Origin of the sequence: Paraburkholderia acidicola (assembly GCF_002362315.1) — a bacterium.
GTDB classification, from domain to species: Bacteria; Pseudomonadota; Gammaproteobacteria; order Burkholderiales; family Burkholderiaceae; genus Paraburkholderia; species Paraburkholderia acidicola.
This window is the reverse complement of the sequence record NZ_MTZV01000003.1, coordinates 346,030-403,700: the sequence shown is the minus strand read 5'-3', so window position 1 is coordinate 403,700 and position 57,671 is coordinate 346,030. Positions and strand designations below refer to the sequence as shown.

Below are 57,671 nucleotides of genomic sequence, written 5' to 3'. Positions count from 1 at the left end.
ACCCGCACGATCCGTGCACCGCGCGGCACTGAGAAGACCTGCAAGAGCTGGCTCACGGAAGCCGCGTACCGGATGATCCAGAACAATCTGGACCCGGAAGTCGCGGAGCATCCGCATGCACTCGTCGTGTATGGCGGCATTGGGCGCGCAGCGCGCAACTGGGATTGCTTCGATCAGATTCTCGCGTCGCTGAAGGATCTGAACGACGACGAAACGCTGCTGATCCAGTCGGGCAAACCGGTCGGCGTATTCCGCACGCACGCCGATGCGCCGCGCGTGTTGCTCGCGAATTCGAATCTCGTGCCGCACTGGGCGACGTGGGAACACTTCCACGAACTCGACCGCAAGGGCCTGATGATGTACGGCCAGATGACCGCGGGTAGCTGGATCTACATCGGCAGCCAGGGCATCGTGCAGGGCACGTACGAAACGTTCTTCTCGGTGGCGAACCAGCATTTCAACGGCGACCCGAAGGGCCGCTGGATTTTGACCGGTGGCCTGGGCGGCATGGGTGGCGCACAGCCGCTCGCCGCGACGATGGCAGGCTTCTCGATGGTCGCGGTCGAGTGCGATGAGACACGTATCGATTTCCGTCTGAAGACGCGCTACGTCGACAAGAAAGCACGCACGCTCGACGAAGCGCTCGCGATGCTCGACGAAGCGAAGCGCGATGGCAAGCCGGTTTCGATCGGCCTGCTCGGCAATGCGGTCGACGTGTTCGCCGAATGCGTGACGCGTGGCATCACGCCGGATTGCGTGACCGACCAGACCAGTGCGCACGATCCGATCCACGGTTATTTGCCGCAGGGCTGGAACGTCGAAGACTGGCGCGAGCGTCAAAAGACCGCGCCGGACAGCATCGTGCAGCCGGCCAAGCAGTCGATGGCGAAGCAGGTGCAGGCGATGCTGACGTTGCAGGAACGCGGCGCGGCTACGCTCGACTACGGCAACAACATTCGCCAGATGGCGCTGGAAATGGGCGTCGAAAACGCCTTCGACTTCCCCGGTTTCGTGCCTGCCTATATCCGCCCGCTGTTCTGCGAAGGCAAGGGGCCGTTCCGCTGGGTTGCGCTGTCGGGTGACCCAGAAGACATCTACAAGACCGATGCGAAGGTCAAGGAACTGATCCCCGACGATCCCCATCTGCATAACTGGCTCGACATGGCACGCGAACGTATCGCGTTCCAGGGCTTGCCTGCGCGGATCTGCTGGGTTGGTGTGAAGGATCGTTATCGCCTGGGCCTTGCGTTCAACGAAATGGTCAAGAACGGCGAGCTGAAGGCGCCGGTCGTGATCGGTCGCGATCACCTCGATACGGGATCGGTGGCGAGCCCGAACCGCGAAACCGAATCGATGAAAGACGGCTCGGATGCAGTCAGCGACTGGCCGCTGCTGAATGCGCTGTTGAACACCGCAGGCGGTGCGACGTGGGTGTCGCTGCATCACGGCGGCGGTGTCGGCATGGGCTTCTCGCAGCATTCGGGCGTTGTGATCGTGTGCGACGGTACGGATGCGGCGGCACGCCGGGTCGAACGCGTGCTGTTCAACGATCCGGCGACGGGCGTGATGCGCCATGCGGACGCTGGCTACGAACTCGCGCAGGAAACTGCACGCGAAGTGAATCTCAAGTTGCCGATGCTTGGCCGTTGAGCGTCGCCGTGACGTTGAAGACGACACTGATCCGCGCAGCTGAACTCGTCGCGTCGCCGTGGAAGAACGGCGGCGGCGTGACGCGCGAGATTGCGGCGCATCCGCAGGGTGCGCCGCTCGACAGCTTCGTGTGGCGCGTCAGCGTGGCCGATGTCGCGGCTGCGGGGCCGTTCTCGAAGTTTCCGGGCATCGACCGGACGCTCGTGCTGCTGTCCGGTGCGGGCATGCTGCTCGATGAGCACGAAGCGCATGACAGCGAGCACGGTCTGCGCACGCATACGCTGACACAACCGCTCGACGTCGCGCGTTTTGCCGGCGAAGCGGCGATCGATGCGCAGCTTGTCGACGGCGCGACCCGCGACTTCAATCTGATGCTGCGACGTGGTGCTGCGACCGGCGCGCTCGACGTATGGCGCGGCGATGGTCGCGACATGCAGCGCACGTTGAATGGCGACGTAGTGCTGCTGTACTGCGCGGCGGGGCCGGTGACGCTCACACTGGGCGATTCAGCGCCGGTGCACTGCGCGACCGGCGACACGCTGCGTATCGATGCAGATGCAGCCAACGCGTTGCTGTGCCACGCAAGTGCCGCAGGCATGCCAGGCGCAATCGCACTGCTCGCCATCGAGATCCGTTACGCGTAGCATCGTTTGTCATCCCGATCCCGCGCGTCCGGGTTGTCATCGGACGTGCATCGACAGGCCAGATCACGCGGCCATGTGGTTATGAATACGCGATGAAGCACACTGTCTGGCATCACCTGAACCTCTGTCCGCAGGGCGACCCCACGGCGACGGTTACCGACGCGGCGATTGCCGTGCGCGACGGACGCATCGACTGGCTGGGCGCGGCCAGCGACCTGCCCGCTGACTACGCACAGTGGCCACGCGAAGACCTGGGCGGCGCGTGGGTCACGCCGGGTCTCGTCGATTGCCATACGCACCTCGTGTATGGCGGCCAGCGTGCCGACGAATTCGCGCAGCGGCTCGCGGGCGTGAGCTACGAAGCGATCGCGAAGCAGGGTGGCGGCATCGTGTCGACGGTTCGCGCCACGCGCGCAGCCGACGAAGCGACGCTGCTGCGCGACGCCGCCGCGCGGCTCGAACCGCTGCTTGCCGAAGGCGTCACCGCAATCGAAATCAAATCGGGCTACGGCCTCGACCTTGCCAGCGAACGCAAGATGCTGCGCGTCGCGCGGCAACTCGGCGAGCGTTATCCGGTGACGGTCTACACGACCTTTCTCGGCGCGCACGCGTTGCCGCCCGAATTCGCGGGCCGCGCCGACGACTACATCACCGAAGTGTGCGAGCGCATGCTGCCGGCGCTCGCCGACGAAGGGCTCATCGACGCCGTCGACGTGTTCTGCGAGCGCATCGGTTTTTCACTTGCACAGAGCGAGCGCGTGTTCGACGCCGCCGCACGTCGCAACCTGCCGGTAAAGATGCACGCGGAACAACTGTCGAACAGCGGCGGCACGGCGCTGGCGGCACACCATCGCGCGCTGTCGGCGGATCACCTCGAATTTCTCGACGAAGCGGGCGTCGCCGCGATGCAGGCGGCGGGCACGGTTGCCGTGCTGCTGCCTGGCGCGTACTACTTCATTCGCGAGACGCAGTTGCCGCCGCTCGACCTGCTACGGCGCTACAACGTGCCGATCGCCATTTCAACCGATAGCAATCCTGGCACTTCGCCCGTCACGTCGCTGCTGCTAATGATGAACATGGCGACGACGCTATTCCGCATGACCGTGCCCGAAGTACTGCAAGGCGTGACGCAGCACGCGGCGCGCGCACTCGGCAAGGCCGACGTGCATGGCACGCTCGCGGTCGGCAGGTCTGCTGACTTCGCCGTATGGCCTGTCACCACGCTCGCCGAACTCGCCTACTGGTTCGGCCGGCCGCTTTGCGCGCGGGTCGTGCGCCACGGCGAAACCGTCTACACGCGGCCCACTGCGCCGCTTTCCACTCACGCTTAAACATGACTCACGCAGACCGATCGCTTTTCGCCGAACACGCGTGGCTGCCCGACGGCTGGCGCCGCAACGTGCTGCTGCAATGGGATGCTCACGGCGTACTGACATTCGTCACCGCCGATAGCGAAGCACCAGCAGGCGTCGCACGCGCGGCCGGCCCGTTGCTGCCAGGTATGCCGAACCTGCACTCGCACGCGTTTCAGCGCGCGATGGCCGGCTTGACTGAATACCGCGCCAACGCCGTCGATAGTTTCTGGAGCTGGCGTGACCTGATGTATCGCTTTGCCGCGAAGATCACACCCGAAGGGCTCGCGGCCATTGCGCAGTGGCTCTACATCGAGATGCTGAAGGCGGGCTACACGTCGGTGTGCGAGTTTCACTACGTGCATCACCAAGCCGATGGCGCACAGTATCCGCAAGCCGCTGAGTTGGCCGAGCGCGTCGTCGACGCAGCGGCTGCGAGTGGCATCGGTATCACGATGCTGCCTGTCCTGTATCAATACAGTGGCTTCGGTGCGCGTGCGCCGCGCGACGATCAGCGGCGCTTTATCAACACGCCGGAACAACTGCTCGAACTGCTCGCGCAACTGAAGCACGCGAGGCCCGAACATCACGCACTGCGTTACGGCGTTGCGCCGCACTCGCTGCGCGCCGTGTCCGAAGCTTCGTTGCGCACGCTGCTCGAAGGGCTCGATGCAATGTTGCCGGGCGCGCCCGTGCATATCCACATCGCCGAACAGACCGCCGAAGTCGACGCATGCATCGAGACCGAAGGCGCACGGCCGGTGCAATGGCTGCTCGACCGTTTCGATGTCGATGCGCGCTGGTGCCTCGTGCACGCGACCCATATCGATGCAGACGAAACCGCGGCGCTGGCGAAGAGCGGCGCCGTCGCGGGCCTGTGTCTGACCACCGAGGCGAATCTCGGCGACGGCATTTTCCCGGCGCCGGAATATCTCGACTCGCACGGACGTTTCGGTATCGGTTCGGATAGCCATATCGGCGTCGACTGGCGTGCGGAACTGCGTCTACTCGAATACGGCCAGCGGCTCGCGCGCAGGCAGCGCAACGTTCTTGCAAACGCCACGGCATCGCGCGTGGCCGACCGGCTGTTTGCCGGTGCGCTCGACGGCGGCGCGCAGGCGACCGGCCGCAAGGTCGGCGCGTTGCAGGTGGGCTTGCGCGCGGACTGGATGGTGCTCGATGCGGAACACCCGAGCATCGCCGGCCATCCTGCCGACACGTGGCTGTCCGGAGCCGTATTCTGCGAGCACGGCGAAACACCGGTTCGCGACGTGTATACCGGCGGCCAGCAGGTCGTCGAGAACCGGCGTCATCGCGACGAAGCCCGCGCCTATGCGCAGTACCGCACCGCGCTGGCCGATCTGTTAGCCTGAGCGATCCGGATGACTTCCACCGATACCGTACCGACATGACCGCCTCGAACCCGCCGAACACTTCGCAAACTTCGAACCCGACACCGGTTTTCTCGCTGCAACGGGGAAGCCTGCCGCTGTTGATCTCGATTCCGCATCTGGGCACACGCATTCCCGACGATATCGCTGCGACGATGACGCCGGTCGCGCAGCGCTTCGACGATTGCGACTGGCATCTGGACCGGCTCTACGCGTTTGCAGCGCGCCTCGGGGCATCGATACTCGCGCCGGTCTACGCGCGCTACGTGATCGATCTGAACCGCCCGCCCGATGGCGCGAATCTTTATCCGGGGCAGGACACGACAGGGCTGCTGCCAGTCGATACGTTCGACAAGGAACCGCTCTATCGCGACGGCCATCTGCCGACCGATGCAGAAGTCGCGCGTCGTCGTGAGCTTTACTGGCAGCCGTATCACACGGCGCTCGCAGATGAACTCGCGGCGCTCAAGGCACAGCACGGCAAGGTGCTGCTGTGGGAAGCGCATTCGATCCGCTCGCGCGTACCGAGGTTCTTCGAAGGGCGGTTGCCGGACTTCAACTTCGGCACGTCGAACGGTGCGAGCGCGGTACCAGGACTGGCCGACGAACTCGCGGCAATCGTCGAACAGCATGGCGCTTATACGGCGATCGGGAACGGGCGCTTCAAGGGCGGCTACATCACGCGGCAGTATGGTCAGCCGCAGCAGGGCGTGCATGCGGTTCAGCTCGAGCTGTCGCAGATCACCTATATGCAGGAGCAGATGCCGTACGCGTATGACGATGCGCTGGCCGCACGTGTCGAGCCGTTGCTCGAGACGCTGCTCAAGACAGCTCTCGCACGCGTCGAAGGGAGCTGAGTCAATGTCGACACAACCAGCGGCAGACGAATACGAGATCTCAACCGATACACAGCGTCTCGACGTGGGAATGATTCACCGCTTCCTGTCGGAGGAGAGTTACTGGTCGCTCGGCATATCGCGAGCGACCGTCGAGCGGGCGATCCAGCATTCCCTGTGTTTCGGCGCGTACTGCCAGAACGAGCAGGTTGGGTTTGCACGCGTCGTCACGGACAGGACGACTTTCGCCTTGCTTGCCGACGTGTTCGTTCTCAAAGACCATCGCGGCAAGGGCCTCTCCAAGCGCCTTATGCAGCACGTCGTCGAACACGAGGACCTGCAAGGTCTAAGACGCTTGCTGCTTCTGACGTCGGATGCCCATGGCCTGTACAAACAATACGGCTTCAAGGAGCTGGCGAATCCGGCGCGTTTCATGGAGATTTTCCGGCCGGATATCTATCGTTCGTCCTGACGATCTGATGGACCTCGCTGGGGCCTCGCTGCTTACGCGCTCGCAATGAACAGCAGCACGATACAGATCATTCCGCCAAACCACACGAGCGAACGCAGCGGCGCCCAGCCGAGCAGATAGAGCAACCCGTGCACCACCCGTATGGCGACGAACGCGATCGCAAGCTGATCGACGTGCGGGGTATTCACACCCTTGTGCCAGACCACGGCCAGCGCCGCTGTGAACAGCGCCAGCGCTTCCCACGCGTTCTGATGTGCCCCGACCGAACGTCCACGCCAGCCCTCCAGCTTCGCCAGATAATTGCGCGGCATCCCGTTGTCGTAGCCCTTCTTCGATTTGGCGCAAACGGTCCACACAAAAGGCAGCAGTGCGACGATCAGCAGACATGTCTCCGTCGTTGTCATGTTTGTTCTCCCTGAGTTTTTGACGATAAAAATCGTTACATTGTGTAATGGCGAAATCTGCGAAGCCCGCGCAGATTAGCATCTGGCCGCATCGTCGGCGCAGTCGTTTTCTAGACGGGATACTCGGCTGGATTTTGAGTGGCTTGCGGCGCGAAGCGCCACCGCGCGAGCCTGTCGTGTCGAAACGCATCGTCGCGCGCGCACCGAACGCGTGGAACGACCTGCCACACGGGTGGTCTCTTTCAAACGCTCACCGTCACGAACGTCCTTCGTAAAGCCTCTGGAAAACCCTGGTATGCCGGTTGCATGGCAGGCGAGGATACGGCTACCCTGTGGAACACCTGCATCGCGCGCAGCAGTATCGCCGCGCAATAACGTGACATCGACGTCACATCAAACGACACATCAACATCGGGTGAGAGAGATGGATGACTCAGCGATGAAAGATCCGAATGATTCACGGCTCGACATATGGCGAGCCAACCTCGTCGTGCTGACGCGCGAAGTTGGCGCGGCGACGCGGCTTGCACGCATGATGACGTTCTCCGCCACCTATCTGAAGCTGATGCTGTCCGGCCAGCGCGATTTCAGTGAGGAGTTCGCGCGCGGTGTCGAGGCGGTGACCGGCTTGCCAGCCGGCTGGATGGACGTGCCGCATGAAGCGCGCGAGGTGCCCCAGGCGGCACGCGCCGCGATCGACAATGAAACGCCGCTCGCGCGTTTTCGCGGCACGGCCCACCCGGTGCGCAAGAAGACGGTTCTGCGTCCGCCCGAACCGATCTTCGGGCAGCCCGCGGCACGACGTACCGAAGACGAAGGCGCCGATGTCGAAGCGCATCGGCGGCTCGTACATTTTCGCAAGGTGCGCGATCTGGCCATGCAGGATGTACGACGGCTCGAACGGCATCTCGGACGGCCGCCGGTCGAACTGGCCGCGCTGCGTGCAAAGGTCGACGACGTGATTGCTGCCGGCGATCTCGACGGTCCTGATCGCGCGGATCTCGTGGGTCGGCTCGAACAGATCGACAAGCATCGGCAGATGCTGCAGCGGCATGTCGAGAAGCTTCAGCAACTGCTTGGGCGGCTCGGCGAAAGCGACTGAAGGTGTGCGCTTTTGCGTCCATTCACAGCCGCAGTTCCGAAAGAATCTGTTCCGCAAGAAAGTCGCAGGGCGGACGATTCGAACGGGCGCTGCGCGCCAGCACGATTTCGAGTTCGGGCAGGCCAGGCAACCCATGCGCATGCCCGAGTTGCACGAACTGCGCAGGCACCGCGCAGCGCGCTAATGGCGCGATGGCCAGCCCGGCCTCGACCATGCTGAACAGTCCCATCAGGCTGGGGCTTTCGTACGAGGTGCGATAGGCGATCTTCGCGCTCTCCAGTGCCTGGATCGCGTTGGCCCGCGCAACACTGCCGGTGCCGAAGAGCGCTACCGGCAACGGCCGCTCTTTCCAGACTTCCATACCCGCTGCACCGGGGCCGGCCCAGACCATCGGTTCGAAACGGATGAACGCGCCGTTCAGTCCTTTCATCCGCGTCACACAGGCGAGGTCCACCTTGTTGTCCTTCACGAGCGGTCCGAGCGCGTGGCTCGGCAGACCGATCACCTGAATCTCGACCTTCGGGTAACTCGCCGAAAACTTGCGCAGCACGGCGGGCAGCAATGACGACGCGTAGTCGTCGGGTACACCAATCGCGACGCGACCCTTGACCTCCGGATGAACCATCGACGCCCACGCCTCGTCGCGCAACGCGAGCATCCGCCGCGCGTAGGCGAGCAGTAACTGGCCGTCCTGCGTCGGTGTGACGTTGCGCGGCCCGCGCACGAACAGCGTTTTACCGAGCGCGGTTTCGAGCGCACGGATCTGCATGCTCAGCGCCGACTGCGAACGATGCACGAGCGCCGCACCGCGCACGAAACTGCCGGCATCGGCGACGGCTACCACCATCGCGAGGACGTCGAGGTCGAGAGACTTGATCGTTTGAGTGGACATGCGTCATCCATGAGCTATCAGATAATCTGATTGAAGCGTTCAATATAACGCGTTTGCCTGAAGGCAGCGATGTTGCGCATACTGCGTCGACTTCACTGACTTGCCGCTGTAGCGGCCCGGAGACCCGTGCAATGCCGAAGACTTACGACGAATTCAAACAACTGGGTATGCGCCTCGACATGTCGCGCGGCAAGCCCGCGCCGGAGCAACTGGACCTTGCGTGGGCGTTGCTCAACGACGCGGCCTCGACGGGTTTTCTCGCACGCGACGGCTTCGATTGCCGTAACTACGGGCACGCGCTTGGGCTGCCTGAAGCGCGCGAGTTCGGCGCGTCATTGCTCGATGTGCCGGCGGGGCAGGTCGTGGCCGCCGGCAATTCGAGTCTTGAGTTGATGTATGACTCGCTTGCGTACGCGATGTCGTTTGGCGTGCCGGACGGCGCACCGTGGTCGCGCGGCGACGTCGCCTTTCTGTGTCCGGTGCCGGGCTACGATCGACATTTTTCGATCTGCGCCACGCTCGGCATTCGCATGATCCCTGTACCGATGACCGACGACGGTCCCGACATGGACGTCGTCGAAGCGCTGGTGCGTAACGACGCATCGATCAAGGGGATCTGGTGCGTGCCGCTTTACAGCAACCCGAGCGGCGCGATCTATTCGGCCGAAGTGGTGCGCAGGCTCGCATCGATGCCAGCGGCCGCCGCCGACTTCCGTCTGTTCTGGGACGACGCGTACCGCTTCCATCATCTGACCGGCACGCGGCACACGACGCCGAACGTACTCGACGCGTGCGTGGCGGCAGGGCATCCGGATCGCGCGTTGATTTTCGCGTCGCTGTCGAAGGTGACGATCGCGAGCGGCGCCATCGCGTTCCTCGCCTCGTCGCCGCGCAACGTGGCGTGGTGGCAGCAGCGCAGCGCGGTGCGCACGATCGGTCCGGACAAACTGAACCAGTTGCGCCACGTGAAGCTGCTGCGCGATCGCGCCGGTGTCGAGCAGTTGATGGAGCGTCATCGAGCGTTGCTGCGGCCGAAGTTCGATGCGGTAACGGCAGCGTTTCGCGAACGGCTCGCAGGGGTGCCCGAGGTGAGCTGGAATGAACCGGCAGGAGGCTACTTCATCAGCCTCTACGTGCCGCGCGGCTTCGCGAAGCGCACGGTCGAACTGGCCGCGGCTGCGGGCCTCGTGTTGACACCTGCCGGTGCAGCGTTCCCGCACGGCGACGATCCACACGACCGGCATCTGCGGATCGCACCGACGTTTCCTTCACTCGACGAGGTCCGTGTTGCCGCGCAAGGCATCGCACTGTCGCTGCTGCGTGCGATCGACGAAGCCACGCGTTGAGCGGGCGGGGGACGGGTTTCGCAAGACGGGATTTTGCGGTAAAAGAACCGCATGACCGACCGCGCCCGACTCATCCCCCTCATCGTTGCCTGCCCGCTGTTTCTGCAAAACCTCGACACGTCGATCATGGCGACGGCGTTGCCGTCCATCGCGCGTTCGCTCGAAGTGCAGACGCTGCATCTGAACCTCGCGATCACGTCCTACCTGCTGAGCCTCGCCGTGTTCCTGCCCGCGAGCGGCTGGCTCGCCGACCGCTTCGGCCCGCGCCGCGTGTTCTGCGCGGCGATCGTGCTGTTTTCGGTCGGCTCTGCGCTGTGCGGGCTCGCTAACTCGCTGCCACAGCTCGTCGTATTTCGCGTGCTGCAAGGGATGGGCGGCGCGATGATGGTGCCGGTCGGTCGTTTGATCCTGCTGCGCAGCGTGCCGCCCGCGCGTATGGTCGCTGCAATGGTCTGGTTCACGGTGCCCGGTGCGATTGGCAGGCTGGCCGGGCCGCTGCTCGGCGGGCTTGTCGTCACCATTACGTCATGGCGATGGATCTTTCTGCTGAACGTACCGTTCGGCGTACTCGGTGTGCTGCTCGCGCTGAACTTCATCGACGGTACGTACGAGCCGCTCATCGAGCGCTTCGATCTCGCAGGTTTCATTCTGCTTTCGACGGGGCTCGTCGGCCTGGTCGGCGGTCTCGATACCGCGGGCCGCGGGCTCGTACCGCCCACCATCACGTTTGCTTTCGCGGCGATCGGTGCGCTATCGCTGCTCGCGTACTGGTTCTATAGCCGCCGTCGTGCCGATACGATCATCGATCCCGGCATCCTGCGTTATCGCGCGTATCGCACCGCGGTGCTCGGCGGCATGCCGCTGCGTATCGCGATCGGCGCGTCGCCGTTCCTGTTGCCGCTGATGTTCCAGCTCGGCTTTGGTTTGTCGCCGCTGCAGTCCGGTTCGCTCAGCGTGGCGACCGCGATCGGCTCGCTCAGCGTGCGTGCGGTGATGACGTCGGCGATCCGCCGCGTCGGGTTTCGCACATTGCTGATCGGCGCGACTTCGCTGACCGGTTGCTTCTATGCGTGCTATGGGCTGTTTCGACCGGGCACGCCGCATCTGTTGATCTTCGTCGTGTTGCTGTTTGGCGGGTTGTTCAATTCGCTCGGCATGGTGACGCTCAACACGCTCGGCTACTCGGATATGCCGAAGCTGAAAATGAGCCGCGCCACCGCGCTGTCGAGCATGGCGCAGCAACTGTCGATCAGTATCGGTGTCGCGTTCGGCGCGTCGCTGCTGACATTGACCGCGCATCTTTATGGCGGCAGCGCCGCGCTACTGAGTGCGCGCGATTTTTCGCCGGCGTTCTTCGTGGTCGGTGCGCTGACACTTTGCTCACTGTTCTTTTTCGTGCGGCTTTCGCATGATGAAGGGGCGGAGTTGCGGCAGCGGTAGCGGACGAGGGGCGAGGGCGGGTTGCCGCCGCGCGTGTCGGCGATGTGCTACAACGCGGATACGGAGACGACGAGGTGACATTTTGGACAGACTTGCTGCGGAACTGAGACAGGCATTCGCGCGCTGCGCCCGAGGCGACGGCGCTGCCGGTCGGGGCACGGCGCGCAGCGTGGCAGGGTGTGAGCGGTTGACATCGGTTGCACTACTGCTCGACGCACGCGCATTACGGCCCCGCAGAGCACAGCCCACATGAGCCGCCTCGTCCGCCGCCTGCGCGCAGTAGCAGCGTTACCGCTGCTGGTCGGCGCATGCAGCGCATCCGCGGTCTATGCCGACGAAACCGCGACCTCCTCCGACGATCCCGCACCATCGACGCTCGAACGCGACGTACATCTGTTCATCGTGCAAAAGGACGGTTCGATCGAAGAGCGCGACGACACGATCATGCGTGCCAACACGACAAGCGGTGTTGACGACATCGCGCAACGCTACGTGTGGTTCAACAAGGACATCGAGCACGTCGAACTGCTGAAAGCGGAAACCATCGATCGCAACGGCGTCGTGCATCCGGTCGGTCCTGAAGCGATCCGCGACGTGCAGGAGCCGCGCTCCGCCGGTGCGCCGACGTTCCAGGACGGCGTGCTGCGCACAGTGATCTTTCCAGGTGTCGAACCGGGCGCACGCGTGCATCTCGCGTTTCGCAAGACCCGCACGATACCGCTGCAGGCCGGCACGTTTGCGTATCTGGTCGAGCCGACACGCGGCCCGGTCGAACTGCAACAACTGATCTTCGATCTGCCCGACGACGTACCGCTCTACGCAGACGCACGCGGCTACACGGCACTGCCGACGGTCAGTGAGAACGGGCGCACCCGCTATACCTTCGAATATCGCCACGGCCCGTATGCTCCAACCGAAGCGGGCGCGGTCGGCTACGCGACATGGGGCGACCGGTTGATGGTGTCGACGGTGCCCGATTTCGCGTCGTTTGCCGCGCATTACCGCTCGGCAGCAGCGGATTCGACGATGGCCGATCCATCGATCGTGAGCCTGGCGCAGTCATTGACCGCGGGCCTGACCGATCCGACCGCAAAAGCACGTGCACTGTATGACTGGATGCGCTTCAACATTCGCTACGTCGCACTCTTTCTCGGCGAGACCGCGGCCGTTCCGCACAAGGCCGTCGACATCCTGCGCAACCGCTACGGCGACTGCAAGGACCATGTCGCGCTATACACCGCTTTGCTTGCCGCGGTAGGCATCCACAGTCAGGCGGTGCTGCTCAATCTCGGCCCGGTGTATACGCTGCCGACGGTGCCGGGCTACGGCAACAGCGCGATCAATCACGCGATCGTCTGGATCGATCAGTTGCAGCGTTTTGCCGATACGACCTCGGGTGGCGTTGCGTTCGGCTATCTGCCGGCGGGCGTAATGGACCGGCCGGTGCTGCTCGTCGACGATGGCGTGCTCGCGCGTACGCCCGCTACGCAGCCGCGCGGACGTAACACGCGGTTGCAGATCGCCATCGACACGAGCGGCACGGCGAGCTTCGCGTATCGCGTCGAAGACACGGGCGCGCCTGCCGAACTCGAGCGCAACGTGTTTCGCCGCGCGACGCACCGGCAGGCCCAGCAGCTTGTCGCGGACCGTCTGCGGCAGACCGGGTTGTTCGGCATCGCGCGTGTCACGACCAGCGATGTCGCGGCGACCGACGGTCCGTTCGCAACGACGATGACGGGCACGCTCGAACATGTCGTCTGGCCCGATGGAACGACGGCGCTGCCCGCATTGACGAGTCTCGCAGGCGGACTCGGGACACAGGTGCAGGCGTGGCTCGCGGAACCAGAGCGCACGCAGCCGTGGGCGTGCATCGGCGGAGACTTCGACGAGACGGCTGAGATCACGTTGCCCGACACTGTGCACGTGACCGATCTGCCCAACGATACGGCTGTGCGCGACCGCTTCCTCGACTACACGTCGCACTACGTGTTCGATCCCGTGGCACGCACGCTGCAGATCACGCGTCGGTTACACGCGCAGTTCGGGCATCAGGTGTGCACACCCGATGAATTCGCGCAGATGCGCGCCACGCTGCTGAAGATCGAGCGTGACGCGTCGTCGCAAGTCGTCGTGCGGGTGGTCAAAGGGTAGCGCGCAGCGTATGAAGAATCAGCTACCGCCCTTCGTCACGATCGGCACCCAGGTACCACCTTTCACCTGATACAGCGTGGACGCGGCATTCTTCAACGCGCCATTGCTATCGAACGCGATGTGCCCGGTGACGCCGTCGAAGCTGATACTCTTCAACGCCGGTCGATAGGTCGCTGGCACCGGCGACTTCGCCGCTTCCATCGCCTTGATCGCAGCCCATGCGGCGTCGTAGCCGAACGGCGCATACGACAGGATGTCGACGCCGAACTGCTTCTTGAACTTCTGTGAGAAGTCCTTGCCACCCGGCAGTTGCGCAAGCGGCCGGCCGTACTCCCAGGCCATCGCGCCATCGGCGGCGTCGCCGGCGAGCTTGATGAACTCGGGGTCCATCACACCGCCGCCGCCCACTAGCTGCGCCTTCAGTCCCAACTGCTTCATCTGCTTGGCCACCGACGCCGCCTGCGTATCGAGCCCGCCGAAGAACAGGAGGTCCGCATCGGCAGCCTTGATCTTGGTGAGCTGGGTGCGGAAATCGACGGCCTGGTTCGACGTGAATTCGTGGGTGACGAGATTGCCGCCGTGTGCTTTCACCGCTTTCTCGAACTCGTCGGCTTCGCCCTGACCGAAGGCGGTGCGGTCGTCGAGAATCGCAATGCGCTTCGCCTTCGTCACTTCGACCGCGTAGATGCCGGCGTTGCCGGCGTTCTGCGCGTCGGTGGAGATCACCATGAAGGTGTTCGCGAAGCCCTGGCCGGTGATGACCGGATTGGTCGCCGCGGGGTCGATCATCGGAATGCCCGCGGTCTCGTAGACGCGCGACGCGGGAATCGTCGTACCCGAGTTGAAGTGGCCGACGACCACCGACACGTTCTGGTCGACAAGTTTTTGCGCCGCCTGCACGCCGATGCGCGGATCGGCCTGATCGTCTTCCGATACGAGATCGAAATGGGCGACCTTGCCGCCGATCTTGATCTGCTGCGCGTTGGCCTCGTCGAGCGCGAGCCGCACGCCGTACTCGAGGTCCTTGCCGTAACCGGCATTGGCACCGGTGAGCGGTGCGGCAAAGCCGATCTTGACGGACAGGCTGTCGGCGAGAGCGGCGAGAGGCGCCGTCGCGAACAACATGCCGAGCGCCACCGCGACCGGTTTCAGCGTCTTGCGAAAGCTCATGATTTCTCCTTTCATCGACAGGTGACGCCGCCAGCGTACGGACGATACGGCTGTGCGGGCAATGCAGGAAAACACGGAAGCGCGCGACTCATGTGCCAATGAAGCGGCTAATGAAATGTGCAATGCGCGCCAGCTCGGGTTCGACGTGGCGCGAATATAAGAAGCCAATTTGCGAACGTCTTGGCAGAACGCCGCGCTTCGCGTGCGCATTTCGGCACAGCGATACGCGGCGATTGAAGGGAGTTCAGACGTGTGTGGTGAGCGTCGCGTGGCAACGCGTTGCGATCTGATTCTAGTCGCGATTCGTCAGACCAGACTTATTCGTCTGCTCTTATTCGTCTGCTTGCAGACGCAACAGTTCTTCGCGCAAGCGCAGCAGCGGTGCTTTGGTGTCTTCGTCGGCCCACGTGTCGAGATCGTCGATGGCACGCTGGCAGCCGTCGAGCACCAGATCGAAATCGACTGGAATGCCGTTGGCGAGCGCGAATTGCAACGTCTGCGCAAACTGCTCGCATTCGTCTTCACCGTACGAGATGTCGAGATTGTCTGCGATCACTGCGGCGATATTGCTGCGGGCGCGGTCGTCGGCAGCGACCAGCTCGATGACGCCGCGCGCGACTTCGGGTGCGTGGTAGAGCGCAATGTCGAGCCATTCCGCGGGATCGAAGTCCGCTTCGCCGAACTGGTTCTCGAAGAACTCGATCGCTTCCTGTTCGTGGGTTTCGCCGGCATCGACGCTGATGCACAACTGTTCAAAAAATTCTTCCCGCTCGCTGCGGATATGATCGTCCATCTGAACCTCGTTCTGTGCTGGGATGTCTTGCGGTAGGGATTATAGGCGGTTGGGGCAGCCATAACCTTGATGCGCCGAGGCTTCGCAATTCGGTCGAGTGATTCGCTCATCGGGAGTGAGGTGTCGGGGAAAGCGTGTTGAATGGAGCCATCTAACACTACCAGGATCTGATCGTGATAAAGCTGCCTATTGGCCTAGGGTCTACCTCATCAAGCTCTGAACGGGATACGGCGAATTCGACCTTGCCGCCCAAGAATGGCGGGGGACAAGATAGAGAGACCCCAAATGCGTTTGGGCAATTGGGCGAGCTTCTGGCTAGAGAGAAGGACCCAGATCTTGTCCGGAATTACAGGAAGCAGGCACGCCCAGTAATATCCAGACAGGCATCGGAGGAATTCGAAAAACGAGGCTATCCGGCTCCGTTGGCTAAAGTCCTTGGGCGGGTGAAGGGGCACTGGGATGTATTAGGGACTACGGCAGAGGGACTTCTAGAGAGATCTTCAGGCACGGGGGCGCTTGGCAAGCATGCCGACCTGGAGGCTCAGCGGGGGGAACGTGAAAAAAACCTGGCCGAGCACGCAAGAATAAGGAAGGACAGAGAAAGGGCGGAGCTCGACCTACTGAATTCCCCACCGTCATCACCTCAACTTGCTGAAGGCCACCTTCAGGGAGTACCAAGCCTGATAGACGGTTTTGAGTTAGCCGACGAAAGGACGCTGGCGGAACTCATTGAGCAATTTCCTGCGCTATCGTCTTCACGGCTAATGCCGGGCAGCAAGGAGGGAATGCAGACGGGGCATCAGGCGGGCGTGGGGCAAACAACGCGTGACCACGCTCCCGGCTCTTCTGATTCGACGATCCCGTCAGCATGGCCTTCTTCAGCGGGACCGGAGGAATCGTACGCTGGGCTATATACAACTCCCGAGGCAGATCGGATGAAGAGTGAAGGGAAAAAGGCACGAGAAACACGTGGCTACGGCCCCGATTCTTCTCGCCCGAGAATCCGACGCGCACAGCCTTCTCCGGCGGCGGAGAACGTGAGTGTTCCAAAAGCACCTGCGGCACGGCCATCCAACCCGACATTTCGTGTGGCAACACCGGGCGGCCTTTCGCCGATACGTGAAGAACCGGGTGAGGATATCTAGCCCCTTGTTTGTTGCGCCTCTTACGTCGCGTCCGCGATCCACGCGTCGAACCACTCGCGCGGCCGCGCGATCTCGTCCTGTGCCGCGACCAGTTCGAGTTCGTAGCGGCCCGCTTCCCAGGTGGTTCGCACGACAGCGTTGACCGCCGCGAGCGTGTGTTCGAACGCGGCACGCAGCGGATCGCCGAGCAGCGTGCGCGCGACGAACACCGCGCTCGTCAGGTCGCCGACGCCGACCGGTTGCCGCGCGAACGGATAGAGCGGGCGCTGGCCCATCCAGGCTTCGCGTTCAGTGACAGCGAGCATGTTGAAGCGGTCGGCGGGACTGTTGCGATCGAGCAGGTGTTTGACGAGCACGATCTTCGGGCCGCGCTTGAGCACTTCACGGCAGGCGGCTACGGCTTCGTCGACAGTCTCGAGCGTGCGTCCGACGAGCCGTTGCAGTTCGCTGTGATTCGGCGCGATGCCGTCGGCGATCTCGGGCATCGTGCTGACGAGAAACTCCTGGATACCCGGCTCGACCTTGCAGCCGGTCGTGGTGCCCATCACCGGATCGCAGAAATACCATGCGTGCGGGTTGGCGGCTTTCACCGAGGCGACGATGTCGATGACGGCCTGCGCCTGCTCGGGGGTGCCGAGGTAGCCGGACAGCACGGCGTCACAGCGCGGCAGCATGCCGATTGCGCCGATACCGTCGACGAGGTCACCCATTTGCGCGGCATCGATCGCGCTGCCGGTCCAGTGTCCGTATTGCGTGTGGTTCGAGAACTGCACGGTATTGAGCGGCCAGACGTTGACGCCGAGCCGGCGCATCGGAAACTCCGCGGCGCTGTTGCCCGCGTGTCCGAAGACGACATGCGACTGAATGCTCAGTACGTTTTTCATGGTCGGTTGCGATCGGGCGCGGACCAGGGCGATCCGCGTGTGAGCGTTGCGGGGGGCGGGTTACAGCCTGGCGCCCCGGCGCCCGCCAGTGCAGGAACAATACATGAGTTTTCGCGCGGCGAAACCTGTGCCGTGCGGCGAGTGTTGCCAGGAATCGTCAGTTGGCGGGGGTGAACACGGTAAGAGCGCGGGCTGAGCCCGCTTGCGTGTGCTCGCCTGTGTACCGGCGGTTGCCCGTGTTCGGCGGCGCATGCGTGACTCCGCGGCCGGTTGTTGGCGGCCGGCGCGGGTGTCTTTTATGCGGCAGCAGGGTCCTGCACGAGCGACCGATAGAGATCCAGATAACGTTGCGCCGAGGCACCCCAACCGAAATCCTGGCGCATCGCGCGTTGCTGCGCGGCCTTCCATTCGCCGTGTCGCGCATGGAGCGCGAATGCACGGCGGATCGCACCGCTGAGCGCCTCCGGCTCGAAGCGCTCGAACACGAAACCGGTGGCGAGATCGTCGGCGAGATTTTCCAGCGATGCGTCGACGACGGTATCCGCCAGCCCGCCGACCCGATGCACGAGCGGCAACGAGCCGTACGCGAGCGCGTAGAGCTGCGTGAGGCCACAGGGTTCGAAGCGCGACGGCACCGCAATCACGTCGCTACCGGCGACGATTGCGTGGGCAAGCGGCTCGTCGAAACCGCGTTCGACAGCCACGGCGTCCGGATGCGCATGAGCGACGCGCAGCAGGCCGGCTTCGAGCGCCGGGTCGCCGGTGCCGAGCACCACCAGCTGGCCGCCACGCGAAACGATCTCGGGCAGTGCGCCGAGCAGCAGGTCGAGGCCTTTCTGCTCGGTGAGCCGGCTGACGACGCCGAACAGCAGCGCATCGCTTTTCTGCGCGAGGCCAAAGCGTTCCTGCAGCGCGGTCTTGCACGCGCGTTTGCCGGCGAGCCGGCTGCTCGTGTAGCGCGCGGCCAGGGCTTCATCGCTGGCGGGGTTCCATACGCCATAGTCGACGCCGTTCAGGATGCCGGTCAGATCGTGGGTGCGGCCGCGCAGCAGCGCATCGAGCCCGCCGCCCTGCGCGAGCGTCTGGATTTCGCGGGCATACGTGGGGCTGACGGTGGTGAGCCGGTCGCTGTAGTAGAGCCCCGCTTTCAGAAACGACAACTGGCCGTAGAACTCGACCCCGTGCATGTCGAAGAAGTCGGCCGGCAACGCCAGATGATCGAATGTCTGCGCCGGGAACACGCCCTGGTAGGCGAGGTTATGCACCGTGAACACGGTGTGCGCGAGGCGCCTGCCGTGTCTACGTTCGGCGGCTCGCAGGTAGGCGGGCGCGAGGCCCGCGTGCCAGTCGTGTGCGTGGATGATCTGCGGTGTCCATGCCGGGTCGGCATGCTGGGCGAGCTGCGCAGCGGTCCAGCCGAGCAGCGCGAAGCGTTCCGCGTTGTCGCCGTACGGCACGTGCTGGGCATCGAGATACGGGTTGCCGGGCCGGTCGTACAGCGCGTCGTCGCGAATCATGTAGACCGAGAGGCCGTTCGCGGGAAGCGTGCCGAGTTCGAGCGTCGCGTGGGCCGTGCGCGTTGCGTGCGCGGGGTGGTGCATGCCTGCGCGCGGGCCTAGCAGCGGGTGATCGAGCCGCGCGACCGTGCGCAGGTCCGCGAGCCCGGCCGCGACTGCCGGAAAGCCCGGCAGCAGCACGCGTACATCCGCGCCGCGCTCGATCAGCGCGGGCGGCAGCGCACCGGCGACGTCGGCGAGACCGCCGGTCTTGAGAAGCGGATACAGCTCGCTGGCAACGTGCAGCGCGCGAATCGTCATAAGTGTTGAACCTGTGGAGAGACGCGGTTAATTGAACTAGCTGAGCAACCTGGCTGAGCAATCTACCTGAGCAACGTATCGGCGTGACCTACCGGCCCCCCGGTCTGCGCAACTGGACCGCGGCGTACTGGCGCGGAAGCCGCTGCAACGCTTTGGTATTGCAGCGCTTCCGTCTGCCTCGCCCGCGGCCACCGCCGATGTGCTCAATGCGCGCCCTCGGTCTGCCGCCGCAACGCTTCCGCGGTCACCAGCACGACGCCGCTATCGGTCCGGTAGAACCGCTCACCATCGAGCACCGGATCCTCGCCGATCACGGTCCCGTCAGGAATCGAACAGCCCCGGTCGATCACCACGCGGCGTAACCGGCAACTCGCGCCAACCGTCACCTGTGGCAACAAGACTGCCTCACTGATGTTACAGAACGACTTCACGAGCACGTTCGACGACAGCACCGAGCGCGAGATCTGCGAACCCGTGATCACGCAGCCGCCACACACGATCATGCTCGTGCCCGAGCCCTGCTGGCCGTTCAGGTCGCGCACGAACTTGGCCGGCGGCAACTGCTCCTGATGCGTCCAGATCGGCCAGTTGCGGTCGTACAGATCGAGCGCGGGGATCGTCGAGGCGAGGTCGAGATTCGCGGACCAGTATGCGTCGATCGTGCCGACATCGCGCCAGTAGGATTCGGTCGTCGGGTCGGACGTCACGCACGACATGCTGAACGGATGCGCGATCGCGTGGCCCTGGGTGACGACGCGCGGCAGGATGTCCTTGCCGAAATCGTGATCGGTGGCGGCGCTCGTGATGTTTTCCTCGAGCAGCGTGTACAGGTAGTCCGCGTTGAACACGTAGATGCCCATGCTGGCGAGCGCGATATCGGGGCGGCCCGGCATGGCGGGCGGATCGGCGGGCTTTTCGACGAAACCGGTGATACGGCGCGAGGCATCGACGGCCATCACGCCGAAGGCGGTCGCGTCCATGCGCGGCACCTCGATGCAACCGACCGTGCAGTCCGCGCCGCTCTCGGTGTGGTCGAGCACCATCCGCGTGTAGTCCATCTTGTAGATGTGATCGCCGGCCAGCACGACGACGTACTTCGGGCGGATCGAACGGATGATGTCGAGATTCTGGAACACCGCGTCCGCCGTGCCGCGATACCAGTGCGCGCCTTCGACGCGCTGCTGGGCCGGCCACAGATCGATGAACTCGTTGAACTCGCCGCGCAGGAAACCCCAGCCGCGCTGCACGTGGCGCAGCAGCGAGTGCGCCTTGTACTGCGTCACCACGGCAATACGGCGGATGCCCGAATTCAGGCAGTTGGAGAGCGCAAAGTCGACGATCCGGTATTTACCACCGAAGTGCACGGCCGGTTTCACGCGTTTGTTCGTGAGCGGCCCGAGCCGGGTGCCACGGCCGCCCGCGAGCACGATGGCAAGGGTGGTGTGCTGCAGATCGTTGAGACTGGCCGGTGTGTGCATGTACGTCTCCTATGATGTTTTGCCGCAGATGGTCGTGCTGGCGTCTTGTGCGCTGTCGTCGGGTTGCCTCGTGTTGCGGTTGTTGCGATCGTTGCGGTTTCGATTGCGGTTGCAGTAGCGGTTGCGGTGCGCGCCCCGTATTTCTAGCACCGATTCGTGGCGCACGCTCGATTCAATGGCAGTGGCGGGGTGGCGGGGGCATGGATTGAGCCGGATTGCATCGACCGGTATCGGCGTGTTCGCTATAGCTTGCCGGCTGCGCGATCGCCCGGTTACTTCAATCGATCCGCTGGCGAGACGATGCGGCAACGCAATATCGACCGCTACACGGTCCGCCTGCCGGCCTCGCAGCAGGCGGCGCGGTCCGCCGGTAGAATCGTCGGCTCCGAGTCGCACGAGGCACGCCATTCATGATTTCGCGTTACCCCTCTCTCGCCACACGGTTCGCCGCGTCGGCGCTCGTATCGATGCTGGCCTTGGCGCCGACCGCCGACGCCGGTGCCGTCGGCGACGCTTCCAGTACGCCCGCCGCGCCGGACGCAGGCACCGACGGCCCAGCCTACGGGCCGGAACTGCAAGGCTTCAGCTACCCCGCACCGGTCCAGCAGTTCGATTTCACATCGCAGGGCGAAGCGCTGCACATGGCCTACCTCGACGTCCGGCCGGAACACCCTAACGGGCGAACCGCGGTGCTGCTGCACGGCAAGAATTTCTGCGCGGCGACCTGGGAGGGCACGATACGCCGGCTGTCCGACGCCGGTTATCGTGTGGTTGCGCCGGACCAGATCGGCTTCTGCAAATCGACCAAGCCGGCTCACTATCAGTACAGCTTCCAGCAGCTCGCACGCAATACGCACGCGCTGCTCGACTCGCTCGGTATCGAACGGATCACGCTGATCGGCCATTCGACCGGCGGCATGCTGGCGATCCGCTATGCGTTGATGTACCCCGCGCAAACGCAGCAGCTCGTGCTTGTCGATCCGATTGGTCTCGAAGACTGGAAAGCGAAGGGCGTACCGTCGTTATCGGTGGATGAGTGGTATCAGCGCGAGCTGAAAACGACCGCCGATGGTATTCGCCGCTACGAACAGACCACCTATTACGCAGGCCAGTGGCGCGCCGACTACGAGCCGTGGGTGCAGATGCTGGCTGGGATGTACCGCGGGCCGGGCAAGCAGATCGTGGCGTGGAATTCGGCGCTGCTGTACGACATGATCTACACGCAGCCGGTTGTCTACGAACTGGGCAACCTGAAGGTGCCGACGCTACTGATGATCGGCGACAAGGACACCACCGCGATCGGCAAGGACATCTCGCCGCCGGAGGTACGCGCGAAGATCGGCCATTACCCGGAACTCGCGAAGCTCACGCAGCAGGCGATTCCGCATGCGCGCCTGATCGAGTTCGCGGAGCTGGGTCACGCGCCGCAGATGCAGGACCCGCAGGCGTTTCACAAGGCGCTGCTCGACGGGCTTGCCGCGGTGCCCGCCGATCATTGATTCCCGAGCGCCTATTGCGCAGGCGCCGCGAGTTCGTCGTGAATCTGCGCGCCGATTTCAAACGAACGTAGTCGAGCCACGTGGTCGTAGATGTGCGCGGTGAGGATCAGTTCGTCCGCGCCGGTCTGTTCGATCACTGACTGCAGGCCCGCGCGCACCGCATCGCGATCGCCGATCACCGTGCAGGCAAGCGAATGGGCGACGGCGGCGAGTTCGTGATCGGCGGCTTCGAGATGGTCGACCGGCGGTTGCAACTGGCCCGGCGTGCCGCGACGCAGGTTGATGAACTGCTGCTGCAGCGACGTGAAAAGACGCAGCGCTTCGTCGGTGGTATCGGCGGCGATGAGATTCACGCCGATCATCGCGTACGGTTTGTCGAGCACCGCCGACGGACGGAACTGCGCGCGGTACACGCGCAGCGCGGTCAGCATATGGTCCGGTGCGAAGTGCGAGGCGAACGCAAACGGCAGACCGAGCGCAGCCGCAAGCTGTGCGCTGAACAGGCTCGATCCCAGCAGCCACAACGGCACATGCAGACCGGCTCCGGGCACCGCGCGAATGCGCTGCCCTGGAACCGGATCGGCAAAATAACGCTGCAGTTCGACGACATCGTCGGGGAATGAATCAGCGCTGCCCTGCAGGTCGCGCCGTAACGCGCGCGCCGTGGTCTGATCGGTGCCGGGCGCGCGCCCGAGACCGAGATCGATACGCCCCGGATACAGCGATGCAAGTGTGCCAAATTGTTCGGCGATCACGAGCGGTGCGTGGTTCGGTAGCATCACGCCGCCCGAGCCGACGCGGATCGTTTTCGTGCCGCCGGCAATGTGGCCGATCACGACCGACGTCGCCGCACTGGCGATCCCCGTCATGTTGTGATGTTCGGCCAACCAGAAGCGGCGATAGCCCCATCGTTCGACATGCTGCGCGAGATCGAGCGAGTTCCTGAATGCGTCCGTCGCGGATGCGCCGGCAGTGATGGGCGAGAGGTCGAGAACGGAGAAGGGGATCATGGTGGTTGTATTGGTGGCTCGACGCTGGCAAGTACCGCTAGCCAATGAAGGCCTGGCGAAAGGATGGCAATGACGGATTTTGCCAAAGCGCCTGGATTCGTGCTGATGGTGGCAACAAGTCCACAATTGCAGCAGGGTGTTCGGGGGTTATTCGGTGGTTTTCGTGGCGTGACACGGTGTATTGCGACGGGTCGACAGCCCACTGTCGGCAACGTGAAAAGATTGAGCAAGGAAACACACAAAAAAACACACAAATCATGCAGACATGCGCAACAAATCGTAAAGCGCGCTGCTAGAATTTCTGCGACATCACTGAGCGTGCGAAGGCCGTTCAACCGGTGACGCATCGTGTGTTTGCGCTGTTTTTTCGGTGCAGCATGTCGCGCGTTGCGATCTCTGTATGTGTAGCCTCGATGCAGTTTTTGCATCATCTGACCGACAGCCTGTCGCACCCACATCGACAGGTCGGGCGCGCGATGTTTGCGTGATGCCTTCACTCGTCTGTCAAATGGCGGCTTCAATATTACAGACCATTACCGGAGTGCTTCGCACGCTGCCTGCCCGGCGGCGCGGCGCGCTTTAACGCGGCCGTCGCCGGTGCAAACCTGGGAGCAGCGATCGTGCGCGTTGGCACACTCTTACTTTTGTCCGTCGAGTCGTTTCGTACGTTTTGCGCAGTGGTTTATCCGGAGTAACGGACGATGACTGCGCATACGTTGTCCTTATTCCAGTGGCTGCTGATCGTGTTGTGCTGCGCCGCTACGTTTTACGCCGTGCTGGCCGCGGCCGCGATGCCGCGTTTCACGAGGCGCAGTCTGAACGGCGAGCGTCATGCGGGCAAGCCGCGCGCCCGCGGCATGCTGAGCGAGCCGGTGGCATCGGTGAGCGTGTTGAAGCCCCTGTGCGGCATGGAGCCGCATCTGTTCAAGAACCTCGCCACGTTTTGCGAACAGACGCATCCGTGCGTTCAACTGCTGTTTGGTGTTTCGTCGGCGGCCGATCCGGCGATCGCTGTCGTGCGTCGTCTGCAGAAAAAATACCCGCGGCACGATATCGCGCTGATCGACGATCCGCGCGTGTACGGCAGCAACCTCAAGGTCAGCAACCTGATCAACATGGCGCGTAATGCGCGGCACGATGTGATCGTTGTTGCGGACAGCGACATCGCGGTCGAGCCGGATTATCTCGAGCAGGTCACGGCGCCGCTCGCGGACCCGCGCGTCGGTATTGTTACGTGTTTATATCGTGCGCGCAGTATCGGTAGTTACTGGTCACGCGTGGGGGCGCTGTTTATCGACGAATGGTTTGCGCCATCGGTGCGGATCGCGCATGCGGGCGGCTCGCGTGGTTTCGGTTTCGGCGCCACGCTCGCGCTACGCCGCTCGACGCTCGATGACATCGGCGGTTTCGAAGCGCTGAAAAACTGTCTCGCCGACGATTACCTGCTTGCCGAACACACGCGCCGGCTCGGTCTCGAGACGGTACTGTCACCGGTGACGGTTGCGACCGATGTGATCGAACGTGGCTTCATTCCGCTATGGACGCGCGAAATGCGCTGGTTGCGCACGATCCGCTCGGTGAATCCGGCCGGCTTCGCGTTTCTCTTCGTCACGTTTACGTCGCCGTGGTTGCTGGTCGGTGCGCTGCTCGCACTGAGCCTGCACGCACATCATCCCGGCGCTGCGCTGACCATGACGATCAGCACGCTGAGTGGTCTCGTCGCACGCGTGGCGCTCCATGCACGCGAGGCGCGGGCTGGCCGCACGTTCTGGCGCGACCTGCCGCTCGTGCCGCTGCGCGACGGGTTGCTCGCGCTGCAATGGCTCGGTGCGGCGTTCGGCTCGCAGGTGGTGTGGCGCGGCGCGCGGATGTCGATTGCGAATCGCGTCGAAGCACGGACTGCGTCGATCATGGAAATGTCGGATGGCGGCTGAGGTATGTTGGTGAAGCGCGGAAAATCCGCTGAACAACGGCTGTCAGATTTCAAAACCAGGTTGCAGGAGTATTCATGAAAACGCTGTTTTTGCAGGCACCGTCATACGACGGTTTCGACGGCGGCGCGGGTTCGCGCTATCAGGCGAAGCGCGAGATCCGTTCGTTCTGGTACCCGACGTGGCTCGCACAGCCCGCGGCGCTCGTGCCCGGTAGCCGCGTGCTCGACGCACCGGCCGACGAGCTGTCCGTCAACGCGACACTCGATATCGCGCAAGACTACGAGCTGGTCGTGATCCACACGAGCACGCCGTCCTTTCCCACCGATGCCCTGTTTGCCGAAGACCTCAAGAAGCGTCGCCCGGACGTGCTGATCGGCATGGTCGGTGCCAAGGTCGCGGTCGATCCGCATAACTCGCTGACCGCATCGGAAGCCATCGATTTCGTCTGTCGCGAAGAGTTCGATTTCACCTGCCAGGAAGTGGCCGAAGGCAAGCCGTTCGCGCAGATTCTCGGCCTGAGCTATCGCGCAGCGGACGGCTCCATCGAACACAACGGAGCACGTCCGATTCTCGAGAACATGGACGAGTTGCCGTTCGTCGCGCCGGTCTACAAACGCGACCTGAAGATCGACAACTACTTCATCGGCTATCTGAAGCACCCGTATGTCTCGATCTACACGGGACGCGGCTGTCGCTCGAAGTGCACGTTCTGCCTGTGGCCGCAGACAGTGGGCGGCCATCGCTATCGCACGCGTTCAGTCGAGAACGTGCTGGAAGAAGTGAAGTGGATCCGCGACAACATGCCTGAAGTAAAGGAGATCATGTTCGACGACGACACGTTCACCGACTTCAAGCCGCGCGTGGAAGAGATCGCACGTGGATTGGGCAAGCTCGGTGTGACATGGTCGTGCAACGCAAAGGCAAACGTGCCGTACGCGACGCTGAAGATCATGAAAGAGAACGGCCTGCGGTTGCTGCTCGTAGGCTACGAGTCAGGCGATGACCAGATCCTGCTGAACATCAAGAAGGGGCTGCGCACGGACATCGCGCGACGCTTCAGCGAAGACTGCCGCAAGCTCGGCATCAAGATTCACGGCACGTTTATCCTGGGGCTACCGGGCGAGACGCAGGAAACAATCGTCAAGACGATCGAGTACGCGAAGGAAATCAATCCGCACACGATCCAGGTATCACTGGCGGCGCCCTATCCGGGCACGACACTGTATAACCAGGCGGTCGAAAACGGCTGGCTCGAAGAGAACAAGGTGATCAACCTCGTAAGCCGCTCGGGTGTGCAACTGGCCGCAATCGGCTACCCGCATCTGTCACGCGACGAGATCTACCACCAGCTCGAGCGCTTCTACAGGCAGTTCTATTTCCGGCCGTCGAAGATCTGGGAGATCGTGCGCGAGATGCTGACGAGCTGGGAGATGATGAAGCGGCGTCTGCGTGAAGGCGTCGAGTTCTTCCGCTTCCTGCGTGCGCACGAGGCGTGATGACCTCCGGGGCACGCCTGCCGCAACGCACACTGATCGTCACCGCGGACGATTTCGGTCTGCACCCGCGCGTGAACGAAGCCGTCGAACGCGCGCACCTGTACGGTGTATTGACGGCGGCGAGCCTGATGGTCGCGGCGCCCGCCGCCGACGACGCGGTGGAACGCGCCCGCCGTCTGCCCGGTTTGCGGGTCGGCCTGCATCTGGTACTCGCGGACGGCCCGGCGCAGTTGCCGCATGCCGTGATTCCCGATCTCGTCGATGCACAGGGCCGCTTCGGCGACAACATGGTGCGCGACGGCTTTCGTTTCTTTTTCCTGCCGCAGGTGCGTGCGCAGCTCGCACGGGAAATTCGTGCGCAGTTCGACGCGTTCGCACGAACCGGCCTGCCGCTCGATCATGTCAACACGCACAAGCATTTCCATCTGCATCCCACGGTGCTGGCGCTGATCCTCGCGATCGGTCGCGACTACGGGATGCGTGCTGTGCGCCTGCCATGCGAAGCGGGCGCGCCGCTCTGGCTGCGACCGTGGGTTGCACTCATTCGTGCCCGGCTTGAACGCGCGGGAGTCGCGCATAACGACTACGTGATCGGTATCTCTCAGACCGGACGTATGGACGAGGCTGCGCTGCTCCACGCGCTCGCGAATCTGCCACCTGGCGTCGGCGAGATCTATTGCCATCCCGCGACGGCAGGCGATGAGCCGTTGACACCCGCCATGCACGCCTATCGCCACACCGACGAACTCGATGCACTACTGTCGCCGCGAGTAGCCGCCGCAATCGAAGCCGCTGGCGCGACCCGCGGCGGGTTTACCGACGTGCTGGCGTGCAACCCGAGCACGACGTACGGTAAGCGTGGCGCTTCGCTGTCATGAAACGACTGCAATGGGCGGCGCTGCCCGTCGGCGTCGCGATCCTGATCGGGCTCGTGTTGCACGAGGGCGCGCACGACGTGCTGCAGACGTTGCGCAGCGCTGGCTTCGTGCTGCTTTGGCTGGTGCCGCTGCATGCGCTGCCGTTGTTGCTCGATGCGTATGCGTGGCATCTATTGCTCGCACGGCGTACGCGGCTCGTGTTTCTGTGGTGGGTGGCCGCGGTGCGCGAAGCTGTCAGCCGGTTGTTGCCGGTCGCGAGCGTGGGCGGCGAGATCGTTGGCATCCGGCTCGCGCGCTGGCGCATCGATGACGCGAGCGGTGTGACCGCATCGGTGATCGTCGAGGTGCTGGTGACGATGGCCGTGCAGTATGCGTTTGCGGCGCTCGGGCTGGTGCTGATCGTGGCGTCGAGCAGCGCCGCGGATACATGGCGGACCATCGGCGCCGCGTTGCTGCTGTCGTTACCGGTGCCACTCGTCGCCATCGTATTGATGCGGCGTGGCGGCATCTTTCAGGCGCTCGAGCGCTGGGCGGCACGATTGCTCGGCAATGCGCATCCGTGGTTGCAAGGCATCGACGGCAGGCGGCTCGATGTCGACATCGATGCGCTGATGCGTCGCACCGGGCTGCTGCTGCGCGCGTTCGCGTGGCAGTTCGCCGGGTATGCGCTCGGTGCGCTGGAAACCTGGTGGGCGCTCGCGTTGCTGGGGCATCCGGTGTCGGTGGGCGGTGCGCTCGCCATCGAGGCGCTGACTCAGGCCGTACGGCATGCGGCGTTCATCGTGCCGGCGGGCGTCGGTGTGCAGGAAGCGACGGTTGTTTTGCTCGCGCAACTATTCGGTGTGAGTCACGAAGCGGCGCTGTCGCTTGCACTGGTCAAGCGCATGCGGGAGATCGTGTTCGGGTGTCTTGCGCTTGCGTCGTGGCAGGTGGCGGAGGTGATGCGAAGGCGGGTGCAAAGTGGCGCGCCGGTGCAAGTGGCAGCAGCGGCCGATGTGCCATCCGCGTTACGTGCGGCGAGTATCGAGCGTTCGAGACGCAACGTGAGATCGCCCGCCGATTCAATATAGCTGGACGCTCGCACAACGCGTGCTTTACACCTCGGAACCGTCGAGGAAATCAAGCGCATCTGTTGCGGGTAACGTGCGCAATACCCTTGCGGAAAATTGAAGCAGTGCTCCGCGCAATTACGCGATAAATAAGAACGCTGCTATCTTCTTGACGGAGAACAAACCAATACATATTCGCACCGAGCTGGTGCAAATTAGATTGTCGACCGCGGGTGAGACCAAAAAATGCCCAGGATGGTGGAATTTTATCGGGTTCACGGTGTTGAAATTGGGAGGGTATGTGCTCAAGACGGCGCATCGTATCCTCGCCATACACACGCTGAATACGTTGTCAGCGCAAATCTATCTGGAAGTGAAAAAATCTGGGTCGACGGAAGGAATTTCGACGCAACTTCTGAAACCGTCACTGTATACAACCCCCACGCTGTTCAGTCTTCGACATTTAACCATCGCGAAGGAGGAACGGATTTCATTTCCCTGTATATCGAGCCGTCTATCATCGCCTCAATCGCGATGGAGAATTCATGGCTGTCACGACCCACAGGGCCCGACTTTCGCCAGGGCGTATTCAACAACAACGAGCTGTATCGGTCCGTACTGGCTTTGTATCGAACGGCACGCGACGAGAGCGATACCGATTTTGAGGCGGCGCTGATCGGGCTGGTAGCTGCTCTACTCATGAATGGTCATCGCACCATTGACATGGAGAAAAAATATCCGGATTCAGAGCGGCTCAAGACAGTAGTTGAGTTTATGAAATCAGATCTGGCAGCTCAGATGAACCTCGCCGCTTTGGCCGAAGTGGGTGGCGTTAGCAAGTTTCATTTGATCAGGTGGTTCAAGTCGGTCGTCGGCATGCCTCCCGCGAAGTATCACATGCAGCTTCGTCTCATTGAGGCCAGGCGTCGGTTACGCGATGGGCAACACGTTCAGGACGTCGCGTTTGCTCTTGGTTTCTATGACCAGAGCCATTTTATAAACGCATTCAGAAAGATCATGGGTGTCAGTCCGCTTGTTTTCGCCGCACCACTTTATTCTGGTCACGCAGGTAAGCCCAGGATCAGAGTTCTGTAGCCCGACGACACAACCTGATAGGCAAAAAAGGCAAAGAGCCCGGCAGAAGCAAAGTAGCAGAACACAAGCGCTTTCTCACCAAACACCTTACCCCCCTGCCGGGCTACGAAGCAGACCGCAACTGTCCAGAGGACGCCTGCTCCGAAGAACCCCGCGAGAAAACGTCCAGTTGCTTCCCATCCTTGCACACCGGATTGCGCAATCAGTGCGCCACCCACAGCTGCAAACCACACAATCGCCGACGGAGACGACAGCGCGAGTAGCATGCCCTTCAGTAGCTGCTGGAAATAGGTGCCTTGATTGACGAGGTCTCCAGTCTGCTTTTGGGAGGCTCTGAACTTCATGGCAGATGCAATCATCTTGATTGCAAGAACAACCAGAACCACTGTGCCACCGAGCCACATGCTCCAACGGACTGCCGCGAAATGCAGTAACGCAGTCATCCCGCCTAGCGCCAGAATTGCGTAGAGCAGGTCGCCAATGCACGAGCCCAAGCCGAGCCAGAACCCTGTCCAATAACCTCTCTGCATCGCCATGGTCATCATTGCGATATTGACTATGCCGATGTCGAGACACAGGGATAGGGAAAGAAGAAATCCATTCGTCATGGGGTTCATTTTGCAGAGGATTCTCCAGACTCATAGATCGGTTGAATGTAATCTAGCGTTCGCGTGGACCGACCTAGGAAGGCGCTCATCTTGTCGAGAGCGGCAGCATTGAGGTGCGGACAGTAGCGACTGGCGAAAGCCATCGTGGCCACGACGTCGCCTGAGAGAACGGACTGACTCAGATCTTTCGCGAGCATCGTCATACCGCCAAGCATGTCTGCGCTTGATAGCGAGATTTTCCCCGTGTCGGCATCGAACGTTGCGTAGCCGTGATCGATCAGATACTGCAGTTGAACGAAGGCTGCTCCTGCGTCCGGAAAGTCGCGTGGTGCCCGGCGCAGGTACCGGAGCATTTCGAATGCGTAGATTTCGGCCAATATGGATGAATCCAGCGACAAGCCCGTTTGCCATGTTCTGGTCGAACAGAGAAGAAACCCAAACACATCGGCGAGCACCTCTTGCAATACCATAGAGGCCCAGCGATCGACCTTGCTTACTGCACGAAAATCAGTTTCCTGCCGCATCACTGAATGCCCGACATCATGTCCCCGGAACCAGGCAATCAGGTATTTCCCAATTTCGGACGTGCGGAGGGCGCCATCGCTAACAGATATGCGGCGCCTCGATTCCTCCAGCGAAATGAGCTCGAAGAGCGCCAGATAGGTATTCATAAAAACCACGGTTCGCTTCCGCTCGGCATATTTGACACCTTCGTCTTCGGGCAGAAAGTACGCAAAATGCTTGGGATACAGATTGGCCTCTCCGGCGGTAGCGATGAGGTTCGTTATCTTGAACCGGCACGTCGACGTAAGGTGTAGTTGATCATCCACCATCAGGCGAAGCTCCTGGAACGCTTGCGGGAGCATCGCATCTGCGTTGTCTGCCATGCGCTGGTGAGCGTGATCGGGAACAGCGAAGAATGAAGAGAAATGCGTCTCGCGAGACTTGCCGAGCCACGTAGTCAGATCACCGCAAAACACAAGCAATTCTTGTTCATCGAGATTCGCGATCTCCGTTGCCAGTTGCGTCTTGTTGCCTCCTCGCAGAATTTCCGCGCGAGACTTGACGCCGCGAATTGAATCTCGGTCCTTCAATAACCCGCTCAGATCGTCGAGTGCGTTCGCTGCCTCAAGAGAAAGCTGCGCAGACAGGCTGTCTAGACCCGGATGCTTCAGCGATCGGAGATCGCGTATGGCATCACTTAGCTTTAGAACGATTGAGATATGACGCGCCATCTCGCTGGAAATGCCGAGATTTTTAACGTCCAGCGAAAGCGAACTGACTGCATGTGTTCTATGTCTAGGCCAGAAAACGGAAGCTTCGTTACGCACGATCAAAACCCGGAGGACGAGGAACAAAGATGGTCGCTTCAGCGACGCCAGGCGTATTGGATGAAATTGCCTTGCTTGCGGCACGTTGTCATGCACTGGACTTGTGCGCAGCGCGAGGGTTGCTATGTCGGTGTGACAAAAGAAAGCGGATACTGTCGTTCCGCGAACTTCGGGAATGGCCGCGGGCATCGAGGAAACAGCTTTCGCTGGGGAGCGTGAGATGGGGAACCGTTCGTGGTTGTATCTACAACATAACGATCTGGAGTCGGAATCGTCGGGAAATGTGCCGAACCCGATCGCAGAGGCCAATAACAACTTTCCGACGCTCTGGAAAATTCTGCTCGCACAAGGCAATGCCGGCGATGCGATTCGCGCGCAGCGTGTGTTCGGCGATGCTGACACGCCCAATCTGACTTCAAACGCCTTGCAGGCGCTCGAGCGGATGCACCGCTTGAGTGCCTGCCTGACCCGCCACCCGCTGTACCGAGGCTTGCCCGAACTCGCGCGGCAATTCGACGGGCTGGAGCGGTATCTCACGGAGTGCATCGAGAAAGCCGCCGTAACCGATCCGCAACGGCTGTGCTTTTCGGCCAATCTGGACGAGCTGTCGTGGCTCGGCACCGAACCGCCCGCGCGGTTTATCGAAAGAATGGGCGCGGAGTGCGACGCGTGCTGGCGCCAGGTCGAGGCCGTTCTCGACACGCCGGCCGATCCGGCACTGCTCGCCGCGCTCGAAGTGACCCGATTCGACGACTGGATGTCCTGGGCATGGAGCTTCGGTTTCGGTGGCCTCTCGCACGCGTATTTCGACTGGCAGGACCCGCCGCGTAGCGAAAGCTTCACCGAATACCTCGACACCGAAGCACTGCATCTCGCCGATGACTACTGGCGCGTCAAAGCGGCCGATGGTCGCTGGGGTGTCTGCATCGAGGAAAAGGCCGTACGCAAGGTGCTGGTCGAACCTGTCTGGGACGACATCAGGTGGGACCCGTGCGATCCCGAAGATTGCCTCGTATGGGTCGGGCGGGACGAGCGGATTGGCCTGTTGAAAATCGACGGCGAAAAGATTCACGTGCTACTCGAACCGCAACTCGATACGGCGCATGACTTCGAATGGGTCCGCGATGCATCGGGCGAACATCGAACCCGCGTGGTGAAGGTCGCGATCGGCGAACGTCATGGTTTGTTGCGCGACGACGGTATGTGGCTGCTCGACGCGCGCGCCGACAGCATCGGCGATTTTGCGAATGGATATGCCGCAGTTTGCATCGATGGACGCTGCGGCTTTATCGACACCTCCGGACACTGGGTGATCGAACCGCAGTACGAAGCGGCGCAGGCAATCGCATCGTGTGGACTCGCGATCGTGCGCAGGCAAGGCAGCTGGGGTGCCGTTACGCTCGCAGGCGCATGGGTCGTCGAGCCCGCGTGGGACGAGATCGTCTGGCACGAAGACACCGCACGCTTCATCGTCACCCGCGATGCTCGCAAGGGGTTACTCGATCAGCAAGGTCGCGAAATTATCGAGCCGGTCTATCCGGATCTACGAGCAGTGCAGTTCGCGGAAGCAGGACCTCGCGGCAAGGGCGTGATGATGGTGAACGGCAGCCACCGGTTCGTCGCGCAACGAGACGATAAATCGATTGGCCTGTTCGACAGCGACGCGCGCCTGCTGATGCCGTTCGACTATCAGCGCGTCGACAGCATCTACCCCGCGTACGATCTGCCCGATCGCGAGCCGACCAGTGTGATGGGTGCCGTGAAGGTCGGCAGGAAGCAGGGGCGGCGTTGGCTGTATGGCGTCTACGATACCGTGCGTGGCCGGCAACTGTTGCCGTGCCGGTACCGGCTACTGCATCTGATGGCGTGGCACGGCAGAAGGTACTGGCTGCTGGTCGAACCGCAGGCGTCGAGCGGCCGCGAACTTGTGGGCGTCGCGCATGAAGACGGTGCCTGGCTGCATGCGCCGCGCTACGAATGGATCGGTATGCAGGTTTCCAACGAAAGCGGTGCGATGGAATTCCTCGCGCATGAAATGAGCCGCATCTGGAGCGAGAACGACGCAATCGAAGCGGTGCGCGATACCGGAGAAGAGGCACGCCTGTTCGGCGACGGCCGGGCAGAGTCCGCGGGCTGAAGGCGCTGGCCACGCTGAGGCAACTACGCGTCGACATTAGAGCCCGTTGCGCCGCGGCTCGCAGTTTTCCGGGCACACGGTTATCCTGTGCAGCATGCCTGACACAGGATGTCCGCATCCAGGATCAATGACCCTCCGTTATCGCTACCCGTTACCTATTGGCCCGCTTGGCGGCCTGCTTACCGCCGCGATGCTCGGCGCGTCGCTGGTGCTGACCGGCTGCGACGATCAACAGGGCCAGGAAGCCGTGCAGAAACTCAGGGAATTCTTCAACGCGGTCAAACCGGACGCCTTGCTGCTGAAGGACATGACGCCCGGCATCACGACCGAAGAGCAGGTGCGCAGCCAGATGGGCAAGCCCGAAACCGAGCATACGTTTACGGACGGCTCGAAGCGGCTCGAATATCCGCGCGGCCCGCAGGGCCTCAACACCTACATGATCGACATCGACCCCGATGGCAAGCTGCAGGCGATCACCCAGGTGCTGACTGCCGCGAACTTCGCGAAGATTCGCCCCGGCATGACCGACGATGAAGTGCGGCGCCTGCTCGGCAAGCCCGGTGAAGTCGCGGTTTATCCGCTCAAACCCGAAACGGTGTGGAGCTGGAAGTGGCGCGAGGGCGGTGTGACCGAAGAAGGGATTTTCAACGTGCACTTTGGCCCGGACCACAAGGTGAGTACGACCTCACGCTCCGATGTGGTTCGCGGGCGCTGAGCGGAGACCGAACTCATGAACCAGCGGCGTCGTCCCTCACGTATCGGCCTTGTCCTCGGTGGAGGGGCGGCGCGCGGCTGGGCGCACATCGGTGCGATCCGGGCGCTGCACGACGCGGGTATCCGGCCCGATGTGGTGTGCGGTACCTCGATTGGCGCGCTGGTCGGCGCGGTCTACGCGCACGGCGACCTCGACTGGCTCGAAGAGTGGGTGTCGCGACTCACGTGGCAGACGGTGGTGCGGCTGCTCGATCTGCGGTTATCCGGTGGACTGCTCGGCGGCAAGAAAGTCATCCAGGTGTTTGCGGACCAGTTCGCGGGCTGCTCGATCGGCGAGCTGAAGATGCCGTTCGCCGCCGTCGCAACCGAACTCGATACCGGCCGCGAAACCTGGCTGCAGGACGGCAGCCTTGTCGATGCGGTGCGCGCATCGATTGCGATTCCCGGTATTTTTACGCCGCAGTGGCATGACGGGGTGTGGCTCGTCGATGGTGGTTTGAGTAATCCGGTGCCGGTATCGGTTGCGCGTGGGATGCGTGCGGATTGCGTGATCGCCATCGATCTGAATAACGACATCCTGAATGGCCGCGATCTGGGCGGTGTCACCGCCGAAACGCCTGCGCCGATCGCCGCGCGTGCTGCGGCCGTGGCCGTGGCACCGGTTCCGCCAGCAACGGAGAGCTCCATCAGCCCCACCGACGATGCCGCGCCGCCGCTCGCGTTACGCCGCAACGGCAAGCCATGGCCGCGCTGGCTGCAGCCAGCGCCCGGTTACGAAGAAAGTCACGATGTCCGTGTAGCACCGGCGCCAAGCGCCCGCGTGCCGTCGATGCTCAGTTCGATCGCGCAGAGCATCGACATCATGCAGGTGCGGATTACGCGTAGCCGGCTGGCTGGCGAACCGGCCGACATCCTGATCCAGCCGCGCCTGGGCGGGATGGGTATTTTCGATTTCCATCGCGCGCGACCGGCCATTGAAGAAGGGCGGGCCGCCGTTCAGGCGATGATGCCGGCGATTCTCGCCCGGCTTGGAATGGATTGATCGTCAGATTCTGAAAATTCCTCACAGCCAATCGTTTAATAAGACGAGTTACCGTATTTGCCAGTAAGCTTCCGGTCAAAGTCGTCTAGGGGTAGACGGGTTTTCGGTGCCACCACTTCGGGAAGAAAAATGAAAACGACGGCAAGTAAATGTATCTCGGCACTTTTTATAACAACCGTCTTCGCTGGATGCATGGTTCCTGCGCAAAATCGCGCCCCGGCTTCGGCTTCGGCTCCGACCGCGGCCGCGGCAAAATCGGATACTTCGCTTTCCACTGCTGACTGGGCCAAGGTTGTTGAAACTGACCGCGCGTCAGTTCGTGCGGGCCAACTGCCGAAAGAAGTTATCCAGTACGACCTTCAAATAGAAAAGATGATCCCGGAAGGTCAGGACATTCTGGCCACTCATGACCAGGCAAGGGCACACATCTGGTCGAAGAAAATGAATTCGATTACGGAAGCAAGAAACAAGGCCATCGAAAAATTCTCGGCAAAACAAATGGCCAGGAACAATGCAGTAGCCAATACATTCGGCAACGGAAAACCGGATCCCTGCTTGTCGCCTATGGGCAAGAACACGTGTACCGCGGCACCAGCCCGACAAGGGGATAGCGTGAATTACACGGTAGGCCCCGGCGGCATTGGGGCGACCATCGGTCATCTCACGGTGGGGCCTGGCGGCATCGGGGTGGGGGGCGGCTTCTGATATGTAGTAAAACGCCGCGCGGCCATGCTAGCGAGGGCACAACGTCAAACGGAGTGAGCGCCTGAGACCGCAGCGCTCACCCCGTCCATCAAACATCGCTAGACATACCGAAGCAGCTTACGAGCAAGCCTTGCCGTGATCGGCATGGAAGCCCTTGGTCTTCGCATCGGCTTCGCTCATGTACGAGCCAGCCTTCGTCTTGCCGTAGTACTTGTCGCCCTGGCAGTGGTACACCTTCGTGCTCGTGTTCACCCAGACCTGGCCCGGGCCGCCGCCGGGCGCTGCAGCCTTCGTGCTGGCAGCGGGCGTAGCCGTCTTCGTCGTCGTGGCCGCAGCCGGAGCGGCGGAGGAGGCCGGCGCTGCAGCAGCCGCTGCGGGGGCGCTAGCGCCTGCTGCCGGAGCACCTGCCGCGCCGTACCAGGTCTTCACGCCTTTATGCCCGGAGCACGCGCCTTTCTTCGTCGCACCCGAGAAGGACGAACCGTCCTTACAAAGTGCTGTCGTGCCTGCCGGCGCGGTAGCCGGGGCCGGAGTCTGCGCGTGGGCCGCCATCGCGGTGAACATGCCGGCAGCCACTACAACGGAAAGAAACTTGTTCATGGTGAATCCTTTAAGTAAGAGTCGAGGGAATCGTTTTCGACGGAAGCATTGGAGCAATTGCTGGTCGTGCTTGTTGTGATAGCGGATACCTTCACGGACTTCGGGGATTCATAGGCCCCATGATGGGTAGAGCCGATCCATGCCACGCGAAGATGTGGCACTGACGGGTATAACGCGTCACTTATCGGGTGCGCCGACCGGATCGGGCACCGTATTTGTCATTTTTTGTAAAGAAAAGTGAGCGTAGTCAGGACTGTTGCCTGATCCAGCTGGGATATCGCGCGGCGTTATGCGCTGCCGGCACGCGCACGGCTACGCCAGCGCAACACGATCCAGGCCAGCAGGATACCGACCGCTATGCCCACGAACTCGCAGAGCACGCGCACGCCGATACTGTCCGGATCGTGTACATCGGCGAGTGTCGCGCGCAGCAGAGCGGGCGACTGCAGGTTGGCGTAGTTGAAATAGAACAGGTTCCACAAGTCGCCGCTGGAACTGGGCAGCACGGACAGCATATAAGTCACGCCGAGCTCGCGGCCAGGGTTCCAGGGTTCCTTGCGGGTCAGCCAGTGCACCAGCAGCAGCATAAAGAATCCGATTACCGCTGCAATCGCACCCGCTTGCATACCGCCGATGATCCCGTACCCCATCCACGATTGGTCATAAAACATGCCAGCGCCGTCCGGTCATCGATAACGGCGCATTATGCACGAGGGTGCTTTCGCCAGGGATTCAGCGGGCATCAATCGCCCGCAGGCAGGAGTATTTCGGCGAGTTGCGCGGGCGCATCGACGAAAGTGAACGGGTTCAGGAACTGCCGCCGCCACAGCAAATGACGATCGACCTCGCTGAGCCGCGCTTCTGTGCAAACCGCTATCCAGCGATCGCGGATCGTTTCGATCTGCCGCGCGGCGAGCGCGAGCGCATCGTCGGTGGAGAGCAGGAACTGCGGCGCGGCCTTCAGGCATACGGCAATCCGGCTCCAGCGTTCGGTGCCGGTAATCAGCATCGCCTGGGTGGCTTCGTTGCCCGCGCGCGCCTGCGGGCAGATGTCGTAAGCGGGCGTCAACGTCAGCGCCGTGCCGTCCCAGTACGCGGCGTGATTGCGTGCGTGATCGTCGGTATTGCCGCACAGCACGTTGAACAGCATGCGCGCGAACAGTTCGCGCAGCATCGCCTTTGGTTCGCTGAAGCGATGCCGGACGATCGTGGCGAGGTCTTCATAGCTCGCGTAGCGCGCCATCATTTCGTCGAGCCCGAGCAACGTGAGCGCCGACACCATCGCGCGGCGTTGCCAGCCGTGCGCGGCACGCGTGCGATCGAACCGCTCGATCAGCAACACGTCCTTGCCACCTACCTGCTGCAGCGACACGGGCGCTGCCGCGATACCCGCTTCGGCGGCGAGACGCATCGCGATGTACTCGGCCTTGACGACGCTGTAGATATCGCTCTGCGACGAAAACTTCGCGATGTACTTCCTGTCGTGCGACGTGATCATCGCTTTCGGCCGCGCACCGCCTATCGAGCTGCCGTGAAACAGCGCACGCTCGAGGTCGGGGCTGAGCGGCACACCCTGTTCGACACTCGCGACCGCATTCGACAGATCGTCGAGCGACGCAGACGCGGCATCGCGCGGCACGTAGGTGCTGGCCGATTGCTGGAAGTCGAGCGCGCCGATCCGGTCGGAGCCCGACTCGAGCAGATACGTGAGTTCGTCCAGTTCGGCCGTGTCGATCTGACGGCCGCCGGCGCCGAACCTGCGATTGATGATCACGCGCCGGCCCCACGCGTCGGGCGCGGCATCGCGGATGCAGCCCGGCATCGACAGGCCGGCCGGCAACGGCAGCGTGCCCGCCTGCAGCGGTAGCTCGGGATCGTAGAGCGCGATCGCATCGTTGCGCGCGAGATAGCTGCGGCCGTAGTTGAAGACGATCTGCCCGCCCACTGCCGCGAGCCGTCCACACACCACCGGCCCGGTTGCGCCGGGCAACCAGACCCAGACGAAGGCTTCCTGGTAACTGCGCTCAGAAGTCATCTTTGGTCTCGATGCGCGGTGTACGGACTTTCTTCGGCAGCAGGATCAGCGTGTCTGCATAGCGTTGATTGAGGCTCGTCATCTCCGGCTGGTCGGCATCGAAAAGACGTAGACCGACCACGGCCGCGGCTTCGAATACCGCACCGATCGAGCAGGACGGATCGCCCTTTTCGATGCGCTGCACGAGGCTGCGCGACAGGCCGGCCCGTTCGGCCATCTGCGCGGTCGTGATGGTGCGCTCGATTCGCATGCGGCGGATCTGCTGCCCCAGCAGCAGGGCGGCATCGAGGCTGTAGCGGGAGAGGGGGCGGGACGCGAGCTTGGACATGGTTTCGACCAGATTGGCTTATTAATGAGTCTTTAACCGTGTTTTTGACTCATTAATGGATCATTCTAGGTCGCGCTGAGGCCCAAAGTCAACGTTGACTCGTTAATGAGTCTTTAACGCGGCTATTGACTCATTAATGAGTCAAAACGTCGGGTGGGGCGTTCCTATGGCGGTTTATCTTGCCCACAGCGCCTGGTGCAGGCTCACACCGTATCGCCACGTTTCGTCGCTACCACACGGCAGATCCGCTTGCCCGAGCTTTCGCTTGTCACGTCCTCGAACAGCAGGATCGCGCAGCCGGCCAGCTCGCCAAGCACGAGGGCGGGGTCGAACGCACTGTAGAGCCGGCCGTCGGCCAGCCGCTGGTCGGCGCCCTCGGTGACCCGCCACGACAGATACAGCACGCCGTCCGGCCGCAGGATGCGCAACAGGCTGTCGATGGCGGAAGCGATCTCGTCGACGGGCAGATGCATGATCACGGTTTCGCAGATCACGTTGTCGTAGGTGCCGTCGACACCGGCCAGCGCGGGCAATGTCGCTTCGCGAAACGTTACGTCGGGGTAGAGCCGGCGCGCTTCGTCGAGCAGCGCCGGCGAGCCGTCGAAACCCGTCACCGGATAACCCTGGCCGGTCAGCCACGCGGCGTCGCGGCCGTTGCCGCAGCCGATATCCGCGGTATCGCCGCCGGGCACCAGGTGCGTCTGCAGCATCGAGTAGAGGTCGTTCGGCGGCGGCTGGTCGAGCCAGTCCTGGCTGTAGCGGGCGGCGTCGCGCGCATAGGCGGCGAGCGTGTCGGGATCGATGCGGGAAGTCATGAGCGGATTGCCGGAAAGTAGAAGAAGCGTGCCCTGGAGCGACAGGCGGATGGCTGCCAGTCTATCGAAACGCCCATTGCGACGCCGCTTCGTCTATCGAAAAAGCGACTGCAAACTTGCGAAAACGCGGCGGGCACAGCCGGCGCTTCGCGCGCTCACAAAACCATGGCGCCCGCGAAAACAGGGAGTCCGGCACGGCGCGACCGCCCTGGCTGCTTATGTTGCGCCGCAATAACTCAAGTGTCGCCCGTTTGAGCAATTTATTTTTGCCTGCGAGTATCCGCGCCATGCCTCGAACCGGGCGGCGCTGGTATTCACGGCGACCGCATTTGCCACGATTCGCCAGCCCGATCAACCAGATGGAGACGCGCGTGTTCCTCTACGGCTTTGGCCCGGTGCTGCTCGCCGGTGCGATCCAGACAATCGAACTTTCCGTCCTGTCGCTCGCGGCGGCCGTCGTGCTCGGCCTGATCGGCGCGGCGGCGAAGCTTTCGCTCAACCGGCCGCTGCGCGCCATCGCCACGGCCTACACGACGCTGATCCGCTCGGTGCCCGATCTCGTGCTGATGCTGCTGCTGTTCTACAGCATCCAGATCGCGGTCAACAATCTGACCGATGCGCTCGGTCTGCCGCAGTTCGACATCGATCCGTTCGTCGCGGGTGTGCTGACGCTTGGCTTCATCTACGGGGCGTATTTCACCGAAACCTTTCGCGGCGCGTTTCTCGCAGTGCCGCGCGGTCAGCTCGAAGCGGGCGCCGCGTATGGCATGAGCGGCGTGCGCGTGTTCGCGCGCATCCTGTTCCCGCAGATGATGCGTTTCGCGCTGCCCGGTATCGGCAACAACTGGCAGGTGCTCGTGAAAGCGACCGCGCTCGTGTCGATCATCGGTCTCGCCGACATCGTCAAGGCCGCGCAGGACGCGGGCAAGAGCACCTTCAACATGTTTTTCTTCATCCTCATCGCCGCGCTGATCTATCTGGCCATCACGACCGTATCGAATCTCGTGTTGATCTGGCTCGAGCGTCGTTATTCGATCGGCGTGCGCCACGCGGAGCTTTGACACCACCATGATCGAGATCCTCACTGAATACTGGCGTGCCTTTCTGTACTGGGACGGCCAGCGTCTGTCGGGCGTCGCTGTGACGCTGTGGCTGCTGGTTGCATCGATCGGCATCGGTTTTGTCGTATCGATTCCGCTCGCGGTCGCGCGCGTGTCGAAGAAGCGCTGGCTGTCGATGCCCGTGCGTTTTTACACCTACGTGTTTCGCGGCACGCCGCTCTACGTGCAGTTGCTGCTGATCTACACGGGCATGTACAGCCTCGAATTCGTGCGCTCGCATTCACTGCTCGATGCGTTCTTTCGCAGCGGTTTTCATTGCGCGATTCTCGCCTTCGCACTGAACACCTGCGCGTACACGACCGAGATCTTCGCCGGCGCGATTCGCGCGACCTCGCATGGTGAAGTCGAAGCGGCGCGCGCGTACGGCATGAGCGGCTTCACGATGTACCGGCGCGTTGTGCTACCTTCCGCGCTGCGCCGTGCACTGCCGTTGTACAGTAACGAGGTAATCCTGATGCTGCATGCGACCACCGTCGCGTTTACGGCAACGGTCCCGGACATCCTGAAGGTCGCGCGCGATGTGAATTCGGCCACGTACCGTTCGTTCGAAGCGTTCGGTCTCGCGGCGCTGATCTACTGTGCGATTTCGTTTGCGCTGGTTGCGGGGTTCCGGCGTGCCGAGCGGCGCTGGCTGGGTTATCTGGCGGTGCGCTCGCACTGAGCGGCGCCGCCGCCGCACTTCGCACACGCTGTCGTACCGCAGGTTTTCACGCTGTTGCAAGACGGGACCGAAGACGGAACCCGTCACACACTCTGGGAGAGCATCTTGCTCCACACGACTCAAACCGACGCCTGCAAGCTCGCCGTGCAGGACATCCACAAGCGCTTTGGCGATAACGAAGTGCTCAAGGGCGTGTCGATGAACGCGAACAAGGGCGACGTCATCAGCATCATCGGGGCGAGCGGGTCGGGCAAGAGTACGTTCCTGCGCTGCATCAACTTTCTCGAGCGGCCGAACGCGGGGCAGATTGTTGTCGATGGCGAGGCGGTGCGTACCAAAGCCGATCGCGCGGGCAATCTCGAAGTGGCCGACCACAAGCAGCTGCAACGCATCCGCACGAAGCTCGCGATGGTGTTCCAGCATTTCAACCTGTGGGCGCATATGAACGTGCTCGAAAACGTCATCGAGGCGCCACGTCATGTGCTCGGTCTGTCGCGCAAGGAAGCGGAAGACCGCGCGCGCGAGTATCTGGAGAAGGTGGGGCTCGCGCCGCGCGTCGAGAAACAGTATCCCGCGCATCTGTCCGGTGGTCAGCAGCAGCGCGTGGCGATCGCACGCGCACTGGCGATGAACCCCGACGTGATGTTGTTCGACGAACCGACCTCCGCGCTCGATCCCGAACTGGTCGGCGAAGTGCTGAAGGTGATGCAGAAGCTTGCCGAAGAAGGCCGCACGATGATCGTCGTCACGCATGAAATGGGTTTCGCGCGCAACGTGTCGAACCATGTGATGTTCCTGCATCAAGGCCGTACCGAAGAAGAGGGTGCGCCCGCCGAGGTGCTCGCTGCGCCGCGTAGCGAACGGCTGAAGCAATTTCTCTCGGGTAGCCTCAAGTAACGCGCGGCGCCAGCCCGAGCGGATTGCCGATGGCTCGAACATCAAGTCCCACCCGTACGACGCAGGTCGCGATCGTCGCCTTGCCGCCGGTCTCGATGTCGGGCATCGGGCCGATCGTCGATGCGTTGACGCTCGCCAATGAAATCGATGGACGTGCGTTGTATCGCTGGCAGGTGTGTTCGTGGGACGGGCGCCCGGTGCCGCTGTCGGGCGGCGCGCAATGGCCCGCCGATACGGCGTTCGGCGATGCGGTGTCGTGCGACTGGTTGATTGTCGTTAGCGAGCGCTTCCAGCAGTTTGCCGATTACCGGCTGTTTCTCGCCAGTTTGTCGCGTGTCGGGCAGCGCACGCCGCTCGTCACCGGAATTCATCACGGCGTGTGGTGGCTCGCGATGGCGGGGCAATTGTCCGGCTACCGCGTGAGCGTCAACTGGGAAACCTATCAGCAGTTCGCCGAGCAGTTCGAGCGTTCGATCGTCACGCAGCAGATCTTCGAGATCGACCGCGATCGCGCCACCTGCGCGGGCGGCCAGGCCACCGTCGATTTCATGCTTGCGATGATCGGCCGCGAGCACGGCCCGGAACTCGCGGAACGGATTGCGGACACGCTCGGCGTCGGCGTGCTGCGCGCGGGCGAAGAACGCCAGCGCATTCCGTTCGTGACCGCGCCCGGCGAGCGCCATCCGCGCCTGAACGATGCGTTGCAACTGATGGAAGCGAACACCGAAGATCCGCTCACCACCGACGAGATCGCCGGTCTGGTCGGCGTGTCGCGGCGGCAACTGGAGCGCCTGTTTCGCCAGTATCTCGGCTCGATGCCGTCCAAGTACTACCTGGGGCTGCGGCTGTCGAAAGCGCGCACGCAGTTGCAGCGCACGAGCAAATCGGTCGTGCAGATCAGTCTGGCGTGCGGGTTTTCGTCGGCGGCGCACTTTTCGAATGCGTACCGCGAGCGTTTCGGCGTGACGCCGCGCGAAGACCGCCGCAACTGGCTCGACCGGCAGCACGGCGGCGCCGGCGCGGCGGCGAGCGAGCCGCGGCCGGGCGCGCTGATCGAGCCGCCGGACATGCCCGGCTCGTCCAGCGCGTAAAACCGATAAAAACGCGGCGAGCCCGACAGAACACGTCGCCTGTGCGCAAGACGTTTCGCACGGGGTTTCCTACACTATCTGCTATTACCGCAACGAGGATTCGCCATGAACGACCTGACTGTGACCCGCCAGACCTTCGATGAAGTCATGGTGCCGCTGTTCTCGCCAGCCGCCTTCGTGCCGGACCGCGCCGCAGGTTCGCGCATCTGGGATACCCAGGGCCGCGAATATATCGACTTCGCCGGCGGCATCGCCGTCACGGCACTTGGCCACGCGCACCCGGAACTGCTGAAAGTGCTGCACGAGCAGGGCAGCAAGCTCTGGCACATCGGCAACGGCTACACGAACGAACCGGTGCTGCGCCTTGCAAAGCGCCTCGAAGACCTGACGTTCGCCGACCGCGCGTTCTTCGCGAACTCCGGTGCGGAAGCGAATGAAGCGGCGTTGAAGCTCGCGCGTCGCGTCGCGTTCGAGCGTCACGGCGCCGATAAGGTCGAGATCGTGTCGTTCACGCAATCGTTCCATGGGCGCACGTTCTTTACGGTCAGCGTCGGTGGCCAGCCGAAGTATTCGGAAGGCTTCGGCCCGGTGCCGGCCGGCATCGTTCATCTGCCGTACAATGATCTCGACGCTGCCCGCAAGACGATCGGCGCGAAAACCTGTGCGGTGATCGTCGAGCCGATCCAGGGCGAAGGCGGCGTGATTCCCGCCGATCCAGCGTTCCTGCGCGGCCTGCGCGAACTGTGCGACCAGCACGGCGCACTGCTGATTTTTGATGAAGTACAAACAGGGGTAGGCCGCACCGGTTACTTCTATGCGTACCAGGACACGGACGTGACGCCCGACATCCTGACTACCGCGAAAGCGCTCGGCAACGGTTTTCCGATCGGCGCGATGCTGACCACCAACGAACTGGCCGCGCACTTCAAGGTTGGTGTGCACGGCACGACGTACGGCGGCAACCCGCTCGGCGCCGCAATCGCGGAGAAGGTCGTCGAGCTGATCAGCGATCCAGATCTGCTCGAAGGCGTGCGTCAGCGTGGCGACGCGATCAAGGCGAAGCTCGCGCAACTGAACAAACGCTTCGGCATCTTCAGCGAAGTGCGCGGTAAGGGCCTGCTGATCGGCGCCGAACTCACGGATGCGTACAAGGGCCGTGCGAAAGACTTCCTCACCGCATGTGCCGCACACGGCGCGATGCTGCTGATCGCGGGGCCGGACGTGCTGCGTTTTGCGCCATCGCTGGTGATGCCGCTCGATGACCTGAACGAAGGTTTCGTGCGCATCGGCAAGGCGATCGAGGAAGTGGTCGGCGCGACTGCGGACGCGCCGTCACGCTAACGCTAGCGTTAGCGAAGTTACCGTACTCACCAGGCCCGTCAGGTTCCTTCACCGCGCTTCAACTCATTCACTGGAACGACGATGCTCTTCGTACGCCCCGGCCGTCTCGCCGATCTCGACGCGCTCGAACACATGGCGCGCACGGCGCAACCCGTGCTGCACTCGCTGCCGCACGACCGGCGCGCGCTCGAAGCGCGGGTCGCGCTGTCGGAGGACTCGTTTAGCGCGGAAGTCGATTTTCCGGGCGAAGAGTTCTATCTGTTCGTGCTCGAAGACAGCGAGACTGGCAAGCTGCGCGGCACCGCTAGCATCGTGGCGGCAGCCGGCTATTCGGAGCCGTTCTACGCGTTTCGCAACGACGCGCTGATCCACGCGTCGCGCGAGCTGCATGTGAACCGCAAGATCCACGCACTGACGATGTCGCATGAGCTGACCGGCAGAAGCCGGCTCGCGGGGTATTACATCGACCCGGCATTGCGCGGCGACGCGGCGGCACACCTGATGTCGCGTGCACGGATGATGTACATCGCAGCGAACCGCCGCCGCTTCACGCCCGAGGTGTTCTCGCTACTGCTCGGCGTGACCGACGAAGCCGGCATGTCGCCGTTCTGGGAAGCGGTGGGCCGCAAGTTCTTCGGCCGCGATTTCGCCGATATCGAAGTGGAATCGGGTGGCCGCAGTCGCACCTTCATCGCCGAGGTGATGCCGAGCTACCCGCTGTATGTGCCGCTGCTGCCGGAAGCGGCGCAACGCGTGCTCGGCGAGCCCGACGAGAAAGCGCTGCTCGCTTACGAGATTCATCTCGAGGAAGGCTTCGAGACCGACCGCTACGTCGATATCTTCGATGCGGGGCCGGTGCTGACTGCGCAGATCGATCGCAGCGCGTGTGTCGTGCGCAACGAGACGCGTGCGGTTAGCGATGCTGAACCGCAGGAACACAATGACCGCGACGCCACGTATCTGATCGCCAGCAACCGCGCGGGCGAGTTTCGCTGCGTGCTCGGCGATCTGCCGGCGCAGCGCGGCAGTGCGCCGCTCTCGGCCGCCGCGCGCGCGGCGCTCGGTGTGCGGGAAAGCGATACGGTGCGCTGCGTGCCGCTGCATTTGCAGGCGGATACGGTGAACCGGGCGAGTAACGAATCTTCGGGAGACGCACAATGATCGTCGTTCGCGTCGTGCAGACGGGCGATGTGGACGCGCTAGTCGCGCTCGCTCAGGAAACCGGCCCCGGCCTCACCACTTTCAAGCCGGACCGCGAAGCGCTCGCCGCGCGGATCGAACGTTCGCGCCGGACCATGGAAGGCCGTGCGGAAGCGCACGAAGCCGGCTATTTCTTCGTGATGGAAGACACCGCCACCGGCGACGTTGCCGGTGTCTGCGGCATCGAAACCGCGGTGGGTCTTGAGCAGCCGTTCTACAACTATCGCGTGAGCACCGTCGTGCACGCGAGCCAGGACCTTGGTATCTGGACGCGGATGCGCGCGCTGAATATCTCGCACGACCTCACCGGCTATGCGGAAGTGTGTTCGCTGTTTCTAAGCCCTCGCTATCGCACGGGCGGTGTAGGCGGCTTGCTGTCGCGCTCGCGCTTCATGTTTATTGCGCAGTTTCGCGAGTATTTCCCGCAGCGTATCTGCGCGGAACTGCGTGGCCATTTCGACGCGGACGGCACATCGCCGTTCTGGCGCTCGGTGGGTTCGCACTTCTACCAGATCGATTTCAACGCGGCCGATTACCTCAGCTCGCATGGGCGTAAATCGTTTCTTGCGGAGTTGATGCCGCGCTTCCCGGTGTACGTCGATTTGTTGCCAGAAGAGGCGCAGGAATGCGTCGGCCTCACTCACAGCGACACGATTCCGGCGCGCCGGATGCTCGAAGCGGAAGGGCTGCGTTACGAAAATCACGTCGATATTTTCGATGCGGGCCCGGTGCTCGAATGCCACGTCGCGGATCTGCGCACGGTGCGCGAGAGTGTCGTCGTACCGGTGGCGATCGGCGTAGCGCACGAGGTGAACGTGACCGATGCAACGCAGGCGGAGCAGCGCTCGCTGGTATCGAACACCTCGCTCGACGATTTTCGCGTCGGCGCCGTAGCTGGTGTGCCGCACGACGGCGCGTTCCGTCTCACGGCAGAGGAAGCCGCGGCATTGAACGTGAAAGCCGGCGACCCGGTACGCGTGCTGCCGCTGAAACACAGATAAGGACGATCATGACCGAGCTTTACATCGACGGCGAATGGACCGCCGGCACAGGACAGGTATTCGCCTCGCGCAACCCGGGCACGGGCGCGACCGTGTGGGAAGGCGCGAGCGCATCGGCAGATGACGTCGATCGCGCAGTGCGCAGCGCTCGCCGCGCGTTCGCGGCATGGTCCGCACAGTCGCTCGACGAGCGCTGCGCGATCGTGCGCCGCTTTGCCGCGCTGCTCACCGAACGCAAGGAAGCGATCGCGGTGGCGATCGGACGTGAAACCGGCAAGCCGCTGTGGGAAGCGCGCACGGAAGTCGCATCGATGGCGGCCAAGGTCGAGATCTCGATTCAGGCGTACAACGAGCGCACCGGCGAGAAGCGCGCGCCGATGGCCGACGGTGTCGCGGTACTGCGTCATCGTCCGCATGGTGTCGTTGCGGTGTTCGGGCCGTATAACTTTCCAGGCCATCTGCCGAACGGGCACATCGTCCCGGCGTTGATCGCGGGTAATGCGGTTGTGTTCAAGCCGTCCGAGCTGGCGCCGGGTGTTGCACGCGCAACCGTCGAAACCTGGCGCGATGCTGGTTTGCCCGCGGGTGTGCTGAACCTCGTGCAAGGCGAGAAGGATACTGGCATTGCGCTGGCGAATCATCGGCAGATCGATGGTCTGTTTTTCACCGGTAGCTCGGATACCGGCACGTTGTTGCACAGGCAGTTCGGCGGTCGTCCGGAAATCGTGCTTGCGCTCGAGATGGGTGGCAACAATCCGCTCGTCGTTGCGCCGGTGGCCGATCTCGATGCGGCCGTGCATCACACGATTCAATCGGCGTTTCTGTCGGCGGGGCAGCGCTGCACGTGTGCGCGGCGTCTGCTGGTGCCCGACGATGCATTCGGCGAGCGCTTCATCGCGCGCCTGGTCGAAGTGACGGCGCGGATCGCGGTTGGCGAATACGATGCCGATCCGCAGCCGTTCATGGGTGCGGTGATTTCCGCACGCGCAGCGGCGCGGCTCGTCGATGCGCAGGCGAGCCTCGTGGCCGCCGGTGCGAAGCCGCTGCTGTCGATGCAGCAACGCGAACCGCAACTGGGCTTCGTCACGCCGGGCATCCTCGATGTGAGCGGACTGACGGGGTTGCCCGACGAAGAACACTTCGGGCCACTCTTGCAGATCGCGCGCTACCGCACCTTCGACGAAGCGATTGAACGCGCGAACGACACCGGCTTCGGTCTGTCGGCGGGCCTGCTGGCCGACGACGAAGCACTGTGGACGCAATTCCAGCACACGGTGCGCGCCGGTATCGTCAACTGGAATCGTCCGACCAACGGTGCTTCGTCGGCGGCTCCATTCGGCGGCACGGGCCGCTCGGGCAACCACCAGCCGAGCGCGTATTACGCCGCCGACTATTGCGCCTATCCGATGGCGTCGGTCGAAAGCGCGCAACTGCAGATGCCCGCGAGTGTCTCGCCGGGCCTTCACTTCTGAGCGGGGAAACGACCATGCAAGCCACGGAAGCCAACTTCGACGGACTTGTCGGCCCGACGCACAACTACGCGGGGCTGTCGTTCGGCAACGTCGCGTCGCTGAGCAACGAGAAATCCGCCGCAAACCCCAAGGCCGCTGCAAAACAGGGGCTGCGCAAGATGAAGCAGCTTGCGGATCTCGGTTTTCGCCAGGGCGTGTTGCCCCCGCAGGAACGCCCATCGATGCGGCTGTTGCGCGAACTCGGCTTCTCCGGCGACGACGCGACCGTGATCGCGCGCGTTGCGAAGGACGCGCCCGAGTTGCTCGCCGCGGCGAGTTCGGCATCGGCGATGTGGACCGCGAACGCGGCGACCGTGAGCCCGTCGGCGGATACGCACGATGGTCGCGTACATTTCACGCCCGCGAATCTGTGCAGCAAGCTGCATCGCGCGATCGAACACGAATCGACGCGCCGCACACTGCGCGCGATCTTCGCGGACCCCGCGCGCTTCGCGGTGCATGAAGCGTTACCGGGCACGCCGGCGCTCGGCGACGAAGGCGCGGCGAACCATACGCGCTTTAGCGCGGAGTACGGCACGCGCGGCGTCGAGTTCTTCGTCTACGGACGCAGCGAATACCGGCGTGGGCCGGAGCCGAAGCTTTACCCGGCGCGGCAAACTTTCGAAGCGAGTCGCGCGGTTGCGCAACGCCACGGGCTCACCGAAGCAACGACCGTCTATGCGCAGCAAAACCCCGACGTGATCGACGCGGGCGTGTTCCATAACGACGTGATCGCAGTCGGTAATCGTCATACGTTGTTCTGTCATCAGCTTGCATTTGTCGAGCAGAACGCGGTGTACGACGAACTACGCACGAAGCTCACGAAACTCGGCGCACCTTTCGACGTGATCGAAGTGCCGGATGCGCAGGTCAGCGTTGCCGACGCGGTGTCGTCGTATCTGTTCAACAGCCAGCTGCTGACGTGTCCCGATGGTCGCCAGGTCTTGGTCGTGCCGCAGGAATGCCGCGAGAACGTTCGCGTGGCGGCGTGGCTCGATGGACTGGCAGGACGTGGTGGTCCGATCGATGACGTGCTCGTGTTCGATCTGCGCGAAAGCATGAAGAACGGCGGTGGTCCGGCGTGTCTGCGGTTGCGCGTCGTGTTGAACGAAGCGGAGCGTGCCGCGGTGGCGCCAGGTGTGTGGATCGACGACACGCTGTTTGGCCGGCTCGATGGCTGGATCGAGAAGCACTATCGCGATCGCCTCGCACCGTCCGATCTCACCGATCCGCAGTTGCTGCGCGAGTCACGCACCGCACTCGATGAACTGACGCAGATTCTCGGCCTGGGCTCGCTGTATGACTTCCAGCGTTGAACCTGGCGCGAGCACGATGCTCGCTGATTTTCTCGCGTGGACACTGGCGGGTGAACGTCTGCAGGAAGGACACACGCAAGGTGTGTGCGCGAACGGTGTGCGCTGGACGTGGCTCGATGAAGGTGTGTTGCAGTTCGAGCCCGATGTGCCGCCGGGCGCATGCAGCGTGCTGGCTTCGGCGGGGGTGCATGGCGACGAAACGGCACCGATCGAACTGCTGTCGCGCCTTGTAGCCGATATCGCCGAAGGGCGCGCAACGCTCACGTGCCGCCTGCTCGTGATACTCGGCAACGTCGCGGCGATGCGCGCGTCGTGCCGGTATCTGGATGACGATCTGAACCGTTTGTTCAGCGGACGCCATGCGCAGTTGCCGGATAGTCGCGAGACACCGCGTGCGGTTGCGCTCGAACGTGCGGCGGTGCAGTTCTTTGGTGCAGCGGCTGCAACGGAAGCATCCTCAACCCGCTGGCACATCGACTTGCACACGGCAATCCGCGCATCGGTGTTCGAGCGGTTCGCGCTGCTGCCATACACCGGTGCGCCGCTCTCGCGCACGATGTTCGAGTGGCTGGGCGAAGCGCAGATCGCCGCCGTCCTGCTGCATACGACAAAGGCCAACACCTACTCGCACTTCACCGCCGAGTATTGCGGCGCGCAGGCATGCACGCTCGAACTGGGCAAGGTGCGGCCGTTTGGTCAGAACGATTTGACGCGTTTCGCCGGGGCGGATCATGCACTGCGCCAGTTACTCGCAGGCCCCGGACACACCGCAAGCGAGCACGCGCCGCTGCCACGCGTCTTCACGGTAATCGACCAGATCACAAAGCAGAGCGACGCATTCGAACTACTGGTCGCCGCCGACGTGCCGAACTTCACGCCGTTCGCGAAAGACACGCTGCTCGCACGCGACGCCGATTATCGCTACATCGTGCGGCACGACGAGGAGCGCATCGTGTTTCCGAATCCGACCGTGAAGCCCGGTTTGCGCGCCGGCCTGCTGGTGATCGAAACGACGCGCGAAACCCTCGCCGCACTCGCCTGAGCCTGCCTGTCAGGCTTAGGTTTATGTTTAGGCTCAGGCAGCCTTCACCAGACCTTCCGCGATCAACGCCTCGCGCACCTTCGGCCGGGCGGCGACCCGCGCCTGATACGCCTGCAGATGCGGATACGCGGACAGATCGACCTTCAGCATCGGCGCCCAGTTGACGATCGTGAACGCGTACGCATCGGCGACCGTGAACGACCCGGTCAGGTAGTCGCGATCGGCGAGCACCTGGTCGAGTTCCGAGAAACGCGCGGCGAGCTTCGCAAGGCACGCTGCCTTGGTCGATTCGGCGGTATCCGCGTGCCATAGCCACGGGCTGAACGTCTTATGCAGTTCCGAGCTGATGAAGGTCAACCATTCGAGCACCGCGAGCCGCGCCGCCGAGCCAACCGGCGGAATCAACGCGTGCTGCGCATCGAGGTCGCCGACGTATTGCAGCAGCGCGGCGCCTTCCACATGCCGCGTGCCGTCGTCGAATTCGAGCAACGGCACATAGCCGCGCGGCGAGATCGCGTAGTAGTCTTCGCCGCTCGCGAGTTTGTGCTGCGCGAGATTGACCTTGATGCCCTGGAAGTCGACGTCCGCTTCGCGCAGTGCGATGTGGACTGCGAGCGAACAGGCGCCGGGAGAGAAGTAGAGTTTCATGCAGAAATCCTTGGCTTGAGGGTGAGTGACTGCGGAGCACGTAAGCGTGTCCGGTTGCACGGCTCGTCGGCCGACAAGTCGATGTGGTAAAAGTAGCACCGGTTCGACTCGCGGACAAACAGGCGGATTGCCAAACCATGCGTGCAAAAACGCAATACGAACTGACACCGGCGGACACCCAGACGATACTCGCACTGGTCCGGGCCGGCACACTCGCCGAAGCGGCGCTGCGGCTCGGCATCGATGCATCGACGATGTTCCGCGCGGTGCAGCGCATCGAGCGCGGGCTCGCTCAGCGGTTGTTTGAACGCTCGCGGACCGGCTATCGGGCCACACCGCTTGGCCTGCAACTCGCGCGGCACGCCGAACGTATCGAGAGCGAACTGACGGCTGCACGTTCGAGCGTGCAGGCGAGCAATCACCGCGTCTCCGGATCGGTACACGTCACCACCACCGACACCGTCCTGTACGGCCTCGTGCTACCTGCACTGCGCGATTTCGCGGCGCTGCATCCGGCGCTGTCGTTCGAACTGACCGCGAATAACTCGCTGGCGAGCCTCACGAAGCGCGATGCGGACATCGCTGTACGCGCGACGCAACGTGCGCCCGAGCATCTGGTGGGCAAGAAAGTCGGACCGCTGCGCATTGCGGCGTTCGCCGCGAAATCGAGCGGTATTCACGCGGGGGATCTCGAGACGCTCACGCGTTGCGACTGGGTCGCACCCGACAGCTCGCTCGGCGACCATCCTTCGGTGCTGTGGCGCAAGCGCCATTGCCCGGGCGTGCAGCCGCGCTACCGGACCAACAGCGTGATGGCGGTGCTGGAGATCGTCGCGCGCGGTTTCGGCGTCGGCATCCTGCCGGTGTTACTGGCCCGCGGCCGCGACGATCTCGTGCAACTGACGCCACCGCTCGATGAAGCCGAATCGCAGATCTGGGTGCTGGCGCATCCCGAGTCGCGCCACTTGCCACATGTTGCCGCGGTGTTCACGCATCTCGCTACGTGGCTCGCACACGATGTCGCCGACGGCGGCGGGCGCTAACGCATCGTATCGCGGCGTCTTGCCTCGCTATCCTTGCCCGCACGCGACACGAAATTGCGGATTCGCTGCGTCCATCGTCGCCATGTCAAAACCCTCCTGGTCACGCGTCCTCGCCAGGCTCGCGGGTGCAGGCCCTGTACAATCGCGCGTTCGCGACTGCTGCGGCGCATCACGCCGATCGACCGCATTTGAAGCGATACGCCGGTGCTGCGATCCTGTGCGGCCCGGCTCGATCCTGTTTTGGTTTGACTGAAATCCCTCCTGGAATACCCATGATGAACATGAACTGGCGAAACCTCGCCGCACTCGCGATGTTCGCCGCGGCAACGACAGCAGCAGGCAGCGCATCGGCAAGCGATCTCAAGGAAATCCGTTTCGGTGTCGAAGCGTCCTACGCGCCGTTCGAATCGAAGTCGCCGACCGGCGAACTGCAAGGCTTCGATATCGACATCGGCAATGCGGTCTGCGCGAAGCTGAAAGTGAAATGCGTGTGGGTTGAAAATGCGTTCGACGGCTTGATTCCTGCGTTGCAGGCGCGCAAGTTCAACGCGATCAACTCCGACATGACGATCACCGAACAACGCCGCCAGGCCATCGATTTCACCGACCCGATCTACGTCATCCCCAACCAGATGATCGCGAAGAAGGGCAGTGGGCTGCTGCCGACGCCGGCCTCGCTGAAGGGCAAACACGTGGGCGTGCTGCAGGGCACGATTCAGGAAGCCTATGCGAAGGCGCGCTGGGCGCCGGCCGGCGTGGACGTCGTGCCGTACCAGACGCAGGACCAGATTTATCAGGATCTCGCGTCGGGTCGTCTCGACGCGGCGTTCCAGGACGCGGAAGCGGCATCGAAGGGCTTCCTGAAGCGTCCGCAGGGTGCGGGCTATGAATTCGCGGGACCGCCGGTCAGCGACGAGAAGCTGCTCGGCGCCGGGGTGGGTTTTGGCGTGCGTAAGGGCGACAAGGCGCTGAAGGATGCGCTCAATCAGGCGCTGAAGGATCTGAAGACGGACGGCAGTATCGATCGTTTCGCTGCGAAGTACTTCGACGTGAAGGTCGTGTTGAAGTAAATCGCTGGTCGACATGTGCCTGTCACACGATGGCAGGCGCATGAACAGCATCCCCCGAAGTGTTTGACCACTGGCCGCCGCGAAGCGGCCAGTGGCGTTTTTGCGTGCCCATACGCGTGGCGCGATCTCGTACATATCCATGCCCCGTGCGGCGCTCTGCGCTAGAATCGCCGGGCGCCCGGAAAGTTGCTGGAAGCCTTTGTCAGCATTCGCAACCGGTTCGGACGCCCACACACAAGCAAAGACCAAAGCAGGCCGAAGCGCGCCGCGCTTCGCCAGGGGACTGGAATGAATACGATCGCGGCCGAAGATCCGCGCCGCCAGGCCGTGCCGGGCATGACGGGCAGTATCGAAGAGCAGGTTTATTTTGCGCGTCAGCCATTGCTCGATCGCGATGCGATGCTGTGCGGTTACGAACTGAAAGCCCGTGCGGCACAGCCCGGTGACGCCGATCCTCACACCACTGCCACCCCCGTACCGGACCGGCTCATCGGCGTGCACCCGGTCGTGCGTGCCGCGATCCAGCCGGCCGTGCGCGCTGCGCTCGTCGGGCACATCGGCTACCTCGATGTCACGCGCGAGATGCTGTTCGACGAATCGTTCGCCATGCTTCCCGCCGAGCGCTTTCTCCTCGAACTGCCACCCGATATCACCGTAGACCATCAACTGATCGCGCGCATCGTCACGCTGCATGCGCGGCGCTACCGCTTTGTGCTCGATGCGGTTGTGCAGGCCGATCATACGTTCGCGCAACTGCTGCCTTATGCCGAAGCCGTCAAGATCGATTTCACCGGCATCGCGCAGGCGATACTGCCGAAGCTTGTGAGCGCGCTGAAGTCAGCGGGCAAGATTTTGATCGCATCGGGTATCGATACGCAGACCGATTTCGAAGCGGCGTTCAAACTGGATTTCGACCGTTTTCAGGGTTATTTCTTTGCACGTCCGCAGGCTTCGTCGGCGCGGCGTGTCAGCGCACCGCGCCACGCGTTGCTCAATCTGCTGCATCTGCTCGGCTCGGAGCCGACCGTCGCGCAGCTCGAAACCGAACTGAAGCTGAACCCGGTACTGGTGATGCATCTGATGCGGCTTGCCAACGCGAGCAGTCTCGCTAGCGGTCGCAAGGTGACGACGCTGCGCGACGCGATCAATGCGACCGGCACCGACCGCATCGCGCGATGGACGCAATTGCTGCTTTACGCGGACGGTCGCAAGGTCGCACTCGAAAACGATCCGCTGCTGCAGCTTGCGGCGACGCGCGCGCGGTTCATGGAACTCGCGATTACGCATCTGCCGGCCGCGGGTCGCGATGAAGCGGATGCGGCGTTTCTGACAGGCGTGTTTTCGTTTGTCGATGCGGTGTTTGGTGGCTCGCTCGAAGGGACGCTTAACGTGCTGACGTTGGCGCGACCGATCCGTGCGGCGATCCTGACGCGCGATGGCGTGCTGGGCACGCTGCTGTCGGCGATCGAAGCGCTCGAGCGCGGTGCGTGGGCGGAACTCGATGCGCTCTGTGTGCAGCTTGCACCATTGACGGCTGCGCGGATCGCGGCCTTTGCGCTTGAGGCGGCTGCGTGGGCTGGGGTGGCGGATCGCAATGCGGAAGCGTCGGGGCTGGAGCGATTCGAAGACTGAGCGGCGATTGTGTGCCGATTGAACTGCGACAGTGACGGTGCATCACTTCAGCGCCTCATTTCAGCACCTCACGTAGACGCGTACACAATCGCATTGCTTCGTCAGCGGAAGCGATGTTGGTGAAGCCCAGCAAGAGCCCCTTATCGCTATGGTTATGGCCACGCCGCGCGGCATAACGACCCGATAGCGACTGAGCATTCAACCCAGCTTGCTGCGCACGTCGCGCGAGTTCGCGATCGCCCACACGCGATGTGAAGCGCGCGATCAGATGCATACCGCCGCTCGTCAGATCGACGCGAACCTTTTCACCGAACACCGCTGCAAGTGCGGCCACGAGCATCGCCCGGCGCCGCGCATACAGGAGCCGCGTCTTCTTCAGATGCCGCGAGAAATGACTCGCCGACATGAAATCGGCAACGGTGGCCTGGGTGATCTGCGGGCAACCGTTCGACCACGTTCGCGCGGCCTCGATGCACGTATCGACGAGCCGTTCCGGTACCACGAGATAGCCGAGCGCGAGACCGGGGTAGAGCGTCTTCGAAAAACTGCCTGCATAGATCACGCGATCGTGCGCGTCGAGAGACTTCAGCGCGGGCAGCGGTGCACCGCTGTAGCGATACTCGCCGTCGTAATCGTCCTCGACGATCCACGCGTTTGTACGCGACGCCCAGTCGAGCAACTGCAAACGCCGCGGCAGCGTTAGCGACACGCCAAGTGGCGCCTGATGCGATGGCGTGACGACGGCCATACGCGCCTTCGGTGCGTGACGGATACCGTGCGCGACGAGCATTCCTTCGCTATCGACGGGTATCGCGACGGGGCGGTTGCCCGCGTGTTCGAGCACATCACGCGTGGGTGGGTAGCCCGGATCCTCGGTCCAGACGCGATCGCCCGGTTTCAGCAGAGTCCGCACGACGAATGCCAGCGACGCCCGGTAACCCGCCGTCACGAACACCTGTTCTGGCCTGCATGCAATGCCGCGCGACACGAGCAGATAAGTGGCGATTGCCTGACGTAGCGGGCCGTAGCCGCACGGGTCGCCGTAGAACATATCGGCGGTGGAGGTCATGCGCAGTCGGCGTGCGGCAAGGCGCGTCCATTGCTTGCGCGGGAATGCATCGAGGGCAGGGGTGCCGAGCTGGAACGGTGGCGGCGCAGTGCCCTGCGGCAATGCGTTAGGGAGGGCACTTGAATGCTTGCGCGAGTGCCGGTCAACCGTACGCGGTCCCGCTGCGCGCGACACCGGCGGCGGAAGATGCGCGGAGACGACGGTACCGGCCTGGCCGCGCGCGACCAGATAGCCTTCGCCGGTCAGCTGCTGGTAGGCGGCCTCGACGGTGCTACGCGCCACACCGAGTTCGCTCGCGAGCGCGCGGGCCGACGCGACGCGGTTGCCGGGTTGCAGCATGCGCTGCTCGATCGCGCTACGCATGCGTTCGTAGATCTGCCGGTGCAGCGGCACGCGCTGGCCGCGATCGAGCTGGAGGGCATCGAGGTAACTGTGCTCTGCATTCATGGCCTGATCATTTTCTCCATTCTTGGATCTTTTCCACAGGGCATCGTAACGCTACGCTGATGGACATGAACAGGAAAAATAGCGAAGGAGAAGCACCATGACAACGACGACAACAAGCAAAAGCGGCGAGCGGATCTTTCTGGCTGGCGCGACCGGTGTCATCGGCCGGGCGCTGGTGCCGCTGCTGACGCGTGTGGGCTATACGGTGTACGGCAGCACGCGGCGCGCGGAACGATCGGCGGTGCTCGATGCACTCGGCGCGATTCCCGTCGTCGTCGATGTATTCGACGCGGCGGCGTTGCGCGCGGCAGTGCAGCGCGTCGCGCCGACCGTCGTGA

At 63.0% G+C, this 57,671-nt stretch carries 51 protein-coding genes (2 of these 51 only partly in view); 34 read left to right on the top strand and 17 right to left on the bottom strand.

From position 1 onward, the window contains the following. From hutU to BWP39_RS09495, 6 genes are all read left to right on the top strand, one after another. A protein-coding gene (hutU, locus tag BWP39_RS09520; protein ID WP_091018998.1) for a urocanate hydratase crosses the window boundary here: on the top strand, positions 1-1,650 show its 3' portion. 39 nt of this gene lie to the left of the window's left edge; 1,650 of the gene's 1,689 nt are visible here — the last part of the coding sequence; its start codon lies off the left edge, out of view; the stop codon is at positions 1,648-1,650. A gap of 8 nt (positions 1,651-1,658) precedes the next feature. Next, positions 1,659-2,294, top strand: a complete 636-nt coding sequence (locus BWP39_RS09515; RefSeq protein ID WP_207556701.1) for a HutD/Ves family protein — start codon at positions 1,659-1,661, stop codon at positions 2,292-2,294. A gap of 92 nt (positions 2,295-2,386) precedes the next feature. Next, positions 2,387-3,625: an imidazolonepropionase gene (hutI, locus tag BWP39_RS09510; protein ID WP_096719219.1), complete on the top strand. Its 1,239-nt coding sequence runs from the start codon at positions 2,387-2,389 to the stop codon at positions 3,623-3,625. A 2-nt stretch (positions 3,626-3,627) separates the two neighbouring features. Then, positions 3,628-5,019 carry a formimidoylglutamate deiminase gene (locus BWP39_RS09505; RefSeq protein ID WP_096719217.1) on the top strand — a complete coding sequence of 464 codons (1,392 nt, stop codon included), beginning with the start codon at positions 3,628-3,630 and terminating at the stop codon, positions 5,017-5,019. Positions 5,020-5,054: 35 nt separating this feature from the next. Continuing rightward, positions 5,055-5,894 (top strand): N-formylglutamate deformylase, encoded by an 840-nt coding sequence (gene hutG / locus BWP39_RS09500; protein ID WP_096719215.1) that lies wholly within the window; start codon positions 5,055-5,057, stop codon positions 5,892-5,894. 4 nt (positions 5,895-5,898) lie between these two features. After that, positions 5,899-6,345, top strand: coding sequence for a GNAT family N-acetyltransferase (locus BWP39_RS09495; RefSeq protein ID WP_096719213.1), 447 nt, complete (start codon positions 5,899-5,901; stop codon positions 6,343-6,345). A 32-nt stretch (positions 6,346-6,377) separates the two neighbouring features. Here BWP39_RS09495 and BWP39_RS09490 read toward each other — a convergent pair whose 3' ends face one another. Continuing rightward, a complete protein-coding gene (locus BWP39_RS09490) occupies positions 6,378-6,749 on the bottom strand; it encodes an MAPEG family protein (RefSeq protein ID WP_096719211.1) in 372 nt (123 codons plus the stop codon). A 439-nt stretch (positions 6,750-7,188) separates the two neighbouring features. Between BWP39_RS09490 and BWP39_RS09480 the strand changes: the two genes are divergently transcribed. After that, a complete protein-coding gene (locus tag BWP39_RS09480) occupies positions 7,189-7,851 on the top strand; it encodes a hypothetical protein (protein ID WP_096719733.1) in 663 nt (220 codons plus the stop codon). A gap of 22 nt (positions 7,852-7,873) precedes the next feature. Here BWP39_RS09480 and BWP39_RS09475 read toward each other — a convergent pair whose 3' ends face one another. Then, positions 7,874-8,728 (bottom strand): LysR substrate-binding domain-containing protein, encoded by an 855-nt coding sequence (locus BWP39_RS09475; protein WP_096719731.1) that lies wholly within the window; start codon positions 8,726-8,728, stop codon positions 7,874-7,876. A gap of 146 nt (positions 8,729-8,874) precedes the next feature. On the opposite strand from BWP39_RS09475, the gene BWP39_RS09470 reads away from it, so the two are divergent. The 3 genes from BWP39_RS09470 (at position 8,875) to BWP39_RS09460 (ending at position 13,680) form a co-directional block, all read left to right on the top strand. After that, a complete protein-coding gene (locus tag BWP39_RS09470) occupies positions 8,875-10,089 on the top strand; it encodes an aminotransferase class I/II-fold pyridoxal phosphate-dependent enzyme (RefSeq protein ID WP_096719207.1) in 1,215 nt (404 codons plus the stop codon). Positions 10,090-10,140: 51 nt separating this feature from the next. Beyond that, a complete protein-coding gene (locus BWP39_RS09465) occupies positions 10,141-11,529 on the top strand; it encodes an MFS transporter (protein ID WP_096719205.1) in 1,389 nt (462 codons plus the stop codon). Between the two features lie 249 nt (positions 11,530-11,778). Continuing rightward, the gene (locus tag BWP39_RS09460) at positions 11,779-13,680 is read left to right on the top strand and encodes a DUF3857 domain-containing transglutaminase family protein (RefSeq protein ID WP_096719203.1); all 1,902 of its coding nucleotides are present in this window, start codon (positions 11,779-11,781) and stop codon (positions 13,678-13,680) included. Positions 13,681-13,698: 18 nt separating this feature from the next. Here BWP39_RS09460 and BWP39_RS09455 read toward each other — a convergent pair whose 3' ends face one another. The 5 genes from BWP39_RS09455 to glgC all read right to left on the bottom strand — a co-directional run bounded on the left by BWP39_RS09455 (position 13,699) and on the right by glgC (position 20,967). Then, positions 13,699-14,850, bottom strand: a complete 1,152-nt coding sequence (locus BWP39_RS09455) for a branched-chain amino acid ABC transporter substrate-binding protein (RefSeq protein WP_096719728.1) — start codon at positions 14,848-14,850, stop codon at positions 13,699-13,701. Between the two features lie 331 nt (positions 14,851-15,181). Beyond that, entirely contained in the window at positions 15,182-15,643 is a 462-nt protein-coding gene (locus BWP39_RS09450; protein ID WP_096719201.1) for a hypothetical protein, read from the bottom strand. 1,165 nt (positions 15,644-16,808) lie between these two features. Continuing rightward, positions 16,809-17,672 (bottom strand): pyridoxal kinase PdxY, encoded by an 864-nt coding sequence (pdxY, locus tag BWP39_RS09445; protein WP_096719199.1) that lies wholly within the window; start codon positions 17,670-17,672, stop codon positions 16,809-16,811. Between the two features lie 296 nt (positions 17,673-17,968). Continuing rightward, positions 17,969-19,489: a glycogen synthase GlgA gene (gene glgA, locus BWP39_RS09440; RefSeq protein WP_096719197.1), complete on the bottom strand. Its 1,521-nt coding sequence runs from the start codon at positions 19,487-19,489 to the stop codon at positions 17,969-17,971. A gap of 203 nt (positions 19,490-19,692) precedes the next feature. Then, positions 19,693-20,967: a glucose-1-phosphate adenylyltransferase gene (gene glgC / locus BWP39_RS09435; RefSeq protein ID WP_096719195.1), complete on the bottom strand. Its 1,275-nt coding sequence runs from the start codon at positions 20,965-20,967 to the stop codon at positions 19,693-19,695. Between the two features lie 410 nt (positions 20,968-21,377). On the opposite strand from glgC, the gene BWP39_RS09425 reads away from it, so the two are divergent. After that, positions 21,378-22,466, top strand: coding sequence for an alpha/beta fold hydrolase (locus BWP39_RS09425; protein ID WP_407944784.1), 1,089 nt, complete (start codon positions 21,378-21,380; stop codon positions 22,464-22,466). An 11-nt stretch (positions 22,467-22,477) separates the two neighbouring features. Here the strand turns inward: BWP39_RS09425 and BWP39_RS09420 are convergent, their stop codons facing one another. Beyond that, complete coding sequence (locus BWP39_RS09420) at positions 22,478-23,476, bottom strand: LLM class flavin-dependent oxidoreductase (protein WP_096719191.1); 999 nt, start codon at positions 23,474-23,476, stop codon at positions 22,478-22,480. 701 nt (positions 23,477-24,177) lie between these two features. Here BWP39_RS09420 and hpnI point away from each other — a divergent pair. The 5 genes from hpnI (at position 24,178) to BWP39_RS09395 (ending at position 29,928) form a co-directional block, all read left to right on the top strand. Continuing rightward, positions 24,178-25,410 carry a bacteriohopanetetrol glucosamine biosynthesis glycosyltransferase HpnI gene (gene hpnI / locus BWP39_RS09415; protein ID WP_096719189.1) on the top strand — a complete coding sequence of 411 codons (1,233 nt, stop codon included), beginning with the start codon at positions 24,178-24,180 and terminating at the stop codon, positions 25,408-25,410. Between the two features lie 74 nt (positions 25,411-25,484). Continuing rightward, the gene (gene hpnJ, locus BWP39_RS09410) at positions 25,485-26,906 is read left to right on the top strand and encodes a hopanoid biosynthesis associated radical SAM protein HpnJ (protein ID WP_096719187.1); all 1,422 of its coding nucleotides are present in this window, start codon (positions 25,485-25,487) and stop codon (positions 26,904-26,906) included. Next, the gene (gene hpnK, locus BWP39_RS09405; protein WP_096719185.1) at positions 26,906-27,784 is read left to right on the top strand and encodes a hopanoid biosynthesis-associated protein HpnK; all 879 of its coding nucleotides are present in this window, start codon (positions 26,906-26,908) and stop codon (positions 27,782-27,784) included. Before hpnJ ends, hpnK begins: the two co-directional genes overlap by 1 nt. Then, complete coding sequence (locus tag BWP39_RS09400) at positions 27,781-28,854, top strand: lysylphosphatidylglycerol synthase domain-containing protein (RefSeq protein ID WP_096719183.1); 1,074 nt, start codon at positions 27,781-27,783, stop codon at positions 28,852-28,854. The genes hpnK and BWP39_RS09400 overlap by 4 nt, the downstream gene beginning before the upstream one ends. 234 nt (positions 28,855-29,088) lie before the next feature. Further along, complete coding sequence (locus tag BWP39_RS09395; RefSeq protein ID WP_170043846.1) at positions 29,089-29,928, top strand: AraC family transcriptional regulator; 840 nt, start codon at positions 29,089-29,091, stop codon at positions 29,926-29,928. Here the strand turns inward: BWP39_RS09395 and BWP39_RS09390 are convergent. Both BWP39_RS09390 and BWP39_RS09385 read right to left on the bottom strand, forming a co-directional pair. Continuing rightward, on the bottom strand, positions 29,895-30,545 hold the full coding sequence (locus BWP39_RS09390) for a LysE family translocator (protein ID WP_096719179.1): 651 nt from the start codon (positions 30,543-30,545) through the stop codon (positions 29,895-29,897). The genes BWP39_RS09395 and BWP39_RS09390 overlap by 34 nt on opposite strands. Continuing rightward, on the bottom strand, positions 30,542-32,056 hold the full coding sequence (locus tag BWP39_RS09385; RefSeq protein WP_133116844.1) for a hypothetical protein: 1,515 nt from the start codon (positions 32,054-32,056) through the stop codon (positions 30,542-30,544). Before BWP39_RS09385 ends, BWP39_RS09390 begins: the two co-directional genes overlap by 4 nt. A gap of 31 nt (positions 32,057-32,087) precedes the next feature. Here BWP39_RS09385 and BWP39_RS09380 point away from each other — a divergent pair, with 31 nt between their 5' ends. From BWP39_RS09380 to BWP39_RS31455, 4 genes are all read left to right on the top strand, one after another. Continuing rightward, complete coding sequence (locus BWP39_RS09380) at positions 32,088-34,004, top strand: WG repeat-containing protein (protein ID WP_157915133.1); 1,917 nt, start codon at positions 32,088-32,090, stop codon at positions 34,002-34,004. Positions 34,005-34,131: 127 nt separating this feature from the next. Further along, the gene (locus BWP39_RS09375) at positions 34,132-34,719 is read left to right on the top strand and encodes a hypothetical protein (protein WP_207556699.1); all 588 of its coding nucleotides are present in this window, start codon (positions 34,132-34,134) and stop codon (positions 34,717-34,719) included. 15 nt (positions 34,720-34,734) lie between these two features. Beyond that, positions 34,735-35,760, top strand: coding sequence for a patatin-like phospholipase family protein (locus tag BWP39_RS09370; RefSeq protein ID WP_096719173.1), 1,026 nt, complete (start codon positions 34,735-34,737; stop codon positions 35,758-35,760). A gap of 129 nt (positions 35,761-35,889) precedes the next feature. Next, a complete protein-coding gene (locus BWP39_RS31455) occupies positions 35,890-36,465 on the top strand; it encodes a hypothetical protein (RefSeq protein ID WP_133116843.1) in 576 nt (191 codons plus the stop codon). Between the two features lie 117 nt (positions 36,466-36,582). Here BWP39_RS31455 and BWP39_RS09365 read toward each other — a convergent pair whose 3' ends face one another. The 5 genes from BWP39_RS09365 to BWP39_RS09345 all read right to left on the bottom strand — a co-directional run bounded on the left by BWP39_RS09365 (position 36,583) and on the right by BWP39_RS09345 (position 40,231). Next, positions 36,583-37,065, bottom strand: coding sequence for a DUF3761 domain-containing protein (locus tag BWP39_RS09365; protein WP_096719171.1), 483 nt, complete (start codon positions 37,063-37,065; stop codon positions 36,583-36,585). A 287-nt stretch (positions 37,066-37,352) separates the two neighbouring features. Beyond that, positions 37,353-37,736 carry a hypothetical protein gene (locus BWP39_RS09360; protein WP_096719169.1) on the bottom strand — a complete coding sequence of 128 codons (384 nt, stop codon included), beginning with the start codon at positions 37,734-37,736 and terminating at the stop codon, positions 37,353-37,355. A 71-nt stretch (positions 37,737-37,807) separates the two neighbouring features. Further along, a complete protein-coding gene (locus BWP39_RS09355) occupies positions 37,808-39,100 on the bottom strand; it encodes a type II toxin-antitoxin system HipA family toxin (protein ID WP_096719167.1) in 1,293 nt (430 codons plus the stop codon). Continuing rightward, positions 39,090-39,428, bottom strand: a complete 339-nt coding sequence (locus BWP39_RS09350; RefSeq protein ID WP_091018904.1) for a helix-turn-helix transcriptional regulator — start codon at positions 39,426-39,428, stop codon at positions 39,090-39,092. Before BWP39_RS09350 ends, BWP39_RS09355 begins: the two co-directional genes overlap by 11 nt. 203 nt (positions 39,429-39,631) lie before the next feature. Beyond that, complete coding sequence (locus BWP39_RS09345; RefSeq protein WP_235851411.1) at positions 39,632-40,231, bottom strand: class I SAM-dependent methyltransferase; 600 nt, start codon at positions 40,229-40,231, stop codon at positions 39,632-39,634. A 383-nt stretch (positions 40,232-40,614) separates the two neighbouring features. Here BWP39_RS09345 and BWP39_RS09340 point away from each other — a divergent pair, with 383 nt between their 5' ends. The 10 genes from BWP39_RS09340 to astE all read left to right on the top strand — a co-directional run bounded on the left by BWP39_RS09340 (position 40,615) and on the right by astE (position 51,424). After that, positions 40,615-41,304, top strand: coding sequence for an ABC transporter permease (locus tag BWP39_RS09340; protein WP_235851410.1), 690 nt, complete (start codon positions 40,615-40,617; stop codon positions 41,302-41,304). Between the two features lie 7 nt (positions 41,305-41,311). Next, positions 41,312-42,025 carry an ABC transporter permease gene (locus BWP39_RS09335; protein ID WP_096719162.1) on the top strand — a complete coding sequence of 238 codons (714 nt, stop codon included), beginning with the start codon at positions 41,312-41,314 and terminating at the stop codon, positions 42,023-42,025. A 105-nt stretch (positions 42,026-42,130) separates the two neighbouring features. After that, positions 42,131-42,922, top strand: coding sequence for an ABC transporter ATP-binding protein (locus BWP39_RS09330; protein ID WP_096719721.1), 792 nt, complete (start codon positions 42,131-42,133; stop codon positions 42,920-42,922). A 29-nt stretch (positions 42,923-42,951) separates the two neighbouring features. Further along, positions 42,952-44,013 (top strand): GlxA family transcriptional regulator, encoded by a 1,062-nt coding sequence (locus BWP39_RS09325; protein ID WP_096719160.1) that lies wholly within the window; start codon positions 42,952-42,954, stop codon positions 44,011-44,013. Positions 44,014-44,118: 105 nt separating this feature from the next. After that, on the top strand, positions 44,119-45,354 hold the full coding sequence (locus tag BWP39_RS09320) for an aspartate aminotransferase family protein (RefSeq protein WP_096719158.1): 1,236 nt from the start codon (positions 44,119-44,121) through the stop codon (positions 45,352-45,354). Positions 45,355-45,435: 81 nt separating this feature from the next. Continuing rightward, entirely contained in the window at positions 45,436-46,515 is a 1,080-nt protein-coding gene (gene aruF / locus BWP39_RS09315) for an arginine/ornithine succinyltransferase subunit alpha (protein ID WP_096719156.1), read from the top strand. Further along, positions 46,512-47,555, top strand: coding sequence for an arginine N-succinyltransferase (gene astA / locus BWP39_RS09310; RefSeq protein WP_096719154.1), 1,044 nt, complete (start codon positions 46,512-46,514; stop codon positions 47,553-47,555). The genes aruF and astA overlap by 4 nt, the downstream gene beginning before the upstream one ends. 8 nt (positions 47,556-47,563) lie before the next feature. Next, a complete protein-coding gene (gene astD, locus BWP39_RS09305; RefSeq protein WP_096719152.1) occupies positions 47,564-49,027 on the top strand; it encodes a succinylglutamate-semialdehyde dehydrogenase in 1,464 nt (487 codons plus the stop codon). Between the two features lie 14 nt (positions 49,028-49,041). Beyond that, positions 49,042-50,382, top strand: coding sequence for an N-succinylarginine dihydrolase (astB, locus tag BWP39_RS09300; RefSeq protein WP_096719150.1), 1,341 nt, complete (start codon positions 49,042-49,044; stop codon positions 50,380-50,382). After that, a complete protein-coding gene (astE, locus tag BWP39_RS09295) occupies positions 50,366-51,424 on the top strand; it encodes a succinylglutamate desuccinylase (protein WP_096719148.1) in 1,059 nt (352 codons plus the stop codon). The genes astB and astE overlap by 17 nt, the downstream gene beginning before the upstream one ends. A gap of 33 nt (positions 51,425-51,457) precedes the next feature. Here astE and gstA read toward each other — a convergent pair whose 3' ends face one another. Beyond that, on the bottom strand, positions 51,458-52,072 hold the full coding sequence (gene gstA / locus BWP39_RS09290; RefSeq protein ID WP_096719146.1) for a glutathione transferase GstA: 615 nt from the start codon (positions 52,070-52,072) through the stop codon (positions 51,458-51,460). A gap of 137 nt (positions 52,073-52,209) precedes the next feature. On the opposite strand from gstA, the gene BWP39_RS09285 reads away from it, so the two are divergent. The 3 genes from BWP39_RS09285 (at position 52,210) to BWP39_RS09275 (ending at position 55,817) form a co-directional block, all read left to right on the top strand. Beyond that, positions 52,210-53,115 carry a LysR family transcriptional regulator gene (locus tag BWP39_RS09285; protein ID WP_096719144.1) on the top strand — a complete coding sequence of 302 codons (906 nt, stop codon included), beginning with the start codon at positions 52,210-52,212 and terminating at the stop codon, positions 53,113-53,115. A gap of 275 nt (positions 53,116-53,390) precedes the next feature. Beyond that, the gene (locus tag BWP39_RS09280) at positions 53,391-54,185 is read left to right on the top strand and encodes an ABC transporter substrate-binding protein (protein WP_096719719.1); all 795 of its coding nucleotides are present in this window, start codon (positions 53,391-53,393) and stop codon (positions 54,183-54,185) included. A gap of 288 nt (positions 54,186-54,473) precedes the next feature. Continuing rightward, positions 54,474-55,817 carry an EAL and HDOD domain-containing protein gene (locus BWP39_RS09275; RefSeq protein ID WP_096719142.1) on the top strand — a complete coding sequence of 448 codons (1,344 nt, stop codon included), beginning with the start codon at positions 54,474-54,476 and terminating at the stop codon, positions 55,815-55,817. Between the two features lie 55 nt (positions 55,818-55,872). Here BWP39_RS09275 and pdxR read toward each other — a convergent pair whose 3' ends face one another. Next, the gene (gene pdxR / locus BWP39_RS09270) at positions 55,873-57,333 is read right to left on the bottom strand and encodes a MocR-like pyridoxine biosynthesis transcription factor PdxR (protein WP_096719139.1); all 1,461 of its coding nucleotides are present in this window, start codon (positions 57,331-57,333) and stop codon (positions 55,873-55,875) included. 97 nt (positions 57,334-57,430) lie between these two features. On the opposite strand from pdxR, the gene BWP39_RS09265 reads away from it, so the two are divergent. After that, positions 57,431-57,671, top strand: partial view of an NAD-dependent epimerase/dehydratase family protein gene (locus BWP39_RS09265; RefSeq protein WP_096719137.1) — the 5' end (the start) only. 524 nt of this gene lie beyond the right edge of the window; only the first 241 of its 765 coding nucleotides appear in the window; its start codon is at positions 57,431-57,433; its stop codon lies beyond the right edge, outside the window.

Coding starts and splice junctions, on each gene's coding strand:
- hutI (WP_096719219.1), top strand. CDS start 2,387: ATGAAGCACACTGTCTGGCATCACCTGAACCTCTGTCCGCAGGGCGAC.
- BWP39_RS09505 (WP_096719217.1), top strand. CDS start 3,628: ATGACTCACGCAGACCGATCGCTTTTCGCCGAACACGCGTGGCTGCCC.
- hutG (WP_096719215.1), top strand. CDS start 5,055: ATGACCGCCTCGAACCCGCCGAACACTTCGCAAACTTCGAACCCGACA.
- BWP39_RS09495 (WP_096719213.1), top strand. CDS start 5,899: ATGTCGACACAACCAGCGGCAGACGAATACGAGATCTCAACCGATACA.
- BWP39_RS09490 (WP_096719211.1), bottom strand. CDS start 6,749: ATGACAACGACGGAGACATGTCTGCTGATCGTCGCACTGCTGCCTTTT.
- BWP39_RS09480 (WP_096719733.1), top strand. CDS start 7,189: ATGAAAGATCCGAATGATTCACGGCTCGACATATGGCGAGCCAACCTC.
- BWP39_RS09470 (WP_096719207.1), top strand. CDS start 8,875: ATGCCGAAGACTTACGACGAATTCAAACAACTGGGTATGCGCCTCGAC.
- BWP39_RS09465 (WP_096719205.1), top strand. CDS start 10,141: ATGACCGACCGCGCCCGACTCATCCCCCTCATCGTTGCCTGCCCGCTG.
- BWP39_RS09460 (WP_096719203.1), top strand. CDS start 11,779: ATGAGCCGCCTCGTCCGCCGCCTGCGCGCAGTAGCAGCGTTACCGCTG.
- BWP39_RS09455 (WP_096719728.1), bottom strand. CDS start 14,850: ATGAGCTTTCGCAAGACGCTGAAACCGGTCGCGGTGGCGCTCGGCATG.
- BWP39_RS09450 (WP_096719201.1), bottom strand. CDS start 15,643: ATGGACGATCATATCCGCAGCGAGCGGGAAGAATTTTTTGAACAGTTG.
- pdxY (WP_096719199.1), bottom strand. CDS start 17,672: ATGAAAAACGTACTGAGCATTCAGTCGCATGTCGTCTTCGGACACGCG.
- glgA (WP_096719197.1), bottom strand. CDS start 19,489: ATGACGATTCGCGCGCTGCACGTTGCCAGCGAGCTGTATCCGCTTCTC.
- glgC (WP_096719195.1), bottom strand. CDS start 20,967: ATGCACACACCGGCCAGTCTCAACGATCTGCAGCACACCACCCTTGCC.
- BWP39_RS09425 (WP_407944784.1), top strand. CDS start 21,378: ATGATTTCGCGTTACCCCTCTCTCGCCACACGGTTCGCCGCGTCGGCG.
- BWP39_RS09420 (WP_096719191.1), bottom strand. CDS start 23,476: ATGATCCCCTTCTCCGTTCTCGACCTCTCGCCCATCACTGCCGGCGCA.
- hpnI (WP_096719189.1), top strand. CDS start 24,178: ATGACTGCGCATACGTTGTCCTTATTCCAGTGGCTGCTGATCGTGTTG.
- hpnJ (WP_096719187.1), top strand. CDS start 25,485: ATGAAAACGCTGTTTTTGCAGGCACCGTCATACGACGGTTTCGACGGC.
- hpnK (WP_096719185.1), top strand. CDS start 26,906: ATGACCTCCGGGGCACGCCTGCCGCAACGCACACTGATCGTCACCGCG.
- BWP39_RS09400 (WP_096719183.1), top strand. CDS start 27,781: ATGAAACGACTGCAATGGGCGGCGCTGCCCGTCGGCGTCGCGATCCTG.
- BWP39_RS09395 (WP_170043846.1), top strand. CDS start 29,089: ATGGTGGAATTTTATCGGGTTCACGGTGTTGAAATTGGGAGGGTATGT.
- BWP39_RS09390 (WP_096719179.1), bottom strand. CDS start 30,545: ATGAACCCCATGACGAATGGATTTCTTCTTTCCCTATCCCTGTGTCTC.
- BWP39_RS09385 (WP_133116844.1), bottom strand. CDS start 32,056: ATGCCCGCGGCCATTCCCGAAGTTCGCGGAACGACAGTATCCGCTTTC.
- BWP39_RS09380 (WP_157915133.1), top strand. CDS start 32,088: ATGGGGAACCGTTCGTGGTTGTATCTACAACATAACGATCTGGAGTCG.
- BWP39_RS09375 (WP_207556699.1), top strand. CDS start 34,132: ATGACCCTCCGTTATCGCTACCCGTTACCTATTGGCCCGCTTGGCGGC.
- BWP39_RS09370 (WP_096719173.1), top strand. CDS start 34,735: ATGAACCAGCGGCGTCGTCCCTCACGTATCGGCCTTGTCCTCGGTGGA.
- BWP39_RS31455 (WP_133116843.1), top strand. CDS start 35,890: ATGAAAACGACGGCAAGTAAATGTATCTCGGCACTTTTTATAACAACC.
- BWP39_RS09365 (WP_096719171.1), bottom strand. CDS start 37,065: ATGAACAAGTTTCTTTCCGTTGTAGTGGCTGCCGGCATGTTCACCGCG.
- BWP39_RS09360 (WP_096719169.1), bottom strand. CDS start 37,736: ATGTTTTATGACCAATCGTGGATGGGGTACGGGATCATCGGCGGTATG.
- BWP39_RS09355 (WP_096719167.1), bottom strand. CDS start 39,100: ATGACTTCTGAGCGCAGTTACCAGGAAGCCTTCGTCTGGGTCTGGTTG.
- BWP39_RS09350 (WP_091018904.1), bottom strand. CDS start 39,428: ATGTCCAAGCTCGCGTCCCGCCCCCTCTCCCGCTACAGCCTCGATGCC.
- BWP39_RS09335 (WP_096719162.1), top strand. CDS start 41,312: ATGATCGAGATCCTCACTGAATACTGGCGTGCCTTTCTGTACTGGGAC.
- BWP39_RS09325 (WP_096719160.1), top strand. CDS start 42,952: ATGGCTCGAACATCAAGTCCCACCCGTACGACGCAGGTCGCGATCGTC.
- BWP39_RS09320 (WP_096719158.1), top strand. CDS start 44,119: ATGAACGACCTGACTGTGACCCGCCAGACCTTCGATGAAGTCATGGTG.
- aruF (WP_096719156.1), top strand. CDS start 45,436: ATGCTCTTCGTACGCCCCGGCCGTCTCGCCGATCTCGACGCGCTCGAA.
- astA (WP_096719154.1), top strand. CDS start 46,512: ATGATCGTCGTTCGCGTCGTGCAGACGGGCGATGTGGACGCGCTAGTC.
- astD (WP_096719152.1), top strand. CDS start 47,564: ATGACCGAGCTTTACATCGACGGCGAATGGACCGCCGGCACAGGACAG.
- astB (WP_096719150.1), top strand. CDS start 49,042: ATGCAAGCCACGGAAGCCAACTTCGACGGACTTGTCGGCCCGACGCAC.
- astE (WP_096719148.1), top strand. CDS start 50,366: ATGACTTCCAGCGTTGAACCTGGCGCGAGCACGATGCTCGCTGATTTT.
- gstA (WP_096719146.1), bottom strand. CDS start 52,072: ATGAAACTCTACTTCTCTCCCGGCGCCTGTTCGCTCGCAGTCCACATC.
- BWP39_RS09285 (WP_096719144.1), top strand. CDS start 52,210: ATGCGTGCAAAAACGCAATACGAACTGACACCGGCGGACACCCAGACG.
- BWP39_RS09280 (WP_096719719.1), top strand. CDS start 53,391: ATGAACATGAACTGGCGAAACCTCGCCGCACTCGCGATGTTCGCCGCG.
- BWP39_RS09275 (WP_096719142.1), top strand. CDS start 54,474: ATGAATACGATCGCGGCCGAAGATCCGCGCCGCCAGGCCGTGCCGGGC.
- pdxR (WP_096719139.1), bottom strand. CDS start 57,333: ATGAATGCAGAGCACAGTTACCTCGATGCCCTCCAGCTCGATCGCGGC.